48 protein-coding genes and 5 pseudogenes (2 of these 53 cut by a window edge) are annotated in these 57275 nt (G+C 70.7%); 32 read left to right on the top strand and 21 right to left on the bottom strand.

What is annotated here, in order from left to right:
* From ACZ42X_RS20890 to ACZ42X_RS20875, 4 genes are all read right to left on the bottom strand, one after another.
* A protein-coding gene (locus ACZ42X_RS20890) for a carbamoyltransferase family protein (RefSeq protein WP_468292010.1) crosses the window boundary here: on the bottom strand, nt 1-456 show its 5' end (the start). 1383 nt of this gene lie to the left of the window's left edge; the window shows 456 of its 1839 coding nt (coding positions 1-456); its start codon is at nt 454-456; its stop codon lies off the left edge, out of view.
* 90 nt (nt 457-546) lie between these two features.
* Nucleotides 547-2874 carry an iron-containing redox enzyme family protein gene (locus ACZ42X_RS20885; RefSeq protein ID WP_468292007.1) on the bottom strand — a complete coding sequence of 776 codons (2328 nt, stop codon included), beginning with the start codon at nt 2872-2874 and terminating at the stop codon, nt 547-549.
* A gap of 187 nt (nt 2875-3061) precedes the next feature.
* Nucleotides 3062-4072 (bottom strand): Inducer of phenazine A, encoded by a 1011-nt coding sequence (locus ACZ42X_RS20880; RefSeq protein ID WP_468292004.1) that lies wholly within the window; start codon nt 4070-4072, stop codon nt 3062-3064.
* Complete coding sequence (locus tag ACZ42X_RS20875) at nt 4056-4859, bottom strand: SDR family oxidoreductase (RefSeq protein WP_468292001.1); 804 nt, start codon at nt 4857-4859, stop codon at nt 4056-4058. The genes ACZ42X_RS20880 and ACZ42X_RS20875 overlap by 17 nt, the downstream gene beginning before the upstream one ends.
* A gap of 530 nt (nt 4860-5389) precedes the next feature.
* Here ACZ42X_RS20875 and ACZ42X_RS20870 point away from each other — a divergent pair.
* Nucleotides 5390-5953: a VanZ family protein gene (locus tag ACZ42X_RS20870; RefSeq protein WP_468291998.1), complete on the top strand. Its 564-nt coding sequence runs from the start codon at nt 5390-5392 to the stop codon at nt 5951-5953.
* Nucleotides 5954-6018: 65 nt separating this feature from the next.
* On the opposite strand, the gene ACZ42X_RS20865 is transcribed toward ACZ42X_RS20870, so the two are convergent.
* The 3 genes from ACZ42X_RS20865 to ACZ42X_RS20855 all read right to left on the bottom strand — a co-directional run bounded on the left by ACZ42X_RS20865 (nt 6019) and on the right by ACZ42X_RS20855 (nt 9610).
* Complete coding sequence (locus ACZ42X_RS20865; protein ID WP_468291995.1) at nt 6019-6600, bottom strand: hypothetical protein; 582 nt, start codon at nt 6598-6600, stop codon at nt 6019-6021.
* Nucleotides 6601-6678: 78 nt separating this feature from the next.
* Nucleotides 6679-8031: a (2,3-dihydroxybenzoyl)adenylate synthase gene (locus ACZ42X_RS20860; RefSeq protein WP_468291992.1), complete on the bottom strand. Its 1353-nt coding sequence runs from the start codon at nt 8029-8031 to the stop codon at nt 6679-6681.
* Between the two features lie 172 nt (nt 8032-8203).
* Complete coding sequence (locus tag ACZ42X_RS20855; protein ID WP_468291990.1) at nt 8204-9610, bottom strand: NAD(P)-binding domain-containing protein; 1407 nt, start codon at nt 9608-9610, stop codon at nt 8204-8206.
* 214 nt (nt 9611-9824) lie between these two features.
* On the opposite strand from ACZ42X_RS20855, the gene ACZ42X_RS20850 reads away from it, so the two are divergent.
* On the top strand, nt 9825-10199 hold the full coding sequence (locus ACZ42X_RS20850; RefSeq protein ID WP_468291987.1) for an ArsR/SmtB family transcription factor: 375 nt from the start codon (nt 9825-9827) through the stop codon (nt 10197-10199).
* 63 nt (nt 10200-10262) lie between these two features.
* Here ACZ42X_RS20850 and ACZ42X_RS20845 read toward each other — a convergent pair whose 3' ends face one another.
* A complete protein-coding gene (locus tag ACZ42X_RS20845; protein WP_468291984.1) occupies nt 10263-11864 on the bottom strand; it encodes a serine/threonine-protein kinase in 1602 nt (533 codons plus the stop codon).
* Between the two features lie 309 nt (nt 11865-12173).
* Here ACZ42X_RS20845 and ACZ42X_RS20840 point away from each other — a divergent pair, with 309 nt between their 5' ends.
* On the top strand, nt 12174-12689 hold the full coding sequence (locus tag ACZ42X_RS20840; protein ID WP_468291981.1) for a hypothetical protein: 516 nt from the start codon (nt 12174-12176) through the stop codon (nt 12687-12689).
* A gap of 19 nt (nt 12690-12708) precedes the next feature.
* Here the strand turns inward: ACZ42X_RS20840 and ACZ42X_RS20835 are convergent, their stop codons facing one another.
* The 3 genes and pseudogenes from ACZ42X_RS20835 to ACZ42X_RS20825 all read right to left on the bottom strand — a co-directional run bounded on the left by ACZ42X_RS20835 (nt 12709) and on the right by ACZ42X_RS20825 (nt 15233).
* The gene (locus tag ACZ42X_RS20835; protein ID WP_468291978.1) at nt 12709-13887 is read right to left on the bottom strand and encodes an oxygenase MpaB family protein; all 1179 of its coding nucleotides are present in this window, start codon (nt 13885-13887) and stop codon (nt 12709-12711) included.
* A 21-nt stretch (nt 13888-13908) separates the two neighbouring features.
* Complete coding sequence (locus ACZ42X_RS20830; protein ID WP_468291975.1) at nt 13909-14964, bottom strand: polyprenyl synthetase family protein; 1056 nt, start codon at nt 14962-14964, stop codon at nt 13909-13911.
* A pseudogene (locus ACZ42X_RS20825) lies at nt 14954-15233 on the bottom strand (polyprenyl synthetase). The gene ACZ42X_RS20830 and the pseudogene ACZ42X_RS20825 overlap by 11 nt, the downstream one beginning before the upstream one ends.
* 380 nt (nt 15234-15613) lie before the next feature.
* On the opposite strand from ACZ42X_RS20825, the gene ACZ42X_RS20820 reads away from it, so the two are divergent.
* A complete protein-coding gene (locus ACZ42X_RS20820) occupies nt 15614-16228 on the top strand; it encodes a class I SAM-dependent methyltransferase (protein ID WP_468291972.1) in 615 nt (204 codons plus the stop codon).
* On the opposite strand, the gene ACZ42X_RS20815 is transcribed toward ACZ42X_RS20820, so the two are convergent.
* The 3 genes from ACZ42X_RS20815 to ACZ42X_RS20805 form a co-directional block, all read right to left on the bottom strand.
* The gene (locus tag ACZ42X_RS20815; RefSeq protein WP_468291969.1) at nt 16200-17084 is read right to left on the bottom strand and encodes a DUF6454 family protein; all 885 of its coding nucleotides are present in this window, start codon (nt 17082-17084) and stop codon (nt 16200-16202) included. The genes ACZ42X_RS20820 and ACZ42X_RS20815 overlap by 29 nt on opposite strands.
* Nucleotides 17085-17491: 407 nt before the next feature.
* Nucleotides 17492-18001, bottom strand: coding sequence for a glycosyltransferase family 2 protein (locus tag ACZ42X_RS20810; RefSeq protein ID WP_468291966.1), 510 nt, complete (start codon nt 17999-18001; stop codon nt 17492-17494).
* The gene (locus ACZ42X_RS20805) at nt 17962-18447 is read right to left on the bottom strand and encodes a glycosyltransferase family 2 protein (protein ID WP_468291963.1); all 486 of its coding nucleotides are present in this window, start codon (nt 18445-18447) and stop codon (nt 17962-17964) included. Before ACZ42X_RS20805 ends, ACZ42X_RS20810 begins: the two co-directional genes overlap by 40 nt.
* Before the next feature lie 233 nt (nt 18448-18680).
* On the opposite strand from ACZ42X_RS20805, the gene ACZ42X_RS20800 reads away from it, so the two are divergent.
* Nucleotides 18681-18830, top strand: coding sequence for a hypothetical protein (locus ACZ42X_RS20800; RefSeq protein ID WP_361419916.1), 150 nt, complete (start codon nt 18681-18683; stop codon nt 18828-18830).
* A gap of 38 nt (nt 18831-18868) precedes the next feature.
* Here ACZ42X_RS20800 and ACZ42X_RS20795 read toward each other — a convergent pair whose 3' ends face one another.
* Together ACZ42X_RS20795 and ACZ42X_RS20790 are read right to left on the bottom strand one after the other, a co-directional pair.
* Complete coding sequence (locus ACZ42X_RS20795) at nt 18869-19480, bottom strand: response regulator transcription factor (protein ID WP_468291959.1); 612 nt, start codon at nt 19478-19480, stop codon at nt 18869-18871.
* A 53-nt stretch (nt 19481-19533) separates the two neighbouring features.
* On the bottom strand, nt 19534-20397 hold the full coding sequence (locus ACZ42X_RS20790) for a sensor histidine kinase (RefSeq protein ID WP_468291956.1): 864 nt from the start codon (nt 20395-20397) through the stop codon (nt 19534-19536).
* Here ACZ42X_RS20790 and ACZ42X_RS20785 point away from each other — a divergent pair.
* Both ACZ42X_RS20785 and ACZ42X_RS20780 read left to right on the top strand, forming a co-directional pair.
* Nucleotides 20390-20704, top strand: a complete 315-nt coding sequence (locus ACZ42X_RS20785) for a hypothetical protein (protein WP_468291953.1) — start codon at nt 20390-20392, stop codon at nt 20702-20704. The two genes, ACZ42X_RS20790 and ACZ42X_RS20785, sit on opposite strands and share 8 nt — an antisense overlap.
* Nucleotides 20705-22098: 1394 nt before the next feature.
* The gene (locus ACZ42X_RS20780; protein ID WP_468291951.1) at nt 22099-22893 is read left to right on the top strand and encodes a class I SAM-dependent methyltransferase; all 795 of its coding nucleotides are present in this window, start codon (nt 22099-22101) and stop codon (nt 22891-22893) included.
* Nucleotides 22894-23525: 632 nt separating this feature from the next.
* Here ACZ42X_RS20780 and ACZ42X_RS20775 read toward each other — a convergent pair.
* Both ACZ42X_RS20775 and ACZ42X_RS20770 read right to left on the bottom strand, forming a co-directional pair.
* Nucleotides 23526-24122, bottom strand: a complete 597-nt coding sequence (locus ACZ42X_RS20775) for a hypothetical protein (RefSeq protein WP_468291948.1) — start codon at nt 24120-24122, stop codon at nt 23526-23528.
* A 90-nt stretch (nt 24123-24212) separates the two neighbouring features.
* A complete protein-coding gene (locus tag ACZ42X_RS20770; protein ID WP_468291945.1) occupies nt 24213-24854 on the bottom strand; it encodes a L,D-transpeptidase in 642 nt (213 codons plus the stop codon).
* 151 nt (nt 24855-25005) lie between these two features.
* Between ACZ42X_RS20770 and ACZ42X_RS20765 the strand changes: the two genes are divergently transcribed.
* The 8 genes and pseudogenes from ACZ42X_RS20765 (at nt 25006) to ACZ42X_RS20730 (ending at nt 36231) form a co-directional block, all read left to right on the top strand.
* The gene (locus ACZ42X_RS20765; RefSeq protein ID WP_468291943.1) at nt 25006-27864 is read left to right on the top strand and encodes an AfsR/SARP family transcriptional regulator; all 2859 of its coding nucleotides are present in this window, start codon (nt 25006-25008) and stop codon (nt 27862-27864) included.
* A gap of 697 nt (nt 27865-28561) precedes the next feature.
* Nucleotides 28562-28915, top strand: coding sequence for a hypothetical protein (locus ACZ42X_RS20760; RefSeq protein WP_468291940.1), 354 nt, complete (start codon nt 28562-28564; stop codon nt 28913-28915).
* A 525-nt stretch (nt 28916-29440) separates the two neighbouring features.
* A pseudogene (locus ACZ42X_RS20755) lies at nt 29441-29828 on the top strand (transposase); the annotation flags it as partial.
* A gap of 1172 nt (nt 29829-31000) precedes the next feature.
* Nucleotides 31001-31915 carry a LysR family transcriptional regulator gene (locus tag ACZ42X_RS20750; RefSeq protein ID WP_468291938.1) on the top strand — a complete coding sequence of 305 codons (915 nt, stop codon included), beginning with the start codon at nt 31001-31003 and terminating at the stop codon, nt 31913-31915.
* A gap of 605 nt (nt 31916-32520) precedes the next feature.
* On the top strand, nt 32521-33180 hold the full coding sequence (locus ACZ42X_RS20745; RefSeq protein WP_468291935.1) for a hemerythrin domain-containing protein: 660 nt from the start codon (nt 32521-32523) through the stop codon (nt 33178-33180).
* Between the two features lie 988 nt (nt 33181-34168).
* Nucleotides 34169-34452, top strand: a pseudogene (locus ACZ42X_RS20740) (dihydrolipoyl dehydrogenase); the annotation flags it as partial.
* A 91-nt stretch (nt 34453-34543) separates the two neighbouring features.
* The gene (locus ACZ42X_RS20735) at nt 34544-35848 is read left to right on the top strand and encodes an SgcJ/EcaC family oxidoreductase (protein ID WP_468291932.1); all 1305 of its coding nucleotides are present in this window, start codon (nt 34544-34546) and stop codon (nt 35846-35848) included.
* A complete protein-coding gene (locus tag ACZ42X_RS20730) occupies nt 35806-36231 on the top strand; it encodes a restriction endonuclease (RefSeq protein ID WP_468292426.1) in 426 nt (141 codons plus the stop codon). Before ACZ42X_RS20735 ends, ACZ42X_RS20730 begins: the two co-directional genes overlap by 43 nt.
* Nucleotides 36232-36423: 192 nt before the next feature.
* Here the strand turns inward: ACZ42X_RS20730 and ACZ42X_RS20725 are convergent, their stop codons facing one another.
* Nucleotides 36424-37386, bottom strand: coding sequence for a tyrosine-type recombinase/integrase (locus tag ACZ42X_RS20725; RefSeq protein ID WP_468291929.1), 963 nt, complete (start codon nt 37384-37386; stop codon nt 36424-36426).
* A gap of 74 nt (nt 37387-37460) precedes the next feature.
* On the opposite strand from ACZ42X_RS20725, the pseudogene ACZ42X_RS20720 reads away from it, so the two are divergent.
* From ACZ42X_RS20720 to ACZ42X_RS20685, 8 genes and pseudogenes are all read left to right on the top strand, one after another.
* A pseudogene (locus tag ACZ42X_RS20720) lies at nt 37461-37670 on the top strand (GTP cyclohydrolase I); the annotation flags it as partial.
* Between the two features lie 34 nt (nt 37671-37704).
* A complete protein-coding gene (locus ACZ42X_RS20715; RefSeq protein WP_468291926.1) occupies nt 37705-38124 on the top strand; it encodes a phosphoribosyltransferase in 420 nt (139 codons plus the stop codon).
* A 99-nt stretch (nt 38125-38223) separates the two neighbouring features.
* Entirely contained in the window at nt 38224-39045 is an 822-nt protein-coding gene (locus ACZ42X_RS20710; protein ID WP_468291923.1) for a class I SAM-dependent methyltransferase, read from the top strand.
* On the top strand, nt 39042-39767 hold the full coding sequence (locus ACZ42X_RS20705; RefSeq protein ID WP_468291920.1) for a thymidylate kinase: 726 nt from the start codon (nt 39042-39044) through the stop codon (nt 39765-39767). The genes ACZ42X_RS20710 and ACZ42X_RS20705 overlap by 4 nt, the downstream gene beginning before the upstream one ends.
* A pseudogene (locus ACZ42X_RS20700) lies at nt 39757-40218 on the top strand (radical SAM protein); the annotation flags it as partial. The gene ACZ42X_RS20705 and the pseudogene ACZ42X_RS20700, both read left to right, overlap by 11 nt.
* Before the next feature lie 288 nt (nt 40219-40506).
* The gene (locus ACZ42X_RS20695) at nt 40507-42450 is read left to right on the top strand and encodes an ATP-binding cassette domain-containing protein (protein WP_468292423.1); all 1944 of its coding nucleotides are present in this window, start codon (nt 40507-40509) and stop codon (nt 42448-42450) included.
* 86 nt (nt 42451-42536) lie between these two features.
* The gene (locus tag ACZ42X_RS20690; RefSeq protein WP_468291917.1) at nt 42537-43121 is read left to right on the top strand and encodes a class I SAM-dependent methyltransferase; all 585 of its coding nucleotides are present in this window, start codon (nt 42537-42539) and stop codon (nt 43119-43121) included.
* Between the two features lie 30 nt (nt 43122-43151).
* On the top strand, nt 43152-44315 hold the full coding sequence (locus ACZ42X_RS20685) for an NUDIX domain-containing protein (protein WP_468291914.1): 1164 nt from the start codon (nt 43152-43154) through the stop codon (nt 44313-44315).
* A 121-nt stretch (nt 44316-44436) separates the two neighbouring features.
* Here ACZ42X_RS20685 and ACZ42X_RS20680 read toward each other — a convergent pair whose 3' ends face one another.
* Nucleotides 44437-45531, bottom strand: coding sequence for an MBL fold metallo-hydrolase (locus ACZ42X_RS20680; protein ID WP_468291911.1), 1095 nt, complete (start codon nt 45529-45531; stop codon nt 44437-44439).
* A gap of 416 nt (nt 45532-45947) precedes the next feature.
* On the opposite strand from ACZ42X_RS20680, the gene ACZ42X_RS20675 reads away from it, so the two are divergent.
* The 4 genes from ACZ42X_RS20675 to ACZ42X_RS20660 all read left to right on the top strand — a co-directional run bounded on the left by ACZ42X_RS20675 (nt 45948) and on the right by ACZ42X_RS20660 (nt 50873).
* A complete protein-coding gene (locus ACZ42X_RS20675) occupies nt 45948-46484 on the top strand; it encodes a ricin-type beta-trefoil lectin domain protein (protein ID WP_468291908.1) in 537 nt (178 codons plus the stop codon).
* 388 nt (nt 46485-46872) lie between these two features.
* Complete coding sequence (locus ACZ42X_RS20670; RefSeq protein WP_468291905.1) at nt 46873-47922, top strand: polyprenyl synthetase family protein; 1050 nt, start codon at nt 46873-46875, stop codon at nt 47920-47922.
* A 60-nt stretch (nt 47923-47982) separates the two neighbouring features.
* The gene (locus ACZ42X_RS20665) at nt 47983-49086 is read left to right on the top strand and encodes a terpene synthase family protein (RefSeq protein ID WP_468291902.1); all 1104 of its coding nucleotides are present in this window, start codon (nt 47983-47985) and stop codon (nt 49084-49086) included.
* 608 nt (nt 49087-49694) lie between these two features.
* Nucleotides 49695-50873 carry a hypothetical protein gene (locus tag ACZ42X_RS20660; protein WP_468291899.1) on the top strand — a complete coding sequence of 393 codons (1179 nt, stop codon included), beginning with the start codon at nt 49695-49697 and terminating at the stop codon, nt 50871-50873.
* 150 nt (nt 50874-51023) lie between these two features.
* Here ACZ42X_RS20660 and ACZ42X_RS20655 read toward each other — a convergent pair whose 3' ends face one another.
* Entirely contained in the window at nt 51024-51431 is a 408-nt protein-coding gene (locus tag ACZ42X_RS20655) for an acyl-CoA thioesterase (protein ID WP_468291897.1), read from the bottom strand.
* A gap of 76 nt (nt 51432-51507) precedes the next feature.
* On the opposite strand from ACZ42X_RS20655, the gene ACZ42X_RS20650 reads away from it, so the two are divergent.
* The 5 genes from ACZ42X_RS20650 to ACZ42X_RS20630 all read left to right on the top strand — a co-directional run.
* Nucleotides 51508-51744, top strand: a complete 237-nt coding sequence (locus ACZ42X_RS20650) for a nucleotidyl transferase family protein (protein ID WP_468291894.1) — start codon at nt 51508-51510, stop codon at nt 51742-51744.
* A gap of 378 nt (nt 51745-52122) precedes the next feature.
* Nucleotides 52123-53475, top strand: coding sequence for a hypothetical protein (locus ACZ42X_RS20645; RefSeq protein WP_468291891.1), 1353 nt, complete (start codon nt 52123-52125; stop codon nt 53473-53475).
* Nucleotides 53472-54065: a hypothetical protein gene (locus ACZ42X_RS20640; protein WP_468291888.1), complete on the top strand. Its 594-nt coding sequence runs from the start codon at nt 53472-53474 to the stop codon at nt 54063-54065. Before ACZ42X_RS20645 ends, ACZ42X_RS20640 begins: the two co-directional genes overlap by 4 nt.
* Complete coding sequence (locus tag ACZ42X_RS20635) at nt 54065-56548, top strand: Hsp70 family protein (protein ID WP_468291885.1); 2484 nt, start codon at nt 54065-54067, stop codon at nt 56546-56548. The genes ACZ42X_RS20640 and ACZ42X_RS20635 overlap by 1 nt, the downstream gene beginning before the upstream one ends.
* A gap of 4 nt (nt 56549-56552) precedes the next feature.
* On the top strand, nt 56553-57275 hold the 5' portion of the coding sequence (locus ACZ42X_RS20630) for a hypothetical protein (protein ID WP_468291882.1). 309 nt of this gene lie beyond the right edge of the window; 723 of the gene's 1032 nt are visible here — the first part of the coding sequence; its start codon is at nt 56553-56555; its stop codon lies off the right edge, out of view.

Raw genomic sequence — 57275 nt, 5'->3', positions numbered from 1 at the left:
CACGGCCGCCGACTCGTAGGGGCTCGGGAAGAAGGCGGACACCGCGTGCGACTCGTGGTGGCGGCGTACGGAGACCTCCGGTACCCGGCCCCGGCGCAGCGCCGCGAGCTCGGCGCGCACGGTGTCGTCGGTGCGCAGCTTGCCGCCGCGGCCCAGCCAGGCGGGCAGGGTGTCGCGGAAGGAGGCGAAGCCGGTGGGCGCGGCGCCCGCGAAGGTCGCCATGACCCGCCGGAACTTCAGCCGGGGGTCCTCGTAGTAGGCGACGGCGGAGACGTCGTCCAGGTTCACGCCCTGCTCGTCGAGGCAGTACTCGACCGCCCGCGAGGGGAACGAGGAGTCGTGCCGACGCCTGGTGAAACGTTCCTCTTGGGCCGCGGCGACGGGCACGCCGTCGGCGATCAGCGCGGCCGCACTGTCGTGGTAGAAGGCTGAGACTCCGAGAATCAGGTCAGACACCGCTGCATTCCTCCGCCTTGGGTCGGTGACCACGCCCGCGCGTGGCCGGGTGCGTCAGTACGTCGCCGCATCGCGGGCTCGCGGGGCGCCTCACCGGCGCCGGCCGGAGAGGCGGCTGCGGCGGGCGGCCAGCCGCGCGCCCATGCCGCTCGGCGGGTTGAGCGAGCGGTAGCCGACGCGGACGCGCTCCCACACGTCCGCCCTGCCACCGGGGCCGGGCGTGTCGGGCAGCGAGGCCAGCAGGGTGTCCACGGCATCGGCGGCCCAGGCGGAATGCCCGGTGGCGACGTTGTCGATGGTGTTGTGGATGTCCACGAAGCGGGTGCTGAAGCCGTACGACTTCAGCGCCAGCCGCGCCCTGCGGTACGTGCCGCCCACGCCCGACAGCTCCATGGCCAGGTTGAGCCCCAGGACCTCCGGCAGGAAGGTCCGCGGGAAGCGGCCCACGCACAGCCAGTACACCGGCAGCTCCAGGGACTCCTCACGGAAGCCGGACCACCGCGCGAACGCGGCCGAAGCCGTCGGCGGCAGCTCCACGCCCATCTCCTTGAGCACGTCGCGGTAGATGAGCGGATGGTTGAGGTGGGGCTCGCCGTTGCCGAGCTCGTCCCAGTACGTCTCGAAGAGGGAGTGCCCGATCGCGGACGACGCCTGCTCGTAGTCGGTGAACCCCTGGAGCCAGCTGCCGTCGATCAGGGTCAGCGGCGCCGTCTGCACGGTGTCGTCGACGACGGCCTCCCGGGACGGCAGCGGAATCGCGGCGATCTCCTCGAACTCGGCTCCGTGCCGGTCGTGCTGGGCCTGCAGCCACGGCCGCAGCCCTTCGTGTCCCCAGCGCTCGGGGAGCGGCATGTTCGTACGGTCCATGCCGTGCCGGGAGCGCGCGAGCCAGCCGGCCACGTACTCCATGGCCCAGGAGCGCAGCGCCGGGGTGTCGGTGCGGTTCATCAGCAGGTGGTACGCCTCGCGCAGGCCCGAGGGCGCGCGGCCCGGGGAGCGTGCGCCCGCGCGCAGCGCGCCGGCGACGGCCGCCAGGGGGTCTGCGGTACCGGGGGTGGCCGCCCGGGCCGGGGGACCTGCCGGTGCGGCAGGTGCGGCGTCCGCCGCGTCCACGGTGTCGGCCGCCTCCGCGGTATCGGCCGCGTCCGAGGTGTCCGCCGCGTCGGCGGGCGGCTCGGCGGGGAGGGAGTCGATCCAGCGGCGCAGGACGACCAGGTCCTCCGGCGAGAAGACCCGGAACATCGGCCCCCGCTCCCCCACCAGCCCCCGGACGAGGGAACTGGCACCCGAGCGGCCGGGCTTGACCAGCTTGCTGCGCGCCAGGACGTCGAGCAGCGGCCCGGGGTCGGTCCGGCACTCCGCCAGCCAGGTGGCCAGCGACTTGCCCTCCAGCATGAACTGGTGGTGGTAGACGGCGCCTTCCCGGGACCGCAGGCGCATCAGCTCCGCCATGTCGAACGCGGGGTCCCCGGCCGCCACCAGCTCCGCATGCAGCGCCTCGGACCACTCGCGCAGGGCGGCCAGCGCCCAGTGGAAGCCCGCGCGCACCGCGTCCGCGGCCCGGTCACCCTCCTCCGCCAGCAGCTCGTCCACCGCGGTGCGGCACCGCTCGGCGGGTGACGGGCCCTCGGGGTCGCGCGGGTGGGCCGGATCGATGGTGTCCCAGTCCGCCTCCGCCGGCAGCGCCGCCCGGACCATCGCCAGGGCGGGCAGCAGCCCGACCGCGCGCAGGCACATGTCGGCCCCGAGGATCTCTCCCCGGAAGTCGTCCGGCCGTCTGCTCATCGCCAGCAGCAGCGCCGGGAGGCGGAACGCGCCCTCCGTGATGCGCTGGTCGCCGGTGAGCCGCACCGCCGGTGCGGCGTTCTCCGCGAGCCGCAGCCTGCGCAGCAGTTCGAGGTACGCGCTGCCCCGGGAGGCCGCCGGGTGGCCCGCGCCGACGTCCTCGGCGTACAGCGCGAGGATCCTCAGCACGAGGGGGGCGTCGGCGTTCCCGGGGGCGCTCAGCCACTGGAGCCAGGCGCCGGACATGAGGGACAGGGGAGCGCAGCCGAGGACGGCCCGCCGGACGAGCACCTGGCGGTGCCCTTCGGGGCGGCCGGCCGGCCGGGCCGGCGCCCCCTCCTCGCCGTCGGCGCCGAGGAGCGAGCGGAACCGCTCCCGCTCGTCGGACGCCCAGTCGGCGGCCTGGCGGAACAGCGCGTCGAGCGAGCCGTGGCCCGCGGGGGGTGCGGGGTGGTGGTGAAGTGCGGTACGGACCTCGTCGACGAACCTGCCGTCGGGGAGGGACGCCTCCGGGTCCGCCGCGTACGCGTACACGGTGCGTGCGGAGCCACCGTCCTGCGGCACCCCGTGCGGGCCGTCCGTCCGGTGGTGTGCGGACAGCGTCGCCGTGGCAGCTGCCTCTGGGCCTTGCATCGTTCCCCTCTCTCTCCCACGTGGTCGGGCACCCGGGGCTGTGCGGTGCACGTCCGGTCAGAACATGGGGTAGATGGACGCGTCGTTCTTCGCCTTCCGCTTGCGCCCGAACAGCTTCGCGATGAGCTTCCGTACGAACGACATGACTGAATGCCCTCTCTTCCGATGCGTGGGACCTGGTCAGGGACTAGGAGAGACCGAGGGAGTCGGCGAGGAGGCCGGACACGATCTCGGTACCGTGGTCGGTGAAGTGCGCGCGGTCCACGTACAGCCAGTCGTTCACCGTCACCGCCTCGGCGAGGACGGGGCTCATGTCGAGGAAGCGGACGTCCTGCGCCTCGCAGGCGGTGCGGAGCGCCTCCGCGTACCTGCGGCCGGACTCCATCGTGGCGATGTCGCCGTACAGCTCCCAGAAGTTGGAGACCTCGTCGAGCTCGCCGAAGACCGCCTTCTCCTCGGGTGATCCGGACTCCCGGACCCAGGTCGCGAGCGGCTGCAGTACGTAGGTGATCCGGGCGCCGGTCGGGGCCGCCAGCAGCTGCAGGGCGGCGAGGTGGCGGGTGGTCAGGTCGACGGCGTACGCGATCCGGTCCGCGAGCGGGGGCACCGTGTGGTGGTCGGTACCGGCCGCGCCGGGGCGCCGGCCGAAGCCGCGCTTCTGCTTGCGGTGCCGGACGCGCAGCTCCTCCATCTGGTCGAAGTACTCACCGCAGTTGAAGAACGCGCCGTGGTCCCCGCGCTGTGCGTCCGGCAGCCTGCTGAGCGCCAGGTCGTTCAGCCCGGAGAAGACGACGATCTCCTCCACCTCGGGCAGCAGCTCCCGGTGCATCAGGAACAGCAGCAGCTCCTGCATCGAGTTGTGGCTGCGGCCGGCGAAATTGAGCCACGGGACAGAGGGCGCGTACGTGGACCAGAGGCGCGACGCCATCGTGGCGGCGTCGCTGGTCGCTCCGATGCCGAACGGGGTGGAACTGCCGGCCAGCAGCCGGACCGGGCCTTTCGGCGGCTTTGCCACCGAGCCCTGCTCGGTGGCACCGTGGGAGATCCTGAATCCCAGCCGATCGGTGTTCACCGTTGCGGAACGGTACCCCGCCCGATGGAAATACATCAGGTACGGCAGGTACCGGGTTTCCGCGCGGTCGTCGAAATCGTCGTACCGCAGCATTTGCGGTGTCAGGCGTTCACGCTGGGAATTCACGGGTAGGACGCTCCTCGATTCCGTGCTCGTTCTTCCGATGCCGATGGATCAGCGGGCCGCGGTGGAGTCGGTGCTGGGCCGCCTGCGCGAGAGGGCGCACCACGAGGTGGTCGATGTTCACGTGCTGCGGCAGGCCGACCGCGAGGGCCACGCACTCGGCGACGTCGTCCGCGGTCAGGGGGTGGTCGACGCCCTCGTACAGGGCGGCGGCCCTGGCGGCGTCGCCGCGCAGGCGGTTGAGGGCGAACTCGTCGGTCTTCACCATTCCGGGAGCCACCTCGATGACCCGGACCGGCTCGCCGCACAGCTCCAGCCGCAGGGTCTCGCTGAGCGCGTGCTCGGCGTGCTTGGCCGCGCTGTATCCGCCGCCGCCCTCGTAGGTGGTGAAGGCCGCGGTGGAGGTGACGGTCACGACGGTGCCCCCGGCGCCCTGCCGCAACAGCGGCAGCAGTGCCTGGGTGACCCGCAAGGTGCCGAGGACGTTGACGGAGAACATCCACTCCCAGTCGTCCACCGACGCGGTCGCCACGCCGTCCGCGCCCCGGGCGCCGCCGGCGTTGTTGACCAGGACGTCGCAGGCGTCCAGCTCGTCGGCGAGCCGCCGTACGGCGCCGGCGTCCGTGATGTCCACGGGAAGGGCCTTGGCGCCGGTCTCCCGCGCCACCTCGCGCAGCCGGTCGGTACGCCGGGCGACGGCCACCACGTCGTAGCCGTCCTTCGTCAGGCGGCGCACGGTCGCCGCGCCGATCCCACTGCTCGCCCCGGTCACCACCGCTGTACCGGCCACGGGACACCACCACCTCTCCGCTCTCTTCGCATTCCGTCACGCGCAATACGCACGGGCTTTCCTCCGGTTTTCCAGCGTTTCCGGCTCCGGATTTTCCGGTGAAGCCGATTCCTCTTTTCCCGCCGGTGCCGGGATTCCGCTGGGGCGTGCACCGTTTCCGTATGACGAGAGTTTTGCCTGTTCTCGACTCCGACTGAACCGAGCCTCGAGGTCGGGAACGCGCAACGCGGGTTCCCGAAGGGGGGACACATACGGCAAAGGCAGGTGACATCAGCATTTTGCGGGGCGGTCACCGGGAGAGTCGGGCCCCTGCACCGAGCGCATGAACCAGCCGTGGGCGGTGGCCGCGACGGTGGCCGCGGAGGCGCCCCCGGCCCACATACCGGTACCGGGCGCTTCCAACCGGTTGGCGAGGGTAGACGAGCTCGCATGGCACACACCGGACGGGCGCGGGAGACGGTCGCCGCTGCCGTCCGGTCGTACGGATCCGGGATGAGCACCCAGCCTGAAAGGGAGTAGGGAGTTTTCTGATGGCACGGACAGTCGTGCGGGAGAGGACCGAGGGAGAACCACCGGGGCGAACGGCGTGGGACCGGCCGCTGCTGTCGCCCGTGGGACGAGCCGTGGCCATGCTGCTGGCGTTCGTGGGGATGGTGGCGTTCGCGGTCCTGCTCGCACGCCTCACGTTGGAGCCCTCGGCCGCCTCGGAGTCACTGACCCACAGCAATCTGCGTCCGGGGGACTCCATCCGCGCTTACCTCGGGCAGCCGGACCTTCGGGACGCAGCCAAGCAGATCGGCGGCAACGTACTGTTGGGCGTGCCGTTCGGCCTGCTGCTGCCGGTCCTGTTTCCCCGCGCCCGGGGGCTGGTACGGGTGGCGGTGGTCACCGCCCTCGTGATGCTGCTGGTCGAACTGGTGCAGGGCGCCCTCATCACCGGGCGCGCCTTCGACATCGACGATGTCCTGCTCAACACCACGGGGGCGCTGCTCGGTTACCTGCTGCTGGGGCGACTGCTAGGGCGCGCCGTGCACCCTCGGCGCCGCCACTGGTGGCACCGTTTCACCGGGCGGCGGCACGCGGCCGCGGAGTGACGCACGGGGCGAGAGCACGGGAAGGCCCCGTTGGTCGTGGAACCAGCGGGGCTTTCCTTCGGCCGTCAGAGCCGACGGGCAGGGGCGAACCGGGTCAGGCCTCCCCCGGTCTCCTCACTCCTCAGCTCCGGCGACGACCTCCGCAGCCGCTCCGCGAGCGTGCCGCGCGCCAGGACCCGGTCCGGGAAGTGCGCCGGCGTCTCCCCGTCGTACAGCACGGCCGAGTCCCAGTCCTCGGGGTCGCCCTCCCCCTCCCGGTCGACGATCACGGCGCGGGTCGGCACCGGAAGTGCCGTCGCCGCCGCGGCCACCGCCGCCTCGACCGTGTCGGCCTGCTCGGGTGTGAGGCCGTCCAGCCACAGCGTCTGGATCTCGCAACCGATCGGTTCATACGCATACGCGTCCACCACGTCGACGTCGGCGGAGAACCACCAGTTCAGGGTGAGGGACGCGATGCGCAGTCCCAGCAGCCGGCCGAGCTCCTCCGGCTGCATGAGGACGCCCTCCCCCTCGACGTCGAGCACCACGGCCGCGCCGCGCACCGGGTGGACGAGCGCGATGCCGTGTGCCGCGAAGAGCTCCGTCTGCTCGGCGAAGACCGGTGTGGCCGCCGACTCCCGGTACCACCGGATGAATCCGTCAGCCACTGCTCCGCTGGTCCCCTCCGGCGCGCTCCCCGGCCCTGCTGGCCAGACTGGTCGTCAGGACCTTAACGCACCGCACGTTCACCGCGAGCGGCGCCCGGTCACCACGAGGTTGCCGTCCGGGGTGCGCCGCGCGAGGTCGCCGGTGCGGAAGTAGCCGTCGGCGGTGAAGGAGCGTGCGGTGTGGTCCGGCGCCCGGTAGTAGCCCCGCACGGTGTAGGGACCGCGCGCGAGGAGCTCGCCGTACTCCCCGTCGGGTACGTCCTTGCCGTCGGCGTCGACGATGCGGATCTCGTCGTCGGGCGAGAGCGGGCGGCCCTGCGTGGTGAGCACGGTCTCGTCCGGGTCGCCGGGCCGGGTGAGGGTGAGCAGCCCCTCGGCCACGGCGAAGACCTGCTGCAGGCGGCAGCCCCATGCGGCGCCCCACCGTTCGGCGGTCTCCCGGTGCCCGGGGGTGACGCCGCCGATCTGTACGAGGCGCAGGCTGCTCACGTCGGCCCGCATCGCGGGAGGGACGTCGAGCCACGACCGGGCGGCTTCCGGCTCCAGCGACGTGAGGGTGACCCGCTCGCGTTCGATGGCCGCGAGGCATGCGGCGGGTTCCGGGTCCTCGACCAGGACGACCGTGCCGCCGACGGAGAGGGTGCCGAGGATGCCGGGGCAGCCGAAGGCGAAGTTCTCCGCGGCGGGCAACGCGGCGAGGTACACGTCGTCCTCGGTGAGCGACACCAGTTCGGCGGCGGCCCGGGCCTGGTAGGCGTAGTCGTTGTGCGTGCGCGGGACGAGCCGGGGCGCCTCGCTCGTACCGCCGGAGAGCAGGAGGAACGCGACCTGGTCCGCGCTCTGCGCGAGCGGCGGCCCGGGCGGCGCCTCGACGGAGCCCAGGGGGAAGTAGTGGCAGCCCGACACATCGGTCGCGAGGCCGCCGTACGGGGACGGGCCGCCCGGCGCGTCCAGGGTGAACACCCGCCGTAGGAAGGGACCTTGGGCCGCGATGTCCGCGACCATCGCCTTGTGGTCGAATCCCCGGTACGTCGAGGGCCCGACGTACCCGACGGCCTCGGTGACGCGCACGATGCGGGACACCTCGGGCGCGCGGTGCGAGACCGGGCAGAACACGGGGACCGCGCCGACACGCATCAGCGCGAAGACGGTGACGACGAACTCGGGGACGTTCGGCAGCTGCACGACGACCCGCTGCCGGGGGCGGAGTCCGCGCAGCCGGAAGCCGGCGGCCATCCGGTCCACGCGCCGGTTCAGGTTCGCGTACGTGAGCCGGGCACCGTCCTGCACGAGCGCGGTCCGGGGCCCGTACTCCAGGGCCCACCCGCGCAGCAGGTTGTCGAGCGTGTAGCCACGCCAGTGCCCGGCCGCCCAGTAGCGGTCGGCGAACTCCTCGGGCCAGGGCGCGCAGCCGTCGAGCATGGATCTCATTCGCGCCATCCAATCCGCCAAGGCCCCTCCGGACAATGCGCTTTCCCGACCATGGGCGCCGCGTCCCCTCGGTGGAACGTCCAAGGTGCGGGGTGGCGTCGCCCGGGCGGTGTTCCGGCAGCGGGCCGTCGGGCAGCGCAGCGGTGTCGCGGAGGGGCGGGCCACGCGGTGGTCACGAGCCGCAACAGCCGCCGGACGGCGCCTCTTCGGTCTGAGCCGGGGCGGAGACGGTGGTCGCCGCGCCGAGCTGGATGAGTTCCGGGGCGGGGGCGCAGCAGCCGCCGGCGTCGTTCCCCTGGGCGTCGGGCGCGTCGAAGAGTCCCGCTCCGCCGCACACGCCGGTCTCGGGCAGCGTGAGTTCGACGCGGTCGGCGGCGTCGAGGTCGCCGGCGATGGCCGCGACGACGGAGCGGACCTGCTCGTAGCCGGTGAGCGCGAGGAACGTGGGCGCGCGCCCGTAGGACTTCATGCCGACGAGGTACACGTCCTTCTCCGGGTGGGCCAGTTCGCGGTGGCCGTGCGGGTAGACGGTGCCGCAGGAGTGCTGGTTGGGGTCGATCAGCGGGGCCAGCTCCACCGGGGCCTGGAGGCGTTCGTCGAGGTGGAGGCGGATCTCGGAGAGGAAGGCCAGGTCGGGGCGGAAGCCGGTCAGCACGATCACCTCGTCGACCGGGTCGAGACGGCGGCCGTCCTCGGCCACCAGGACGAGCCGTTCGCCGTCGCGCTCGATCGCCTCGGTACGGAAGCCCGTGACCGCGTCGGCGTACCCCTGGTCGACGGCGGCCTTGGCGGCGAGGCCCAGAGCGCCGCGAGCGGGGAGCTGGTCGGCGGTGCCGCCGCCGAAGGTGGAGCCGGAGATGCCGCGGCGCAGGATCCACACCGCCTTCGTACCCTTCCCGTCGCCGGCCTTGGCGAGGTCGGCGAGGGTGGCGAGCGCGGTGAAGGCGGAGGCGCCGGAGCCGATGACGGCGGTGCGCTTGCCGGCGTAGCGGGCGCGTACGGCCGGGTCGTTCAGGTCGGGTACGCGGTAGGTGATGCGGTCGGCTGCGGCCTTCTCCCCGAGCGCGGGGAGACCCGACGCACCGGCGGGGCCGGGGGTCGTCCAGGTGCCGGAGGCGTCGATCACGGCGCGGGCGGGGATGCGGTCCTCGCGGCCGTCGGCGTACTCGACGTGGACGACGAACGGCTGGGTGTCGCGGTCGGCGTCGACGATCCGGTCGCGGCCGGCGCGGGAGACGCCGGTGACGGTGGCGCCGTAGCGGACGCGGTCGCCGAGGGCGTCGGCGAGCGGCTGGAGGTAGCGCTCGGCCCAGTCACCGCCGGTCGGGTACGTCGTGGGGTCGGGCTTCACCCAGCCGGTCGGGGCGAGCAGCTTCTCGGCCGAGGGGTCGGTGACCTCGCCCCAGGCGGAGAAGAGCCGCACGTGCGCCCATGCGCGCACTGCCGCACCGGCGGCCGGGCCCGCTTCCAGGACGAGGGGCTCGATGCCGCGTTCGAGCAGCCGGGAGGCGGCGGCCAGACCGACGGGCCCGGCACCGATCACGAGGGCGGGCAGCTGTTCGGTGGCGGTGGCGGTCACGGCGGTTCCCCTTTGCTACTTCGACGCATGTCGATGCTCTGTGTCACCAGGATGGCACCTGATTCGATACCCGTCAACATAGACATTCATCAAATTGGGCTGGATGGAGGGGGCCGACGAGCACCGGGGCAGGCCGGAGCACCGACCGCCCGACCGGTGCGTACGATCTCGAACTCACTCACTCAACTGGTTCGACGCGTGTCAACATAGACACATGTCGAATATCGAGGTGCTGCCCCTGCTCCAGCCCGAGGTCGATCCCGCAGTCGAGCCGTGCTGCCCGCCGCTCACCGAGCGCCCACTGACGGCCGAGGAAGCCGAGCGCACCGCCGTCATGTTCAAGGCGCTGGGCGATCCGGTCCGTCTGCGGCTGTTCTCGGCCGTCGCCTCCCACGAGGGCGGCGAGGCGTGCGTGTGCGACATCTCCGACGTCGGCGTCTCCCAGCCGACCGTGTCCCACCACCTGAAGAAGCTCAAGGAGGCCGGGCTCCTCTCCTCCGAGCGGCGCGGCACCTGGGTCTACTACCGCGTCGAGCCGTCCGTACTCGCCGCCATGGGGCAGCTGCTCACCAAGGCCGCCGCGGTCTGACATGCCCGCCCTCGACGTGTGACCGACCGGCCCGAGGCGCGAGTCCAGAACCCTCGGCCGGTCTCAGGCCGCCTCCCTCCAGACCTTCATGCCCAGTTGCAGGAAAGCGGCTTCTCGTAGGGTCGTCTGCTTGACCTGGATCGTGAGCACCCCGATGTCGCCGGAGGCGTTCTTGACGCAGAGCTGGCTGCCGTCGTCCGCCGCCACGAGGGACCAGGTCCGGTAGTCGGAGCCGATGGCGCCGCTCAGAAGGTGACGGCAGACGTCGAGGGAGGCGGTCTTTCCGTTGAACAGCTGCACGAACACGCTGGTGTCGCTGCTCAGCGCGCAGTCGACGTCGCTCTCGCAGTCGAGGCGGATGTCTCCCTTACGGTCCTCGCGCAGCATCGGTTCACGGAGACTCAGGGAGTTCTTCCCGTCCAGCCACATGAGGGACAGCACGGCGGCTCCCGGCGCCGGGGAGGCGTCCGGGACGGGCTGCGACCCCCGGGAGGAGCCGCCGCCCGTGGTCGGCACGGTGCTCGCAGGCGGCGCCGTGGACCGTGCGGGCTTCTTCGGCCCGGGTGTCGAGGCGGGGGTGTCCGCGGCCCGCTCGCGGAGGCCGAACCGGTCCCCGGCGAGCCACGTCAGGCCTGTCAGCAGCAGACTGCCCGCCGTCACGGCCGCGGCCGCGATCAGCGCGGTACGCCGTCCGGGCGCCCCACCCCGTACGGGCCTCAGCGACCGCGTCGCGGCCTCGGTCGACGGAGCCGCGGGGGTGCGCACCGGACCCGGAACGGTCGTCCCGGGTCCCGTGACCTCGCGCCACACGATCGGCCCGCCGCCCGCTTCGGCCTCTGCGTCCAGTCGCCGCCGGCACCACTCGACGACCTCCGCCACCGTGGGCCGCTCCCCCGGATCCGGCGCCAGGCACCGGGCGAACAGCGGGCGCAGCGGCTCGGGCAGCCGGGACAGGTCGGGTTCCTCGTGCACGATCCGGTACAGCACGGCGGCCGCGACGCCATCCCCGTACAGCGGTTCGCCCAGCGCCGCGAAGGCCGCCGTCTGGGCCAGCGCGAAGACGTCGGTCGCCGGGGTGACGGCACCGGCGGTCGCCTGCTCGGGGGCCATGAAGTGGGGTGTGCCGACGGTGGAGCCGGTGGCGGTGTACGAGGAGAGGTCGGCGGCGGTCGCGATACCGAAGTCGATCACCCGTGGCCCGTCGGCGGCCAGCAGCACATTCGACGGCTTGAGGTCCCGGTGCACGATCCCCGCGGCGTGGATCGCCTGGAGCGCCTCGGCCACGCCGACCATCAGCCACAGCACGGCGGACACCGGCAGCGGACCGCGCCGGGCGACCGCCTCCGTGAGAGACGGCCCGGGCACGTACAGCGTGGCGAGCCACGGGGGTACGCCGTCGGTGTCGGCGTCGACGAGTTCCGCGGTGTACGCGCCCCTGACCCGGCGGGCGGCCTCCACCTCCCGGCGGAACCGCCGCCGGAAGGCCGGGTCGTCGGCCAGTTCCGGCCGCACCACCTTGATCGCCACGGGGCGGCCGCCCTGGGTGTGCGACAAGTACACCCGGCCCATGCCCCCGGCGCCGAGCCGGGCCGCGAGGCGGTAACCGGCCACGACGGGAGGGTCGTCCGCCTGGAGCGGCTGGAACACCTCGGTGGTGCTGCTCATCGGACGGTCGTCCTCCCCTGATCCCCGACCGGCCGACGGGCCGGCCCGGGACAGAAGCCTAGACGGGCTGCCTGGACCCGCTGACCTGGGATGCTCCCCCTCCCTGGCCGCACGCCGGGCCCGACGCGGCCTCTCCCTTGGGGCTGCTCGGTCTCCGCCCTAGGCTCTTCTCGACTGGCCGACCGCCCCCACCGCTGCCGCTGGCGGGACGGCGACCGGCCCCGCTCCCGCTGGTGTAGCGTGCAACGGCGAAGGTGCCCCGCGAGGGCTCGGCGACATAGGTTCATGAGGCTGCGGAAGGACCGATCCATGAGCGCCGGCAACGAGGGCGAGCCGGTCTTCGTCCGTTCCCGATGGGGCACCAACCGCTACGTCTACAACCCCCACAACCCGGTCGCCGCCGCGCTCATCGTGCTCGCGCTGCTCATCACCGTCGGCGGGATGTACGCTCTCCGGTCCTCCTCCACATGGAGCGACGACGAGCTGCACGACGCCGTCCACCAGGCAGCCGAGGCGCTGGACGGATCCACGCAGCGGAAGTACGACTGGACCGGGCACAGCGACCACAGCTCCCTGATCAACGACGCCGTCAAGAAGACCGGCGTGGGCCCGCGTTCCGGCGTCCGGGTCTCCGAGATGGGCCACGACACGCGCGTCGGCACGCACTCGTACGAGATCGGCTCGGACGACACCGAAGGCGTGCACTGCATGACGATCACGGAGGTGGCAGGACCCAGGACCGATGCCTTCTCCTGGGAAGCACGTCTCGAAGTGTCCGCGGAGGACAGCGCATGCGACGTGCAGGAGACGGCGGCGGAGGCGTAAGCGCAGGATGCGTCGGGCGTCACGGGCGCCGGGGCCGCCGGGGGACTGTAGGGGCCGGTGGGGCCCATCGGCGGCTGGGAGGCGGCGTGGACGAGATGCCGTAGTCCTTCTTGAGGTTCTCGGGGATGGCGTAGTGCATGACGCGCCCGCGGGTGAGGGACGACAGCTCGAAGATGGTGGTGAGGTGACCGACACGGTCCAAAGCCCAGGCGCCGAACGGGGAACGGTCCTCGATGGTCTCCAGAACACCGAGGAGACGGGGAACGGCCTTGACGACGGTGTCCCAGCGCGTGCTGGGCACCCCCAGCCAGTCGGCACACGTATCCCCGATGAGGTAGCGGATGAGCGCGGAGACGATCGGGTCGAAGAGCGTGCCGGGCACGACCTCCTCGTAAAGGTCGATCAGCTGCCGGGTCAGGTGCACTCCCTCCTCGGAGGGCCCCATGTGCCGGATCATGTACAGGTCGAGGAACTGGCGGGCCTCGTCCAGGGATGGGGGGACGGCGTCCTGATCGACGCCGAGCATGGCGCCGACCACCCGCCAGGCGTAGTAGTAGGCGTCGGCTCCCTCCGTGGACATGTGGATGCCGAGGCGGTGCAGGCTGTCCAGGACGAGCAGCGAGAAGAACATCTGCCCGCCGATCATGTCCTCCTGGCAGATCGGCACCCCCGACTCCGCGGTGTTCCACCGGTTCTCGCGCTTGAGGTGGTGGCGGATGGAGGCGTGCAGCAGGCGGACCTTCTGCGCGGCCGGGATGAAGCGGCTGCCGGCCTCGAAGGCGTCGGGCTGCATCAGGTAGACGGTGAACTGACCCGTCTCCGCCATCCGCTTGGAGGGGTACTTCAGACCGTGAGTCGCCGACAGCAGCTTGGCCACATGCGGGACGACGTAGCAGGCGGGCATGGAGGCGAACGACAGGGCAGTGGAGATGTGCACATTGTTGTCGGCGAAGAAGAGTCGCGCCTTCTCCATCTCACCCCAGTCGACCCAGGCCGGCGGGGCGCTCGTGGCGTGAAGGTACTCACGCGCGACGTCGGGCAGCCCTTCCGGCAGTGGAGCGCCGACGGTGGAGACATACCGCATCAGCGTGTTGAACTTCCCCACCTCCCCACGTTCGAAGAGTGTGGCGACCGTGGCATCGGCCAGGTCGTCACCGGCCTGTCGCAGGGCGTTCATCGATGCTTCGGTGTAGGTCATGGCAGGGCTCCTTGATCTCCGTCAGGAACGGCGGACCGCTGCCGAGTGCGCCAGGGCGGTGAGAGCGGTGGCGGCGGGCGCGGGCAGGTTCAGCTCGTCGAAGGCGCGGAGAGCCTCCTCGACCCTCGCGTTGATCATGTTTTCGATGCGGTCAGGCGCCTTCAACCGACGCATCACGTCGCGTACGGCCGCCACACCGTCCTCGTCCGGGTCGTCCCGGCCGAGCAGGTGACGCAGCCGCTCGCGTTCGTCCTCCCCGGCGAGTCGCCAGGTCTCCGCGAGGAGGGCGGTGGGCCGATGGCCCCGTACGTCGTCGGCGCCGGCCTTTCCGGTGAGCACAGGGTCTCCGAACATGCCGAGCAGGTCGTCCCTCAGCTGGAACGCCTCCCCCAGCGGCACTCCGTACGCGGAGTAGCCCTCGCGCAGCCGCTCACCGGCCCCGGCGAGAGCGCCGCCGATCAGCAGTGGCTGCTCCACGGTGTACTTGGCCGTCTTGTAGCGGATGACCTTCAGCGACGCCGCCGTGTCCGGGGCCGCGCCGGTGTGCAGGATCTCCAGGCACTCGCCCGCGATGAGGTCCCTGGCCAGCGCCGCCCACAAGGGGCGGGCGCGGCCTAGGTAGACGGCGGGCAGACCGCTGGTGACGAACAGCTGTCCGGCCAGCGACATCAGCAGATCCCCGACCAGCATGGCCAGTGACCGGGCGGCCCCGGCGGGCCGTGGGTGGTGCTCCACAGAACCGCGCAGGGCCAGGTGCGCGGTCGGCCGGCCGTGCCGCAGCGGACTGTCGTCGATGAGGTCGTCGTGTACCACCGCGGCCGCGTGCACCAGCTCCATGGAGGCCGCCGCCCGCACCAGCGCGTCGCTGTCCGGCTGTCCCACCGCGCGCCAGCCCCAGTAACAGAACGCCGCCCGCAGCCGTTTGCCGGCCGCGACCGCCGCCTCCACCTCGTCGGCCACCGGGCCCAACGCCGGGTCGACCGCCGCGAGCCGGTCGGCCTCCTCCATCACGAAACGCCGCAGCACCTCGTCGACACGCGCCTTGAACGCGACCGGCTCCCACGGCTCAGACGTCATCGTCGGCCCGTCGAGCCACCACGTGCCGGGCGAGCACCTCCAGGTAAGCCGGGGGCGCAACCGCGTACCGGTCGAGGACCAGGCGCCCGCGCGCCATCAGGTCCCGCTCGGTCTCCGACGCCAGCTGAGCGGCGTCCGAACGTTCTCAGCAGCCCCCTCACGGTGCCGAGTGCCGTTCCCAGTGCGCCCACCGCCACATCCGCCAACCCCGCGGCCAGCAGGACCGCCCGCCCGTCCTGTCCCCCGCTGACTCCCGTATCCCGCGTCATACCATCCCCTAGCCACACTGCGCCCGACGCCGTCACCGCGCCACGCTGAACAGCGTCGTGCCGAACCGGGCCTCCGGGCAGAGGAACTCACCAACGAGTGATCACGTCGATCGGGCGTACGGCTCACCTGCAGGCGGCCCGGGTGCGCGGCTCTGCGTCTGCATGCCAAGCAGCCCTCCCGTGACGTCCCGGAGGACGAGCTCGCACTCGGCGGCCTCTACTGCCCTAGGGACCCGTTCCACGTTCCCACCGCGGACCGGCAGCGGTTCCGCCCCCGAGCGCACCCGGGCGCCGTCGGCCAAAGGTTCTTTCCGGCCGTTCGGCCAGGGAGAAGACGCCTGTTGTTTGCCCGTTGTTCGGGCACGGGTAGCTCTCGGGGCATGCGTGACTTAGTGCGGGAGCAGTACTACCGGCATCGTGCCCCGGTCTACGACGAGACCAGCTATCGCGGTGACCCCGTGGTGAACGCCGGCCTGGACCGGGAAACCGCCGACATCGGGAAGCTTCTCGCCGCGCTGCCCGAAGGCCGAGCCCTGGATGTGGCGTGCGGGACCGGGGTGTGGACCCGGTTTCTCCGCAGCCCGCTCGTCGCCCTGGACCAGAGCGCGGAAATGCTCGAACTCACCCACGCCCGGGTGCCCTCGGCCGAACGCGTGAGGGCCCTGTTCCCGCCGCTGCCGTTCGCCGACGGAGCGTTCGACCGCATCGTCACCGCGAACTTCTACGGTCTGCTCCGGTCCGACGAGCGTGCCGTGTTCCTCGCCGAGGCCCGTCGTACGGCAAGCGAACTGATCGTCATCGACCTGCGCAGCGACAGCGAGGTACACGAGGAGAAGATTGAGCTGCGGTCGGTGGCCGATGCCACATATCCCCTCTACCGGCGGCGGTTCACCCCGCAGAGCCTGTGCTCGGAGCTGGACGGCGAGGTGATGTACGAGGGGCTGTACTTCCTCGCCGTCCGGGTCGTCATGGGGCCAGCGGCGTCTCAAGGGTGATGAGGTGCGACTCGCCCGCCGTGTCCCCGTCGTCGGGGACGGCCAGCATCCGAAGGACGCGCCCATCGGTCTCCAGGTGCACCGCGTTGTACGTGACGACGCGGCCGGCCGGTGAGAGCACGGTCACCGGCGCCTCGTGCTCGATGCGGCCCGAGGCGATGTCGACGACGGCGATCCCGCCGAGACTGAAGACGCCACCTCCGGCCAGGGGGTACTCCGCGATGCCCGTGCACACCATGCGGCCGCCGCCCGCGCTCACACAGGTCTGGTAGTCGACGAAGTGGCTCTTGTTCTCGACCCGGTGCGTGAGCTTGCCGTCGACCGTGAACGTGAGCACCCGCCGGGAACCCCAGGTGACGGCGTGCAGCAGGCCGCTGTGGCGATCGCGGACGATCCCGCCGATGTGGTCGTCGAAGCGGAATGCCTCCCGTACCTCCAGAGTGTCGGGGTCCACCCGGTAGACGATGGAACGGGAGTCGGGCCGGTACTCCGCCGTCGGCACCCACAGGGCTTCACCGTCGAAGTCGATACCACCCGGGTGGTACATCGTGCCCTCGCCCACGCTGACCCGGCCCAGCTCCGCTCCACCGGCGTCCGTGACGAACACATGACCTTGCCCGCGGCCGGGAGTCCGGTCGTAGCCGTCGACCGGAGCGTCGTGGAAGCGGGTCGCCTCGGTGATCTCCGCCGTCGACAGGTACAGCCGGTGATCAGGTCCGCGCGTGACGCCTTGAGGGTGGTGAGCGGGAAAGGCCAACGGCACCTGCGCGGCCACCGTCCAAGGTGTGTTCCGGGTCAGCTGCCGCACCGCCACGACGACGGCTTCATTCGAGTCGTCGCCCACACCCGTGGCCACTGCGGAATCAGAAAGGCTCATAACCCGGTGAACGACACCTGGTCCGCCCCGTAACGGGAGACGCTTCGCCCCGTCCCCGCGGACGGACGATGCGCCCCAGTGGACGCGACACTTCGGACGCGCATCTGCACCCGGACCGCCCGAGGGCGGGCGTCGCGACCAGTCCGCCGGGACGGCGGCCGGCGGAACTGCAAGGACGTGAAGCCGGCGGCACAGTGGTGCCGAAGGTGCAGTTTCTTTCGACCCGACAGCCTTGGCAGGAGCGGTGCCTCGATCCGGCCGTGGGCACGGCGATGCGCCCGGTGAGAGCGTGGGCCAGCCGACGCCGAACGGAGTCGTCGAGTTGATCCGCGTTCCTCGACGCTACCGGGGCCGGCGAGGCCGACACGTTCTCGGCTACGACCCGCTCAGGTCGCCGTCCGCTGCCCCATGTGATGCCACTGGGCGGTCCGGCGCCTCAGGATGTCCAGGACGGAGCGTACGAAGACCGCTTGTATGAAGGCGTCGTAGAGGAGTTCGGGGATCAGTGGCAGGGCGAGCAGGCGTGCGCGCCGGCCGTCGACCCAGACCGTGAGGAGCCGTTCCAGGACGAACAGGGCGCCGACGGCGATCCACAGCGGATGCCAGCCCCAGGTGTTGGTGACGGCAGTGATCAGGACCAGGAGCAGGTACAGGGTGAAGGCGATGGTGCCGGCACCGATGCCCAACTGCTGCCCCCAGTATCGCCAGGTGACCGACGTGAGGCCGTAGTGGCGCAGGTTTTCCAGCGCTCCACGCTGCCAACGCAGCCGCTGGAGCCACAGGTCCTTCCAGTTCGGCATGATCTCCGTGACGACCCGGCACTCGGGCGGCGAGACGAGATCCCATCGCAGGGTTTTCAGCGCGAGGGTGAGTTCGTTGTCCTCGGTGAGGGCCAAGGTGTCGTAGACGTGCCCGGAGTACCGGGCAGGAGGTCGCCCCGTGCCTGCGCCACGTCACGCACTCCCCCGCCCGGTGCTCCGTAGAAGACGCCGCCCACCGCGCCGAGCCGGTCCGAGCCCGCCAGGAGGCGCTCCGCCGTCGACAGGAACTCCGTGTCGATCACCGAGTCGGCATCCATGACCAGAACGGCGTCGTCGTCACCCAGCTCGGGCAGCAGTCGTGCGAGCGCCTGGTTCAGCGCGCCGGCCTTGCGCGCGCGGTTGTGCGCGGTCTCCCACACGTCCGCGCCCGCCGCGCGGGCGACGTCGACGGTGTCGTCGGTGCTGTTGTCGCTGATGACCACGACACGGTCCGGCACTCGGTGCTGCGCTCGAAGTGAGTCGAGTGTTGCGGTGATCCCCGCCGCCTCGTTGTGGGCGGGAATGAGCGCGATCAGTGCCACGGGCCAGTCCTTCCGACGATCACGTGCCGTACGGCGGCCGCAGGGCGGTGCGGCCGTACGGCCACCATGCGTGACGCGGGGGCGGCCATACGTCCGGCCACGGAAGGCACCCGGCGCGCGGCATACAACCGCCGGAGTACCCCGGCTTGTCATCCCTGGGCGGACGCGGCTCAGGCGGGCGATCGGTCACGGTGGTCCCCGTTCCCGGAAAGCGGACAGAGGAAAGGTCATCGATGTACACAAGCGCTGCCGGCGCCTCCGGCGCCGGATTCACGGGTGCGCTCGCCACGACCGGGCTCCACGCTCTGACGTGGACGGTCGCCGCGTCGACTCTGCTGTTCGCCGCGCTGGCGCTGATGAAGATCCTGCCCCGGCGCCGCTGAGGCGGTCCCCGCGATGTACGAGCCCTCCTGCGGCCCGGTCAGGCGTCAGCGTGACCGGGCCGCAGGAGGCCGCTCTCGTACGCGATGACAACCAGCTGGGCACGGTCGCGGGCGGCCAGTTTGGTCAGGATGCGGCTGGCGTGCGTCTTGGCGGTGAGCGGCGAGAGGTGCAGCATGGCGGCGATCTCGTCGTTGGAGTGGCCCCGGCCGACGAGGGCGAGAACCTCCCGTTCGCGGGGGCTGAGCAGGTCCAGCCCGACGGGCCCGGTGGGCGCGGCGGATTCGCGGTGGACGAATTTCTCCGTCATGTCCACGGCTTGGCTGCCGTCGGCTGCCTCGCCGGCCACCTCCAGCCCCGGCTCCGATTCGATCAGGGACCGCAGTCCTCCGCGAATCAGGGCCTGGTCATCCGCCAGCAGCACCCGCACTGTCATGACGCCTCCGTCGGAATGCAGGCCCAGGCCGCCGCCCCCGCCGGAGCCGCCCGTGCCCCGGCCGTCGTCCTCCACGCTCACCTGGAGCTCATGGTCCAGGAATTCCATGGACACCAGGACGCCGGTGCCGACCCCGGAGTGCTTGAGCGCGTTGGTCAGGGTCTCCTGCACGAGCCGGTAGACCGTCGTCCCGACGACCGTCGGCAGGGGCCGCACGTCTCCGCGCCGGACATGCTCGATCGTGAGTCAGGCGGCCCGCGCCCGATCGATCAGGTCCGGGATCTCGCCGAGGCCGGGAACCGAGCCTCTCGGCGGCGTCTCGTCCTCGGCGGCACGGAGAGCAGCCCGAGAGTCGTGCGGATCTCCTCCAGGGCCGTGGCGCTGGTGGTCCGGATCATCTCCAGGGACTTCTCGGTGGTGGTCGGGTCCTTGTGCACCAAGTGGACGGCGACTCCGGCCTGCACGTTGATCACCGCGATGCTGTGGCCGATCACATCGTGGAGTTCCTGGGCGATCCGCAGGCGCTCTTCGTCGACCCGGCGCCGCGCCTCGGCTTCCCGGGACTGCTCGGCCTTGCGTGTCCTCTCCTCCGCCATCTCCCTGAATTTCCGCTGGCTCTGTACCGCCACGCCGATCGCGGTGGCGGCCACGAACCAGCCCAGCTGGGTTCCGTTGCGCAGGGTGAAGGGCGGAATGTGCCTCACCAGCTGTACCTGCGTGAACACGGCGATCAACGCCACCAGGGTGCACATCGTCGAGGCGCGGATGGACAGGCGCGCACCGATCGAGTACAGCGCGACCAGTACGGGTGCGCCGGCCGGAAACACCAGCTTGGTGACGTGGATGGAGGCGAGCGTGCCGGCTGTCGCGACCACGAAGGCGATCACGGGAAACCGGCGGCACAGGGGCAGCACCTCGCAGCTGACGGCGGCCGCGATGACCGTCGGCCACGTCGGCCCCTCGCCTTCGGTCAGTCCGGGGAGAAAGGCCACGAGTGCGAACAGGCCCACTGTGGCCAGCCATGCCCTCAAGGCGCGTGCCATGTCCTGACCCCTCGGGCGGGTGAATCTGAAGGTGCAAAGAGCGCGGCCCGACCGCGCACCTCGCTCACCATCGGAGTCGTCGATGCTCACCTTCCGCCCCCGGAACAGCCGCACGGCAGGAATCGTCCCCGGAGCACTGCCCGGGTTCGACGCGGAAAGCTCCCCGCGGTGGCGGGTCACCGTACCGACTCGTAGGGCGGACGGCTCCACCGGCAACCAGACCTTCACCGTTCGTGGCCGCAACGCCCAGGCCGCCCTGGCACGCGCGACCGTCCAGGCGCATGGGCCCAGCGCCCGGCGTCACCGCCGAGGCGCGTCGGTGGACGTCGGGGCGGCCACCGCCGAGCGGATCCGCACCGACTGGGAGCAGCTCGCGGCACAGTGGTGCTGGGCGTGAAGCTCGCACACCGGCCGCCTTGCGCAGATGGTGGGCGTGCTGCGCGCGGGTCCTTCCGCCTGCTGTCTCCGCGCGCCGGTCGGCCGGTCGGTCGGGCGGTCGGGCGGTCGGGCGGTCGGGCGGTCGGGCGGCAGCATGGGCACCGACCGCTCCCCCAGCCACCGGCCTCCGCCATCGTCCCCCTGAGCGGTCAGCCGCATTCCACACGCCTCCCGCCGGGCTGAGCCCGCGGGGGAGTCCACGTCCGGCTCGGCACCAGGCCGCCGGAAGATCCTCGCGCCCACAACCAGCGGCAGCAGCTCATCGGCCGAGCTGCGTCTTGGTAGCCGTGGGACTGGGCCTCGACCTGCAAGGAGGCGTTCGGCCGGTGCCGGCGCGAGTGCCACGCTGGAGCACCGCCGCCGCTCGCCCGGACCGTCTCGGCCCCGGCCGGGGGCGGTATGGCCCACGTTTTCGACGAGATGGTCCCGGACCACATTGAGCTGTAGCTGTACGTGCGGGCCTGGAGACGTCGCAGCGGTGGCTGCAGGAGGGATGCGGCTTGAAGCCCTGCGTGGGAGGCGTCCTGGTGGCGGGGACTGGCAGCGGCCGGCAGCGGGCCCGTCCAGGGTGGGAGTGAGGGCGGGTACGGTGTCCGCTCGGCGGTGCTGGGCAACGACGGAATCCGTCTGGTCCTCACCCAGCGGGTGGACCCGGTAACCGGGGCGCCGCGTACATCAGCGGGCACGGTGACGGGGTCGGCACCGTCGCGCTGGGGGTGCGCGACGCGGCTGCTGCCTTCTCTCAGGCCGTTCGTCGCGGTGCGCGTGAGGTGTCCGCGCCGGGCTGACGCGCGTGACCTGCGTACGGCACGACGTGCGAGCCGAGCCCCGGTGAACGCCTCTGCCGCACCGGTGGGTCATGCGGGCCAGGGCCGCGGCTGACCCGGACCGCCTGGGACGAATCCCCGCTCCCGGACGCGACTGCGCAGCATGGCTGGGGCGGACCCCGAACGCCAGTGAGTTGCTGGCTGGGGCGTTGGACCCCCAGCACTCACAACCCGGCTGCGGCCCGTTGACCATGCCCGCCGGAACGAGGCGCAGCTGCGCAGCTGTCGCTCCAGCCGGAGCGCTACTTCTTCCACGGGCCGAACTGCCCGCCACACCGCACCGGGAAAAGCTCATTCTCAGGCAGCTTTCCCAGGGCTCGGCATCGGCTGCACGGTCGTTCTCGGCGCGCTCGTCGGCGCCCAGTCCGCTTCAGCCGGAGGCATCCTGCCCATCGCCGGCCCGACATGCGGCAACACCTCACACGGACTGCACAGGATCGTAAAGAACCGTGTACGAATACGCGGTGGGGCGCTTTTCAGGAGGTGCGGCACAGTGTCAGGTGATGCTCAGCGGGTTCCCCCCGCCATGCGGCCCGTGGTGCAGGAGACGTACGGCCCCGCTGACCTGAGCGCGGAGCGAATCTTCGCCGGAGGGTTCATCAACTTCGGCCACTGGGGAGCCATCGACCTGGCCCTGCCGCTCGGCGAGGCGGAACGGATCCGCAGCCAGGAGGATCTCTACCGCCATGTCCTGGACGCTCTCGGGCCACCACGAGGAGGGAAAGGTCTGGAAGTGGGCTGCGGGCTCGGCATGGGATGTGCGGTGGCCCTGCGGGAACAGAGTTTCGCCGCGGTCACCGGTATGGACATTCATCCGGAGCAGCTGCGGCGGGCACGCAGCGCGCATACCGACCTGCTTCGCGAGGAACCGGCACGGCTGTGGTTCGTCCAGGGGGCTGCGGAGAGCATGCCGTTCGAAGACGATGAGTTCGACGCTGTCATCAGCGTGGAAGCCGCTCAGCACTTCCCGGATCTCGGCGCCTTCGCAGCCGAGACATGGAGGGTGCTGCGACCAGGTGGCCGGGTGGCTGTCGCCAGCTTCTTCACCGTGGACGACGCGCCCGGTCGGCCCGAGGAACTCGCGCGGCTGCTGGACACGTTCGCGAGCGGCCTGGACATCGCACGGCCAGTGAAGGCGCTAGCCGATGCGTTCCTGGAGGCCGGGTTCACGGACGTGGGCGTGGAGTCGATCGGACCGCATGTCTGGCCCGGGTGGGACCTCTGGCTCAGCCAGTGGTGGGCCCCGGAGACCTGGCCGCGGAACTTTCTGCGTGCCTACGAGCAACGGATCCTTGACTACTACCTCGTCACGGCGGGTTGATCGACGCCCACTCGCATAGGCGGCAACACTGCTGCACCCGGCAGGCCGGGTGGAGCTGCACCGGGCCGCCGAGGCGGCCAGTACCGACCGAGGGCGGAACACCGGCCTGGGGGCTGTCGGCCGGGAGCTCGACGGCCCGAGGCCGGGGGCACCGTGGGCGGCGTGGAGTACCGGCTGGTGAGCTGGAATTCGTCGCCATGCGGCTGAGCTGGCAGCTACAGCAGCTCGCCCGTCTCATGGGCCTCGGCGGCGGCGAGCAGAGCGAGGCGGAGCTCGTCGGAGTAGCTGCCGGTCACGGGATCGGTGTCCTGGTCCACGCCTCTTCAACGGCACCCGCTCCGGTGGGCACCGCGTCCGTGCTCGCGTACGGCGCGCTCCACACCGCCGAGCAGCTCCTGCCTGAGTACCGGCTCAACGCGCCGGCGATGCTGGGCCGGACCGAGCAGTCCGCAGCCGCGCCGTGGACCGTCCGGCTGCCCGAGCTCGCCGCGCGCCCTGATCCGCCCGGGTTACGCGGCGCTGCGCTGACGCCTGTCGAGCTTGCGGGTCGCGGGCGGCCGCACGACACCGAACCGCCGCCGGTGGCTCCGGCGGCGGTCGGCGAGCTCCTCAGGCGTGGGGGCGTACCCGCGTCACCACTGGCAGTGGACGTGGGTGCTGTGCCCGCTGTGGCCCGGCCCCAGTACGAGCTTGGCGCCGTACGACGTGCAGGCCTTCATCAGACGCTTCGCCTTGGTCAGGCCGGGCCCACGGGTGGAGACGTACGAGCCGTTGACGATGTCGACGTCGAACGCCCGCCCCTTGTAGTGGGCCGAGTTCGGCGAGTGCTTGCTGCCGGCGATCGCCGTGACGCGGAAGGTGAACCGCTTCTTCTCGTTCAGCTGCTGCATGGCGTGGAGCATCTTCGCGTTCAGCGCGACCTTGGCGCCCCGCGGGTGGGCGTACCTGCTGGTGTACGCCTTCTTGCCGCGCGCGGCGTCCCTGATGTTGGCCTTCGCCGTCGAACGGGCGTCCTTCACCCCGCTGACATGGTGGTTGAGCAGTGTGATGCCGTTGTTCTTGGCGATCTTCTTGGCCGACGCCTGGGCCGACGGTATGGCGGTGGTCTCCGCGGCGGCGGCCGCTGCGCTCGTGCGTGGTGCGGCGGGCTGAGCGACGGCGGGCAGAACCGCGCCGGCCGTGAGCGACGATGCGAGGGCGACGGAGGCCAGGAGACTGGTGGGCTTCATGCGCTGGGTTCCTTCCGGGTGTCCGGGTAGCCGAGTGGGGTGCAAGGAGCCGGACAGGGCGCACGCGCCCTGTCCGGACTTGGGCGGTGCTCAGTTGACGACCTTGAGCTGCTTCGGCCAGCCGTGCTTGTTCGCGGTGCGGAACAGCTCCTTGATGTCCTTGGGCGAGAGCTTGATGCAGCCCAGGGAGTAGTAGTCCCCGGCTCCGTCCCAGCGGTACGGGCTGTCGCCGTTCGTCTTCCTGCCCTGCTTGCCGTTGGGGAGCATCTCGCTGTGGATGAACAGCGCGTCGCGCACGACCTTGCGCTGGCCGGGCTTCGGCTTGCACCACTTGTTGGAGACGGGGACGGCGTAGCCGTTGATGCCCTTCTCCCCGCCGTTCTTGCTCGTCGTCTGCTTGCCGACGTTGTACGTCCCGGTGGGCAGCCATCCCGCGTTCTTGGCGCACTCGTTCGTGCTGCCGTTGCCGGATCCGGCCCGCCATTCGTCGATCTTCCGGTCCTTGCCCGGCTGGGTCTTCATGTAGTACAGCCGCGACTTGGTGGGGTCGGACCAGTTCTTGTCGAAGAGGAAGTAGTACTTGCTGGTCTTGCCGGCGGCCTTCGCGACGGCCGGTGCGTCGGCGGCCACCACGCCGCCCGGCGCCGGCGCCGCCTGGGTGGGCTGTGCGACGGCCATGACGCCGCCCGCCAGCAGCACACCTGTCAGGGCCGCACTCGTGAGTCGGTTCACTGTTCCGCTCCTCCCGTTCTCGGAAATCCCCGTGTTCGTCGGGGAGCGGCTCGATCCTGAATGGCCGATCCTGTGCGAACCTTGGCGAATCCTTGGCCCGCTGGTCATGCCGTGCGCTGGATAGCATGTGCGGCCGGGGGAGGAGAAACGGATGGACACTGAGTTGGGCGTGCTCGGCTCCGTCGAGGCACGCATTGCCGGCAGACCGGTCGACCTCGGTCCCGCCCTCCAGCGGTGCGTCCTCGCGGTTCTGGTCGTCGAGGCCAACCACCACGTCCCGGTCGACGAACTCACCTACCGGGTCTGGGGACACAGCCCTCCGCGCGAGCCCCGTGGCAGCCTGTACAGCTACCTCTCCCGATTACGCCGGGTCCTCGGCGCCGCCGAGGACGTGCGCCTCGATCGACAGGCGGGCGGCTACCTCCTGGCCGTGGATCCGGGGGCCGTGGATCTGCACCGTTTCCGTGACCTGATCGCGCGGGCACGCGCCGCCACCGACGAGGTCGCCGCTGCCGCCCTGTTCGACGACGCGCTCGGACTGTGGCGGGGACCGGCCTTCGGCACCCTCGACACCCCGTGGCTCAGCGATCTTCGCGACGTCCTGGCCCAGGAGCGGGTCACCGCCCAGCTCGACCGCAACGACATCCAGCTGAGCCGGGGGCGCCACGCCGAACTGATCGCCGGTCTCCTCGCGCTGACGGCCGAACACCCGCTGGACGAGCGCCTCGCCGGCCAGTACATGCTCGCCCTGTACCGAAGTGGCCGCCCGTCCAGCGCTCTTGCCGTCTACCGGGACATCCACGACAGGCTGGCCGAAGAGCTCGGGACCAGTCCGCACCCGTCCCTGCAGGACCTCCACCAGGAGATCCTGCGGTCCTCACCGTCCCTCGCCGTGTCGCCAGCCGCGTCCGCGCACGCACAGGACACGGCCGCGCTCGCACAGGACACGGCCGCGCCGCAGTCCCTCCCCGACCCGTCGCCCGGGCCCGTACCGCCGCCCGTTCCTGTGGCGCAGCAACTGCCGGCTCCGCCACCGGCCTTCGTCGGCCGAACCCGTGAAATCGGCTTGCTGGACCGGTTGGTGGACCGCGACGGCGAGGCGGAAACCACCGTCGGCATCGCGGCGATCACCGGCACGGGAGGCGTCGGCAAGACCTGCCTGGCCCTGCGGTGGGCCCACGACAACGTGGACAGGTTTCCCGACGGGCACCTCTACACCAACCTCCGGGGGTTCGACGCCACTGGTCGCCCCACGCCCCCCGACGAGGTGCTCCGCGCCTTCCTCGAAGCGCTCGGCACAGCCCCCGGCGCGATCCCGGCCGGCGCCGACGCGCAGGCCGGTCTCTACCGCACCCTGACCGCCGGCCGTAGGATGCTGATCCTGCTCGACAACGCCCACGACACCGACCAGGTACTGCCCCTCCTGCCTGGCGGCTCGTCCTGCACGGTCGTCGTGACCAGTCGCCGGCAGCTCACGGGGCTGACATGTGCGCACGGCGCCCGGCCGCTCGCGCTGGACGCCCTCGCGCCCGACGAGGCCCGGCGGTTGTTCAGCCGCCACCTCGGATCCGAGCGCGTCGGCGCTGAACCCCGGGACGCCACCCGCATCCTGGAACGCTGCGCCGGCCTGCCGCTGGCGATCAGCATCCTGGCCGCACGCGCCGCGGCCAACCCCTCGTTCCCGCTCCAGGCTCTCGCCTCCGAGCTGGACGCCGCCTGGGAGAGCCTCGACGCCTTCGACGGCGGCGACCGGTCGGCTGACCTGCGCGCCGTGTTCTCCTGGTCGTACGCAGCACTCGACACCGGCCCGCGCCGGCTCTTCCGGCTGCTCGGGACGCACTCGGGACCGGATATCGCCATCCCCGCCGCTGCCGCCGTGGCGGGCCTCGGTCCGCGCGAGACACGGTCGCTGCTCGTGGAACTCGCCCGTGCCCACCTGGTGTCGGAACACGCTCCGGGCCGCTACACGCTCCATGACCTGCTACGCGAGTACGCCGTCGAGCTGTCCGCCGAAGACCCCGAAACGCCGCAGGCCCTCCTGCGCGGCGTCGACCATTCCCTGCACACGGCTCACGCCTGCGACCGACTGCTCTGGCCGCACCGTGATCCGATCACCCTGACGGCGGCGGTCCCTGGTGCAGCGCCCGTGCAGCACGCAGACGACCGGGAGGCACTGCAGTGGTTCGAGACCGAGCACGCGGTGCTCGCGGCCACGGTCGAGCAGACCCGCCGAGCCGGGCTGCACCGCCACACGTGCCAACTGGCCTGGGCTCTGAGCACGTATCACGGCCGGAAGGGCAAATGGCACGACGCGATCGCGACCCAGACGGCCGCCCTCGAGGCCGCGACCGCCCTGGACGATCCCTCGGAGCAGGCACGTGCCCATCGTGAACTCGGATGCGCCTACAACGAGATCGGCCGCCACGACGAGGCGGACGATCACCTCGCGCGTGCTCTGGAGCTCTACCACGCGCTGGAGGACCACAAGGGCGAGGCCCAGACCCATCTCGTACTCGGCTGGATCTGCGACCGGTTCGGTGATCAACGGGAGGCCCTCCACCATGATTCTCTCGCCCTCGAGCTGTTCCAGGCGGCCGGCCACCTCGCCGGCCAGGCCAGGGCGCTCAACGCGGTCGGCTGGGACTACGCCCAGCTGAGTGAGTACGAGTCGGCGGCGGCCTATTGCCGGGAGGCCCTTGCCATCCAGCAGAAACTCGGGGACCGCCGCGGCGAGGCCAACACCTGGGACACCCTGGGCTTCGCGTACCAGCACCTGGGCGACTACGAAGAGGCGGTCGTGTGCTACCACTCCAGCCTCGCGCTGAACGAGGAGAACGGCCACAGGTTCAACCTCTTCGAGAACCTGGACCACCTCGGCGACGTCCACCGCGCCATGGGCGACGAGGAAGCGGCCCGCGACTACTGGCGGCAGTCGATCACGATTCTCAGGGAGCTGGGCAGCTACGACGCCGACATCGACCGGATCACGGCCAAGATGCACTCAGCATGACGCTGTCCCCCAGCCTGCCGCTGGTCGCCGGATGCACCCGCCTCTGCACGTTTGACTGATGCCGCGGCGCTACCGACGAAGCGCCTCGCTCAGCGCACTTGAATCCACCGCAGGTCAGGCGGCTGGTTCCTCGTAGGCGCCTTCCGTGCGGACGAACGCGTCGCGCTCGAGATACCGCGCCCAGAGAGCTTCGTGATCGGCACCTGAATCCAGCCCCTCGACGACACGCAAGGCCCCGCCGTGCACCGTCGGGACGTGTCCTCCGAACCGCCCCGGAGACCGCGGAAGCGCTGCGCCGAATACTCGACACGGCCACCGTCACCTCGACAGCCATCTCGGTCCGTCCTCAGCCAGCACCGCCCCGCCGTCGCCTCGACCACCGTGACGCGGCACCGGCGCCGTGGCCAGCCGAACGGGTGCAGGTGCCTCCGATGGCCTCTCGCAGGACCTCACCGCGCTGCTCCCGCCGGTCCCGTCCGCCCCAGCTCAGCCGAGTGAGGTGCTGCATATCGCCGTACCCGCCCGCCCCAGGCGCAACGGCGCGTTCGGCGCAGCCGCATATGGCGCCGAACGCGTATCGCTTGGCACTCGTCGCGCACGACAGGGGCGGAGAGCCCAACTACGGTCCCTTCACGACCACTGACCGCCACCGCACATCTCATCGGTGTGCGCCACTCAACCAATGCGGGGAGAATCCATGCGTGGGAAGCGTTTAGCCGCCACCCTGGCGGCTTGTGCGGCACTGACGACGGGCGTCGGCATCGCGTCGGCTCCGACGGCCGCGGCCGTCTCCTGCAACAGCCCGGATGTCCGCAACCCCGACGAAGGATACGGCTATCTCAAGGGGACCTACGGCCTGAAGGTGGCACCCTACGCGAGCTGCGGCACCGTCAGGACCATGTACGAAGGCCAGATGCTGTGGTTCCACTGCTGGTACCAGAACTCTCACGGCAACTGGTGGGTCTTCGGCCGCATCGAGGGCACCAACATCCATGGCTGGATGTCGGGGGACAACTTCAGCACCTGGGTGACAGATGGAGACAAGTGCTGAGCCGACCGCCGGAGGCCGGCCGACCCGACTGTGAACGGCCGGCGCCCCGCTCGCCGCACTGGCGAAGCAGGCCGCCCGGGCCTGATCCCTTCGGCGCGGGCGGCCTGGCGGCGGAACAGGGTGACGCCGTCAGGGTGGTCGAGCGCGGCCGTCAGCGTCTGCTTGCCCTTCCGTCCCAGCCGCCGCAGTGATCTGTCAAGCGACGACGAGTGATCCAGGTTGATGGGCGTGGCAAGCCGCCATGGCGTCGAGACGGGTATGCAAGGGAGCGTGTCACCGGACCCGCGGGGCGAGCGGTGTGGGCCGCGACCTGCTGGCGGCGACGGGGTATGTCGGCCTCGGAGCCTGCCCGCCCCAGCAGCTGCGGGCCGGCGTGATTCGGTGAAAGGGATTGGCGCGCTGTGCCAAGCGGTGGGCGCGGATTGCCATGGCGTAGGGCGGCCCGCGCTGACGACCTTGGCTCCAGCCTCGCGATGAGGCGGAAGAGACGAAGGGAAGGAGCAGTCCTCTGCAGGTACGCAAAGCCGGTACTCCACCAACCACCAGGTCGTCATCGACGCCGACACCCGCCTGATCGTCGTGGCCGGCCACTCGCCGGGAACCGCAACGACTGCAAGGCATGGGAGGAATCCGGCGCCAAAGCCGCCGTCGGCAATACCACCACGATCGCCGACGGCGGCTACCCAGGCACCGGACTGGTCATCCCGCACCGTCGGCAGCCCGGCCGTACCGAACTCCCGGGCTGGAAAGAGGAGCACAACAAGTCCCACCAACAGGTCCGCGCCCGGGTCGAGCACGTCCTCGCCCGCATGAAGACCTGGAGGATCCTCCGCGACTGCCGACTCAGAGGCGACGGCGTCCACCAGCCATGCTCGGCATCGCCCGCATGCACAACCTCGCCCTCGCCGGATAAACCAACGGGCCGCAGCGCAGTCAGCACGGGAGTCAGTACGGCACCCCCAAACCATGCCCGAAGAGTGCAAGGCGGACAGCCTCTTCGGCGGCCTCGTTGAGGCCGTCGCGGAGGCCCGGCATCGCCCCCATGGTGACCACGCGCACTCCCGGACCAAGAACTATGGTGTCCCGCCACATACGCCTCTGACCTGCATGTTTCTACGGTGTGGTGACACGCAAACGTCCCCGTCGAACACCAGGAAGTGGTGCCGATGTCCTCCCCCGCGACCGCTCCACCAGCCCCCTCCAGTCTCAAGCGCATCGTCGCCGCGAGCCTCATCGGCACCACCATCGAGTGGTACGACAACTCATCCGATCAGAGCTAAGACCTACGGTTTTCGCGTCATTGACCCTCAGAAGTCAGCACCGAACCAGCGCCGGGATTCCTCGTGCTGGCTGGAGCGCAGGTAGGACCGCGCTCGCGGATTGCGAGTCTCCCGACAGCCGCCACCAGGGGTCACTGACAGTAGCCTGGCCGGATCGAGCGCCTTGCTTGGCCGCGAGGTCACAACCGTCTGCGCGCGCCTTCCTCCACGCCGCCTATCCCTCGGGCCAGGAGCAGGGCCTGGACAAGATGGCGCTGAGCGGCTTCGTGTTAGCCAGCTGGCACCCGGTCCAGCTGCACCGTATTGGCGAATGCCGCTCGGTGCCGCGCGCGTTCGCAGGTCCTACCGAGGGCTATCCGAACGCGTGATGCCCTCACCCCCACCCGGGCCTCGCTCGTGTCGGTGGCGACGCGCAGGAGCATGTCCGTCGCCCTCGTCAGCACGGTGTCCACCCAGGCGCGCAGGACCTGCCGGTCGGCCTCCCGCACGCCCAGGACAGCTCCGATGCGGCGACCGGGTCGATCACGCACTGCTCCGCCGTGCGTACGGTCTCGGCGAGCAGCGTGACCGCCCGGCCGGGGGCCGGAACCGGCCGGCCTTATGGATCCGCTCGGCGATCCAGGCCATGTCGTCGGGCCCCTTGATCCAGCGCTCGATCCGGTGTTGAGCCGGATCGGCGTAGCGGACGGACCGCGTTCGTCAGCACGGTCCGGATGCCGAGCACCGATCGGCGAGGCCAAGCGGGCGGGTGGCAGCCGCAGCGCCCCGGGTACACTTCCCCGGCTCGACAGCCTCTGAGTTGTCGATGGAGAAGGACACGGGGGGCGTGATGGAGCTGCGGGACATCGAGATTTTTCTGGTCCTGGCTGAAGAGTTGCACTTCGGCCGCACCGCCGAGCGACTTCTGGTCTCCCAGGCGCGGGTCAGCCAGGCCATCAGGAAGCAGGAACGGCGCATCGGCGCCGCGCTGTTCGAGCGCACCAGCCGCACCGTGCGCCTGACCAGCGTCGGACGTCAGCTGCGCGACGATCTGCAGCCGGTGTACGCGGGCCTCCACGCGTCCCTGGAGCGTGCCCGGTTGGCCGCCCGCGGTGTCACCGGCAGACTCCGCGTCGGCATGATGCCGTTCAACCTCGTCGACCTGCACCACTACTGGAGGGCCTTCCGCGCGCGGCATCCGCAGTGGGAGCTGGAGATTCGCCAGCTCGAGTACGTCGATCCGTTCGGCCAGCTCCGTGACGACGACATGGACGTCCTCGTGGCCTGGCTGCCCGTGGAGGAACCGGATCTCACAGTCGGTCCGATCCTGTGCACGGACCCCCGAGTCCTCGCCGTGACCACGGACCATGAGCTCGCCGAGCGAACGTCGGTGCGACTGGAGATGTTCGCCGACTTCCAGCACGCCATGGCACCCGCTTTTCCGGATTACTGGGAGGACAGCTACCTGCCCTTCCAGACTTTCCAGGGCCGGCCGATCGAGCGCGGGCGGCGCCCCGTCACCAACGCGGAGGAGCTCATCAATCAGGTCGGCATGGGTGAAATCCTCCACTGCTTTCCCCGCCATGTCACTCGGCACTGGGGCATGCCGAACATCCGCTGGCTACCCGTCACAGACTTGGCTGAGCTGTCCTTCGCTCTGGTCTGGCGGAGTGAGGCGGAAAACGAGCTGATCAGCGCTCTCGCCTCCGTGGTCCGCGAACTCGGCACACGACGGTTCTGACGCGCCGCCGGGTCCCGGAGCGAGGATCTCCCCGGCCGGACGGCCACGGTCTCGGGATTCGTTCCCTCTGGCGGTAACGGCGCCGGCGGGCGCGAGCCGGCATCAGGTTGGGGGGGCCGGGTGGTGCCCGGCGAGCCGGTGGTTCAGTCGCACGCGACGCAGGACACTCCCACACCACTGTCGTCGAAATCCGGCCCCGCAGCGCCTGCCCAGCCCGGCTCGGCTGCCGGAGTGACCCGCACTTCAGCAGCCGGAGCCGCGCGGCTGCCCCGACCGAGGTGCGGCTCCTCCGCCGGGTCGAGATAGCCCTCCCATCCGCGTTGCTCCTCCCCTGCCCCCGTACGGCGATAACCGTCGGGTTATCGAATCACCCACGAAAGCTGTGTTGATCCGGATGCGGCTCTCACGGGAGGCTTTGGATGCCCGGGCAGGCTGGTCGTCGAGAGGGCCTCACGCCCCTCGGCCGTCCCCGGGCCGGCCACCTTCCCGTGATGCCCCGCTCCGTCACGCGTGGTATTCCGCTGTCCTGTTCTTGGAGGAATCAGTCATGGCGCCACTGCCTGGCACGGGCTCAACCGGTCACCGACACCAGGAGTCAGACAGACGTGCGAGACAGGTTCGACATGACCGTGACGTACGCGATGCACAACGCATTACGAAGGGAGTTGCGCCACTTCGCCCGAGCCGCCACCCGCGCCCATCCCGACCCCCGGAGCGTCCTGCGCAACGCCGCGGGCTGGGAGCTGTTCCGGAGGGCCTTGCATACCCACCACTCTGCCGAGGACAACGCCCTGTGGCCCTCCCTGCGCCAGGCCCTCGACGGCCGTCCCCTCGACCTGACGCGCTTGGAGGCGATCGAGGCCGAGCACGCCGCGCTCGCCGCCCTGCTTGAGGCGATCGACCAGGCGCTGGTCGATCCCGACGTCGGGCTCGACCTGTTCGGCGAGCTCACCGGCTCGCTGATCACCGGTCTACAGGGGCACCTGCGCCATGAGGAGGAAGCCGTCTTCCCGCTGGTCCAGGCCATCCTGAGCGAGGAGCAGTGGGAGCACTTCGGGCGCGTCCACACTCAGCGGATCGAGGCCGACGCGCCACGGATCCTGCCATGGCTCTTGGACGGCGTCGCCGAGCGGACCGCGACCGCCGTTCTGGCGCAGCTCCTGCCGCCGTCTGCGCGCCACGCGTACGTGCACCGATGGCAGCCTGCCTACGCGGCGCTCGATCGGTGGAGTACCCAGGGCGCGCTGACCGTCACCCGGCCCTGAGTCCTGTCTTCCGGAATCTTTCCCCATGCCTCGGCGTGTGGCCGCCCCATCCCCTCCCGCAGTCCACGGGCGGGTCCGTGCCCGCCGACCACACACCACTCGGCCCATTTCACTCAAGGAGTTCCCTCATGAGCACCGTCGATCCGTCCAGGGCACCAACGCCGGTCAGGCCACGTCCGGGCACGGTCTGCCCGTCGTTGTCCCGCTGCGGCGACGGCTCGCCCTAGCGGGTGTCTTGTCGATCAGGCCGGATCGGGGAGCTGCGTCTGGTGCATGGGGTCTCCCCAGGCCCCTTGGGGCCGAGGGTCGGATCGCAAGGCGGAGGAGGGAGCCACTGCGGAGCATTGGCGACCGACGACAACGCGGCGTGGGGGCGCCCCCAGGCGAAGCTCTGGGGGAGCGGTGCCGGGCGTCGCGAGCCCGGCAAGATCGGCAAGGCACCCCCTAGCCGCTCCAGCCGCAGGCACCTTCGCCCTGGCGACAGCCGAGCAGTTGCCGATGGGGCGGGCGTCCGAAGAGGCGGGTCTGACGGTGACCGTGCACGGTCTCGTCGCGTCCGCCACCGCGCCACTGCTGCCCGTTCTGCTTCCGCGCGGTGACCGGCGTACGGTCCTGGCCGTCCTGCTGGGTCTGATGGCGGCGTCAACTCCGCGGAGCCGCCAGTGCCCATCGGTCTCCTACTCGCAGCGATCTCGGTGCTCTTCTCGCTCATGGATACCAGCCCCGTCGGCGGCATCGTGCTGCTGATCGGCTGGGGCCCGGCCGTCAGCGGGGTGCCGGTGAGCGTGCGGACCCGGGTCCCGCATTCGGCATCCCGGCAGGCGGAGGCAGCCACCGCCCTGAGCATCTCGGTGTGCGCGACTTCGCCTTCGTCCTCGGCGCTCTGTTCGGTGGCCTCGTCGCCGACGCCGCCACCCGGACCGCCGTGCTGCGGGTCGGTGCGGCTGTCGGCCTGCTGACCACCCTGACCGTCCGGCGGGCTCGCGGCGAGGTCAAGGTCGCCGAGTTCCCCTTCACGGCCAACGGCAAGGCGCACGGCCTCGGCGACTCGACCGGCTTCGTCACGGCCATCAGCGATGCGAAGTACGGCGAGATCATCAGGGCCACCTGATCGGTCCCGACATCACCGAGCTGCTGGCCGAGCTCACCCTGACACAGCCGTGGGACCCCACCGTCCTCGAGGTCCACCGCAACGCCCATGCCCACCCGACCCTCGGCAAGGCCGTCAAGGAAGCCATCCACGGCATCGCCGAACACGTGATCAATCTCTGAGACGAAACCGTGCGCACATCACGGATTCGAAGCACGTCACCATGCCATCGAACGAGACGAAACGCCCTCGTTCCTCAAGACGGGAAACGTCATGAAGGTTTTGCTCACCGGTGCCACCGGTTACATCGGCTCCGCCGTCACCGACCACCTCGCCGCCGCCGGCCACCAGGTCGTCGCGCTCACCCGGGGTGCCGAGCCGCAGTCCCGCTGGCACGCCCAGGTGATCGGCGACACCGCCGACCCGGCCTCGCTGTCGGGTGCGGTGACCCCGCAGATCGAGGCCGTGATTCATCTGGCTCCCCCGAGTGGCGACATGGACATCGACGCCGCCGTCATCGAGGCGCTCGCCACGCCGCTGCGCGGCACCGGCCGCCCCTTCCTCTACACCAGCGGCGTCTGGGTCCTCGGCGCCACCGGCGAGGCCCAGGAGGTCGGCGAGGAGACCCCGACCGACCCAATCGACATTGTCGGCTACCGTCCGCTGATCGAGCAGCGGGTGCTGGCCAAGGCCGCCCAGGGCGTGCGCGCGGTCGTCATCCGGCCCGGCATCGTCTACGGCCGCGGCGGCGGCATCCCCGGCCTCCTGGTCGACCGGGCCCGCCGACAGGGGGCGCCCGAGTACTACGGCGAGGAGGGCGTGCGCTGGCCGACCGTCCATGTGGATGACCTGGCCGAGCTGTTCGTTGCCGCGCTCGAGCGCGCCGGGGCCGGCACCGTCTGGCACGGCGTCGGCGAGTCGGCCGTCCCGGTCCGTGACCTCGCCCGGGCAGCGGGCCGCGCCGCCGGAGTGCTCGCCGCTCCTCAGGTGGTGCCGGTAGAGCAGGCCGCCGAGGTCTTCGGCCCGCTCTTCGCCGACGCGCTCGCCCTCGACCAGAGCGTCAGTGGCGCCGCCGCCCGTAGCGCCCTCGGCTGGCAGCCCAGCCGGCCGGGCGTCGTGACCGAACTGGCATCGGGTTCGTACCGGCCGGTCGAGGTGTTCGGAGCCCCCGAAGGGCCGGAGACCGACGCCGAGGTGGCCGCCATCCGCCGCGTGGTGGCGGAGGTCGAGCACGCCCAGCAGAACGAGCTGGTCGACCGGTTCCTGAGCGCCTTCCGCCGACAGGACCCCGTCTGGACCACCGGCCACGGCAAGCGCCTGTCGGGCTTCGAGGAGATCGAGACCTTCACCCGCAAGGTGCTGCCCGGTGCCATGGCCGAGTCCACCGCCGTCTACGACGTCGAGCGCGTGCTGTTCCTGAAGCCCGACGTCGCCGCGGTGAACGTCCGCCAGCAGCCCGTCCACCACGACGGCACCCAGATCGCGGACCGCCCCGAGGGTCGCCCGTTCTACATCCTGGTCAAGGAGGACGGCGCCTGGCGCATCGGCGCCGCGCAGAACACCGTCGTGGTCGACTGAGGCGCCTGTTCGAGGAGATCGGCCTCAAGGCATGGGTCACCCAAGCTTCCCGTGACGACGGCGTGGACGGGGTCGCCACGAACGAGGACCCGATCACCGGTGGTTTGAGCATCATCCAGGCGAAGCGCACCAAAAGCGCCGTTCCCGCCGAAGCGGTACGCGCGCTGGCCGGCGTCATGCACGACAAGGCCGCGGCCAAGGGCATCCTCGTCACCACCGGCTGGTTCGGAAAGACGAGCCGGGACTTCGCCTACCGAACCGGCCGCATGGAACTCATCGACGGCCGCGGCCTCAAGGCCCTGCTCCTCGAACAGCTCGGCATCGACGCGCTGATCGGACTTCCCAAGCTGCCGCCCGGCTGGGAAGCCCGAGACCTCACCTGACGACGATGTGTTCCTTTGGCCGAAAAGCCGTCTAACAGAAGTTTCTCCGCGTTGTCTGTCCAACGAGCAAGCTCAGCCGCCAGGTTGGAATGGGTTCACTCCGTCCCGGTGGACCGGCGCGACATCAAGCCCAACGCGTGGATGCCTCAACCGCACGTCGGGCTGAGGCGTCCACGCGTTGGTAGTTGTGCTTCACGCTGCCTCGACCACTGCCTCGAACTCAAGGGGCAGGTTGAGCTCGGTCTGCATCGTGAAGACGGCATCCATGAGAGACCTCAAGCGCTCTGGAGCGTCTGGCATCACATGCGCGTAGGTCTGGTGAGTGATTCTCGGTTCGCGATGCCCCAACCACTCAGCCATGTCCGTCACCGGAACCCCCTTCGAGAGGCCGGCGGAGGCGAAGAAGCGGCGAAGCCAGTGCGTGGTGATCCTTCGCGTGATGCCCGCCGCCTTCTTGGCATTGCGCCACAACCGGTCGACGAGGGAGTACATGAGGATGTTAGTGCGCCCAATCTTGGAGAAGAGGTAGTCCCCCTCCAGGCGGTTAGGCCCTTCCTCAACGCGGAAGGTGCCGTACAACCGAACATGCTCCTCTACTTTCGCGGCAATGGTGGGCGGTACGGGAACTGCTCGACCTTCATCCAAGTCACGCCACTTGAGGTGGCGGATGCAGTGAGCGCGCCCCCTGCCCTTGGTTATGGCCTTCTGGACTGCGGTCTTGGGCTCCTCGTTCTCACCGTCCTGTGTGACCTGGCGCTCGACGTAGAGCGTTCCGCTGTCGAAGTCGAACTGCTGCAGCGTTACGGCGCACGCCTCACCAATGCGCAGTCCACACCCAGCCATGAGCCACACCAGCAGCTTGTAGGGCCCGGATAGGTGCCGCTCGATCGCCTCGATCTCCGCCAGGGTCGGCAGGCGAATAGTCTTCTTCACCCTCCGCTTCACCCGCTGGCGACCTGTGCGAACATGCTGGCACGGGTTCTTGGTTATGTACTCGTTGGCGACGGCGAAGCTGAAGACGCCCGCGAGCGTCTCATAGCGATTGATCGCCGTGCTCTCTTCATAACCACGCTCTTCGACCATCCACTTCAGCCACGCATTGAGATTCTTCGGCTTGACTGCACCGATGGCGGTCGCCCCGAAGTAGGGCTCCACGTGGAGGCGAAGGCTCGTTCGGCCGCGTCGCCAAGCACTTCGCCGGACGGCTCCAGGTTTAGGAGCGCTACACCCGCGAAGTCGCCGAGCACCTCGCCGGGGTGATCGGCCGCGAGGACGTCGCGGTCGCCGTAAGGGGCCTGCACCTGTGCATGAGCATGCGCGGGGTGCGGATGGAGGACGCCCGCACCACCACCGTCCACTCCGGCGTGCGTTTCGCCACGGACCCGGCCCTCGCCCAGCAGTTCCTCCTCCTCGCCACGAGCCAGCGGAACGCGGCCTGACCGAGACGAGCGGACCTAGAAAGAGGTGTAAGCCATGAGCGCGTCCTCCGCGCCGACGGCCGAGGACTCCCACCAGGCAGGTCCCCTGTACCTGGCCTGGGACGACATCGGGCTCGCGACGACCACCCTCGCCCAGCAGATCACGGCCGCCGGTGTACCGCGGGCCGTGGTGGGCATCGTGCGCGGCGGCCTTATCCCCGCCGTGTGGATCGCCCACCGGCTCGGCGTCCACGACGTCCGGACGGTCGAGGTCACCCGCACCACCAGCGACGACATCAACGCCGCCAAGGCCCCCCTGCCGACCGTCCGGAACCCCGCGTCGCTCGGCGACCTCACCGACCTGGACGTGCTGCTCGTCGACGACATCGCCGGCAGCGGCACGACCCTCGCCCACACGGCCAGATGGTGCGCGAACTGGGGGCCGCCCGGGTGCGTACCGCGGTCCTCGCCGTGAACCAGGCCAACTGGCCCGCGGGTCCCGAGCCCCACCGCCGGATCGACCACATCGCCCGACTGACGACCACCTGGGTGGTCTTCCCCTGGGAGGAACAGCATGACCAGCGCTGAACTGGACGAGCAGTACCGTACGAGGCCGGGCACGCCGATGATCGGCCCGTACAGCACCAACCAGATGGACGACTTCTACGCCGCGCTCGCCCGCGGTGAGGCGAAGCCGTCCGGCCTGATGAACCTGATGCAGCACCTGATCGCCGCCGAGCGGTGTGCGGAGGGCGCGAACGTGCTCGACGTGTGCTGCGGGCGCGGGTTGGCCCTCCCCCTGCTGCACCGGTACGCGCCGAAGATCGGCCGTTACGTCGGCCTCGACATCAGCTCGGACAACCTCGCCGAGGCGCGGTCACGGCTGGTCGAGCTGCGGAAGGAGTACGGCGTCCTGTTCCCGCTCGAATTCGTCGAGTGCGACGTGTCCGCCCCGTGGCCGCAACTGCCGCCGTTCGACGTCGCGATCTACACCTCCGCGCTGGAGCACCTCCCGTACGAGCTCGGCGTGCGGAGCCTGGCCGCCACCGGCGCCGTGCTCGCCCCGGGCGGGGTGCTGTACCTGTCCACCCCGCAGGCGTTCGGCCCGCCGCCGCGCCCGCTGCAGTACCGGGTCCACGTCTACGAGTGGTCGCGCGAGGAGGTCGTGAGCGCGGTCGAGGCCGCCGGCCTGGTCGTGGACGACGTGATGGGGCTGCTGCCGCCCGAGCCCGACGGGGTCACCGCCGAGCTCGCCGAACGGTACGGGACCGGCGCGGTCGACTGGTACCGCGACTTGTCCGCTCGGGTGCCGAAGGCGCTGCTGGACACGGTGTCGTCCGTGATGGTGCCCGACCGGGCGACCGAGCTGCTCTTCGTGTGCCGGAGGCCGGCATGACGGCCCTGGCCGTTCCCGGGCCCCGCCACGCCGCCCGGGAGGAACGAGGCAGGTCGCCGTGGGTGAGCGTGGAGGGCATCAACGGGGTCGGGAAGACCACCGCCGCCCGTGCCACGGCCGCCGCCCTCGGTTCACGGTGCCTGCTGCTGGACGAGCTGACCGACCAGGCCGCCGACACGCTGCCCGGCCGGGTGATCGCCGCCCTTTCGTCGACCGGCGACGTCTGCCTACGGACCGGGCACCCGGTCGTGGAGACTCTGGCGCTGCTGGCGCTCAAGCTCCGCGAGACCGAGCGCCTCACCCCCGAGCTGCTGCACGGCGTCGACGTGATCGTCGAGGACCGGGGCGTGGACAGCGTGGCCGTGTGCCAGGGAGCGATCCTGCACGCCGAACACCCGGCCACGCCCGCCCGGACGGTGGCCGACCAGATCCTGACCACCGCCCGCCGCTGGCGGCCGATGCCGGACGCCACCCTCCTGCTGACCGGCGACCGGGAGACGTGCGTGGCCCGGTTCGCCGCTCGCATCGGCCGCACGATCCCGGCCAGCGCCCTGGAGATCATCGAGCAGACCGAGCAGCTCTACCGTGAGCTGGCCGCCGCCGAGCCGGAGCGGTACACGGTGATCGACGTAACCGGCTACGGCCCGGAGGAGACCGGCAAGGCCGTCGAGGACGCCGTCCGGTCGATCATGGCCCGCCGGGAGGTCGACCGTGCCTCGTGACATCACCCTGCTGTGGGCACTGCGCTCACCGTGCTCGTTCAAGTGCCCCCAGTGCTACTTCGGGGAACTCGACGATCACAAGGAGGAGCTACCGGAAGGGCCGGGTGTGCTCTCCCACATCCCTGTCCGCGACATCGACTACGCGGCCATGGACGCCTTCGCCAAGACCTTGGCCGACTCGCCGGTCGAGCGCGTGGTCCTGGCCGGCGGGGAACCGCTGGACTGGCTGCCCACCCTGTCACTGATCAAGACGATCAAGGAGTCCGGGTGCCAGGTCGTGGTGGCGACGAACGGGGTGCCGCTGACCCGGCCCGGGATCGCCCAGCGGCTCGTCGCGCTGGGCGTCGACGGCGTCTCAGTGTCCCTCGACAGCACGGACCCGGGCGTCAACGACCAAATGCGGCCTTCCCGGTCCGGCCGGGCCGGATACCGCGAGGTACTGGCCGGCGTCCGCACACTGCTGAACCTGCGCGGCTCCGCGCCGGGCCCCCTCACCGTCGTCATGACCGCCGCGCTGCGCCAACGCGCCCATCTCGACACCCGCAGCGGCTTCCTCGGCGTTTCGGCCAACCACCGTGCCCCGCACTCCTGTTGTGAGAGGCGGGTCGATGCATCCTTCACGCTCCGCCGCCCGCGCCATCCCGGGGTTTCCTGCTCGACCGAAATACACACGTTCGATATCCCGGGCTGGCTCGTTGAGCCTCGCGAACCGGCCCCGCCCACGAGACAGGGGGACAGCTTGACCGTCGAAAGCACATCCAAACAGGCGAGCGCAGGCGAAGCTGAGGGAGCGCACCCGGAGAACGCGAGCACCGTGCAGGAGGAGGAGTTCCGGTTTCGGGACGAGTCCCGGCTGCGGGCCGGTGAACAGATGACGACCGCCACGATGGCCCAGCGTCTGCCCTTGTTGGTAGGGCGGTCGTTGGCCATGGCCTGGCAGGTGGACCGGGGTGCGACGGCCGGACTGCTGGCGTGCCAGATCGGCTCCGGCGTGCTGGCCGCTCTGGGCCTGTTCGCCGTCACCGGGACGCTCACCGCGCTGATCGCCTCCGGTGACATCACGGAGCGGTTGCGTGAGGCGGCTCCGCAGCTGGTCGTGATCGCCGCGGCCACCGGCCTGCGTGCCTTGCTGGGGATCACCGTGACGTGGCTGACCGGCCGGCTGCGCCCGGTGCTCGCCCGGGCCGCGGAGGTGAGCATGGTCGAGGCAGCGCTCGGCGCGGAGGCCGCAGCGAATAACAAGCCCGGCTACAACGACTCGTATGACATCGCCGACCGCGGCGCCCAGGTCACCCCGGACCTCGTGGAGGAGGCCCAGGACGTGCTGGCTGCCACCGCGAGCCTCGCCGCCGGTGCGACCGTCCTCGCCGTGATCCACCCCCTTCTCCTTCCTCTGCTGCTCCTGGCGTGCCTGCCGCAGGCCGCCGCGTACGTGCGGGCGGCGCGGGTGGTGTACCTGGCGGGGCTGGAGACGTCGGGGCGCCGACGGATGCTGCACAAGCTGCGGTGGCACATGTCGTACATGGAGTCCAGCGAGGAGATGCGGGCCTGCCTGGCCGGCCCGTTCCTCCTAGGCCGCTACCGGCGTCTCGCCGCGTCGGTCAACGCCGCCGAGCGCAAGGCGGCCGGCACCGGGGCCTGGATGGGGCTGGTCGGGGCGGCGGCCGGCGGAGTGGCGTCGGCGGCGGTCTGGGCGACGCTGCTGTGGCTGCTGGTCTCCGACCGGATGGACCTGGCCGCCGGGGGCGGCGCCGTCTTCGCGCTGCAGACGGCCACCGGCTCCGTGCGGGGCATCATCAACGGCGGGGCCCGGCTGGTGCGCACGGGCTGGTACGTGCAGGACTGGCAGAACTTCCTCGACAACGCCCACGGGCAGGCGATGACGGCCTCGCGCGGTTCCCAGCTGCTGCCCGCGGCGCCGGAGCGGTTCGAGGTCCGCGACGTCACCTACCGGTACGACGGCGCGGAGCGGGACAGTCTCACCGGGGTGTCCCTGCAGGTGCGGCGCGGAGAGATCGTGGCGCTGGTCGGGGAGAACGGATCGGGGAAGACGACGCTGTCCCGGCTGATCTGCGGCCTGCTGCTGCCGACCTCCGGAGAAGTCGCCTGGGACCACGCAACCACGGTGCGGCTGGAGCCGTGGGAGGCGTGGAAGCACGTCGCGCTCGCTCCGCAGAGGTTCACCTACCTGCCGCTCACCCTCCGCGACAACATCACCCTCGGGCAGGGTGACACCAGTGACGCCGCCGTCCTCGCGGCCTGCGCGGCGTCCGGGGCTGCGGACATGCTGCCCGAGCTGCGGTCCGGGCTCGACACCCTCTTGACGTCCGAGTGGTTCGGGGGCCACCAGCTGTCGGGCGGGCAATGGCAGCGTGTCGTCCTGACCCGGGCGTTCCACCGGCAGGCCGCCCTGCTCGTGATGGACGAGCCCACGGCCGCCCTCGACGCCCGTGCCGAGCACCATGTCTTCACCGGCCTGCGGCGGTTGGCCAAGGATCGGGCGATCCTCCTGATCACTCACCGGCTTGCCAATGTCGCCGTCGCCGACCGGATCGTCGTCCTCGACCGGGGCCGCCTCGTGCAGGAGGGGACGTACGAACAGCTCACTCAGGAACCCGGGCTGTTCCGGACGCTGTGGGAACTGGAGCAGCGCACCGGTCATGAGGTGAACCATCCCGCCTGACGCTGGGCCGCCCCCGTACGCGCTCTGCGGACCATGCCCATTCCGTCCAGCCCCGCGGTCGTGCCGCCCGCCCGAGAAGGAGCATCGTGACCACCACCACGTCCACCGCGAGCCCCGCATACTGGGATCCGCTCTGGGCCGACGGCCGCCGCTATCGGCAGCTGTGCGAGGCCGAAAAGCATCTGATGGCCGGGCGCCTCGGCCCCGGCGAGGGCCGCCCAGCCCTCGACGTCGGCAGCGGCGACGGCGACCTCGCCCGCCACCTCCACCACGAGCTCGGCTACCGCACGACCGGGGCCGACTGCTCCCCCACCGCACTCGCGCTCGCCGCCGCCCAGGACACCGCGCCCGGGCCGACGTGGCAGTGCCTGGACATCGCCACCGACGACCTCACGACTCTCCCGGACCCTGCCTACGCCCTCATCACCTGCCGTCTGGTCTACCGGTGGATGGACGACAAGCCCGGCTTCCTCGACCGCGTCCGCCGGCTCCTCGCGCCCGGCGGCACCTTCTGGGTCGTCACCGAGATCGCCGGCCGCCGCACGACCACCGACCCGTCGCTCCTCGGACTCGGCATCCCGCCTGCGGACGCCGAGCTGCTCACAACCAGCTGGGCCGTCGTGCGCACCGCCGACCTCGACGTCCTGCGCTGCTACGCCCTGCGCCCCTGACCCCCGCCCGCGACCGGAAGGAAACACCTGGTGCGTGACATCGAGAAACACATCGGCGAAATCTGGACCCTCTACGGCCGTCACCAGCTCAACCGGGTCTTCGACCTGCCCGAGCTGGATGGGTGGGCCTGGGACATCCCGAAGGCCGGGCCCGGCATCGACGTGTTCGGCGAGGTGGCCGGTCTGCGCGTCCTGGACCTAGGGGCCGGAGTCGGCCGGCACGCCGCCCGCCTGGCCGCCCTCGGCGCCCACGTCACTGCCGTCGACGCCTCCCCCACTCAGTACGAGCGCGCCCTCGCCCGCTACCCCGACACCCCCGGCCTTCACCTGGTGTGCGCTGACGCCGTCGACCACCTGCGAGAAGCCGCCCCCTACGACCTGATCTACTCCGTCAGCGGGGTTCCCTTCCTGGACCCGCACCGCCTTCTGCCCGCCCTGGCCAACGGTCTCCGGCCCGGCGGGTGGTTGCTTTTCAGCGCGCTGCACACCAACTCCAACGGCGACGGCCCGTCCGACTCCGTCACCGCGCGCCTGGAAGTGCTGCGGCTGCCCGGCACGGATACCGAGCACCAGATGCACATGTGGGTCCTCGAACCGCAGCTGTGGGAGGACCTCCTCGTGGACCACGGCCTCGTTATGGAGGCCGTCACGACCATCGAGTCCCCCCAGGCGGACCAGCCGCTGTCGTACCGGCTGTACGCGGCCCGCCGTCCGGAGCGGGTGCCGAGCCGCCCCCGGTCGGCTACCCCGCCTCCGTCGAACGCCGTCGTCGGGGTGGGGGTCATCGTGCACGGTCCGGACGGCCTCCTGCTGGGGAAGCACCGTCTTGGCACGTGGGAGCTCCCAGGTGGTGTCGTCGAGCCAGGCGAGACGTTCGCGGAGGCTGCAGTGCGCGAACTCTCGGAAGAAGCAGGTCTCATCGCCGATCCCGCCGATGTGCAGGTCCTCGGCACGCTCCTCGACCGTATCGACGGTGTCGTGCGGGTGACGGTGCCCGTCGTCGTCAGCCGCTGGTCCGGAACCCCACGGCAGCGCGAAGATGCCATCGGCGCCTGGCGCTTCTGGCCCCGAGATGCCCTGCCGCGGATGTTGTTCGTCCCGTCCAGCCAGTGCCTCACGGCCTGGCACCCGGACCTCCCTCTCGACCATCCGCCCGCTCACTTCCAGCCCTTCGCCGCTCCCGGCCGCGACTAGCTCAGCATCCATTCACCAGATCTCGTAGGAAGGCTCCCATCGCCGTGTTTCGTGGCCTTCGACGCCGAGTACGGCTCCGAGACCCGGGCCGGACAGGACAGCGAATACAAGGCCCAGCGGCCTAGAGCTTGGTGTCGGGGCTGTCCAGCTCAGGCAGACCGGCTGTGGGGATCGGCGAGCTGACCCTGACGTCGTCGCCGATCTCGACGGTCATGCGGTCGAGGCCCATGTGGAGCGGGCCCGTGTACCCCGCCTTCCTCGTCCGCGCCACGATCACGTCGTCGCCCGCCTTGCCGTGCAGGCCCTTCTTCGCGATGTGCGAGAACACGGCCACCTTCGGCCGCGCCTCCAAGAACACCCGAGCCGCCTGCTCGGGCGTGGTGAGCTTCTCCTCGACGGCCTTCAGCTTGCCCGACCGGGTCAGCTCCTCGTCGAAGGCGATGACGTTGTGCACGAGGAGGTCCACACCCTTGCCGTGCTCGACGACGTTCCGGTGGTACGTGGTGTCCCCGGAGAGCAGCACGGACTTGCCCGCGTGGTCGAAGCGGTAGCCGTACGCGGGGTTGCCGTCCTTGTGCTCCACGGTGAACGCGGTGACCTTGACGCCGCCCTTGTCGTAGACCACCCCAGGCCGTATCTCGTGGACGTGGACGTCCAGGTACGACTTCTTGAACAGGTCGTTCGAACGGTGCTCCAGATCGTGGGCGTACATCGCCCGCATGCCGGCGACCATTCCCGCGGTCCCGGGAGGTCCCCAGACCTCCAACTGCTCGGTCCGCCCGAGCATGAACCACGGGTTCAGCCACAGGCTCGGCAGGTCCTCGTAGTGGTCGTTGTGGAGGTGGGTCAGGAAGACCTTGGTGACGCCCTTGGGATTGATCCGCGATTCGTACATGTTCTGCGTGGCCCCGCGTCCCACGTCGAACAGCAGCTTCTGCCCGCCGGCCACGATGAGGGTGGACATCCCCTGCCGGGTGGTCGACATCTCGGGCCCCCCGGTCCCGAGGAGGTGGACCTTCACGAGCGGTGGCTTGCCGCTTGCGGCGGTGGCGCGGCCTGCTGGGACGGGCTGCTCCTTCGAGCCGCTCGACGTGCAGCCCAGGAGGCCGAGGGACAGGGCGGCCGCTCCTCCGAGCAAGGGTCGCCTGGCGATCGCGGGCCGGTCGTCGGCAGAGGCACCGCCGCTTGTCGGATCTGGCTTTCGAAGGAGGCTCATGGTGGTTCCTTGGGGGAAGGTGAGCGGCCGGGGGCGGCTCAAGTAGAGCAATGTGGCCTTCCGGGAACCATGGACGGTTCATACGAGGCCGTGGCTGATATTCGCCGGCGTTCTTGGGTGTTCTCACACCGTGCCGAGCGTCTGCCGGAGTGCTACGTCTCGTAGCAGCCGCGCATCGCCCGCCCCAGCCCGCCACAGGCTGTGCGCGGTTTTGACGTCGCCGCGCGGCACTCTCCATGCCCCGGGTCCTAGCTGGTGCGGAAGATCTCCCGCCAGCTTGCGTACGAGTAAGTGCAAGAACACCCGGATGAGCGCCTGGGTTACTGCGACCGGAGTGGGCGGCAAGCCTCAGCCGGTCTGCGGGGCAAGGGGCGGCGTCACCTCGCCCTGGCCGGCTCGTTGTAAGGGCTGCTTGCGTGATCCACAACCGAATGGATAAACCCGTGAAACTTCGCGCAGCTGTCGCTGCCTTGACCACCGGCCTCGCCCTGGCCGCCAGCGCCGGGGGCACCGCGCAGGCCGTGGTCTACCCCGCCGGTTCGCTGCCCTTCAGCATCCAGTTGATCGACCACCCGTCCATGTGCCTGACGGCGGAACACCGCACCAGTGTTAACGGCCACGCGATCGTCACCCGGCCCTGCAACCCGACCGACCCCGCCCAGAAATTCTTCTACGACGCGAGCGAACGGTACCTGCGCAACGGCTCCGATCCGGAGAAGTGTGTGACCGCCGCGCCTGTCGGTGTTGCCTCTCCCTTCGGACTGAGGCGGTGTGGCTGGCAGAGCCCGGTGATCGACCAGCGGTACGTGCAGGACCCCTCGAGCAACTTGATCAAGACCGAGGAGCGCGGCAAATGCCTGCACGCCGGGAGGGAGGGCTCCCTCGCGGTCATCCAGAACTGCAGGACCGACGCCAAGGGCCAGAACTTCACCATCACGCCTCTTCCCGCCTAACGGGCGTGCGGCGCCGACGGTGAAAGACGCTGTCGGCACCGGAGGTTCCGACTCGGCCCGGTACCGCCCGCGTCTCGCGCGGTACCGGGCCGCGGCAGCTTGGGCCGATGGCGGCCTGGCTTGGGTGGGCTGATCGACATGGCAATTGCCTTCGGCGGGCTCCTGTTCGGTGTGGAGAGGTCGGAGGGCAGTCGGCAGAAATCCCACCGCCGCCCCTCGAACCATGCGTTTCCCGCGATGAGCGGTTCGTCCAGTGACCCGGGCGAACCTGGGTCGTTGGGTCGGCGGAAGTCTGTATCGGTGCGGGACGGTGCTGTGCGGAAGCCTTCTCGGGGCCTGGGGCAGCATGTGGATGTTCCCGCTTACCTGGATGGGTGGAGCGTGTGCGATGACGGCGGAGACCTGCGTACGCCCGGCTCGGGATGCGGAGGCCATTCTGGCCGATGCCGCCGCGGTGACCGGGCCGGCGGTGCGGGAGGCGGTTGCGCGGCTGCCGGCGCGGATCCGGCAGCCGGTGGGGGTGCACTTCGGCTGGTGGGACACCGACGACAGACCACTGCCTTACAGGGTGGGGCAAGGGAAGGCGTTACGGCCCGCATTGGTTCTGGGGGCGTGCGCTGCGGTAGGGGGAGACCGGTCGGCGGGTGTGGCGGCGGCGGTGGCCGTCGAGCTGGTGCACAACGCCTCGCTTCTGCACGACGACATCATCGACGGCGACCGGACCCGTCGGGGCCGACCTGCGTTGTGGGCCCAGATGGGTGTGCCGACCGCGATCCTCGCGGGCGACGCGCTGTTCTTCCTGGCCACGCAGGTCATTGCCGACGCTCCGGCGCCGCTGGACACCTCGCGGGCAGTGGCGCTGCTGACGGCTTCTGTGCAGGAACTGATCGAAGGCGAGTACGCCGACACCCTCCTGGAGGACCAGGCCGGCGTCATGCTGGAGGAGGCGCAGGCGGTGGCGGCGGGCAAGACCGGTGCGCTGATGGCCGCCGCGTGTGCGCTGGGAGCCGTCGCGGGCGGCGGCGACGAGCAACAGGTCGACAATCTGCGGGCGTTCGGCGCCCATCTGGGGCTGGCCTTTCAGATCGCGGATGACCTGCTGGGCACCTGGGGCGACCCGCAGCGCACCGGCAAGCCCGCTGGGGCCGACCTGGCCACCCGTAAGAAGACACTCCCCGTGGCGGCGGCACTGGCCCTCGACAGCGAGGCCGCGCGGGAACTACGCGACCTGTACGCCCGGCAGGACCGACTCTCCCCGCAGCAGGTCGCACGGGCTGCCCGCCTGGTGGAGGAGGCCGGTGGTCGCATCTGGGCCGAGCAGCGAGCCGAGCACCACACCTGGCTGGCCCTGGAACACCTCCACGCCGCCAAGCCGTGTCCCGGCCCGGCACAGGAACTGACCGCCCTGGCCCACCTGGCCACCACCCGCGACCAGTGACCGTCGACAGGGCGTTCCGCACATCCGCGAAGACTCTCCGCCTCCGCTGAAGGAGCAGGTATGCCCGAACACATCACCCTCGGCAAGGTCCTGGGCGGACTGCCCGTCGACAAGGTGGAACTGTTCTGCCCCATCCCCTTGAAAGGGCACCCCGCCGGGCCGGAAGCCCTGGAAGCCCCCGCGGCACGATGGGCCGTCGACCACGGGCTGTGCCGTACTGGTTCCCTCGCCACCCGTGCGGGCTTCGGCTGGCTCATCGCGCACGGCATGCCGTTCACCGGCCTCCCGGCCGCTGTCGCCATGACCTGCTACACCTACTGGGGGCTCCTGTGGGACGACCACCTGGACAACACCGCGGACATCGCGGAAGCGGTCGCGCTCACCGGGGAGGCGAACCGGGTCATGTTCGAGCCCGCCACCGCTCCACTGCCCGACGACCCCTTCCTTACCAGCCTGCGGGACCTGCGCCGCATGATGGAAGAACACCTTTCCTCACAAGGCATGCAGGCGCTCAGGGCCGAGAACACCCACTGGTTCGGAGGTCAGTTGTGGAAACTAGCCCTACAGCAGCGCCCGAAGCCACCCACGGTCGGCGAGTACCTGCGTATGCGTCTGCCGAAAGCCGGGGTCTTCACCCTCGCCGCCTTCACCGCACCCGGCGCCGGCTACGACATGTCCCCCGGCGAACTGTACGACCCCACCGTGCGTGCCTTCACCATGGCCGTCTTCCAGCCGTGCGTCGTGATCAACGACCTCATCAGCCTCGTCAAGGAAACCGCTGCCGGACAGCAGCAGGTGAACCTCCTGTCGGCCATGGCGGCAGAACACCACCTCAGTCCTACCGACGCACTCATCAAGGCGTGGAAACTGTACGAACGCACCGTCATCCTCATGCTCCGCCTGCAGCGCCAACTCCTCGACGATCCCCGCCCCGCCGTCGCCCGCTACGCCGCCGAACTGCCCCAATGGCTTCCCGCCACCATCCAGTGGTCCGCACGAAGCGTCCGCTACCTCGAAATCCCCGACGCCCGCAGCGGCGCCGCCACGCCCGTCGCCCTGCCCGAACTCACCATGACCGACACCCCCCAGATCTGGGACCCAGAAAACCTGACCCCTCCGCCCTACCCGGACATCGCCTGGTGGTGGCACCACCTCGCCCCGTAACCCACACGCAGGGCTTGGACTCTATCGGCCGTTTCGACTCCCACAGTTGACGCTGCCGACGAATGAAGCCGCACTGCGTAGAGGATCTGGGGCAGCCAGGACTCCAGCAAGACAACCGGCGTCCGCCTGTGCGCGCGTACCAACGGAACACACTTCAACGTGACCGCCACCGCGGACTGCTCTACGCACTGTCGCGTACGGGAGGCGGACAGGCCCGATGTCGGGGCAGGCGTCGCACGGCCTATCCGATGTCGGTCGTCCGCGACCGACACTGGCGGCCTGCCCTCGCCGATCCGCTTGGCGGTCTTGTTGTCATGCTGCAGCACCGGCAAGAGCGCGGGCAGCACGTGGCGGCATCCTCCTGGGTGAAGCCGGAGAGCTGTTCGTTGACAACCGGATCTATGAGTGCCCCTCGACGCTCGGAGCGGTGTCGCTCTGACCTGCTGCTTTGACGGCGAGCGGCGTGATTGGCCAGCGCGCATGAGGTGGCGTGAGCGGCTTTTCTGCCGCTTTGCAACTGATGTATATCTTCGGATGGTCTCGGGGGAACAGCTGCTCGTGTGCCCCGGCGCCTTTTCCGACGCGTCTCACACAACCTGGAGTACTTCGTGGTGCAGATCTCCACGCCTTCGTGGCGGCTTGCCGCCGCTGCGGCGGCCCTATCCGGATTCGCCCTGCTCGGCATCGTCCCGCCTGCGGCCGGTGCAGCGTCCGGGCAGGCATTCACCCAAGGGCGCCACACCTTCACCGTGCCGGACGGCGTCACCGAGATCACGATCGACGCCTGGGGCGGCGGATCCGGCGGCGGTGGCGGTGCTGGCGGCGGCGCCGGTGGTGGCGGCGCCGGCGGCGGCTCCTCGTGGGGCACCGGTGGCGGGGCAGGCGGCGGTGGCGGCGGTGGTGGCGCCGGCGGCAGCGGCGGCGGATCGGGTGGCAGCGGCGGGTATATCCGCTGCAAGATCACCGTCAAGCCCGGCGAGCAGCTCACCATCAATGTCGCCAAGGGCGGAGCCGGCGGAGCCGCCGGCTCCGCCGGGAAGGGATCTGCGGGAGGTTCCGGGGGCAGCGCCACCGGTGGCGGCGGCTACAACGGCAGCGTGGGAGAGGCCGGTACCCACGGCAAGCACGGAGAAACCCGCTCCGCCACCCGGATCGAACGAGGCAGCACGCGGCTGGTCATCGCTACCTCTGGGATCTCTGACTTCCCCTCCCTCGGCGCGACGATCCCGGAGGCCAACAACCGGGGACGTACCGCGAAGGACGGTGGCGGCAACGGCCACTGGGGCGGGGGCAACTTGACGGCGGGCAATCACAAGGGTGTGGGCGGCAACGGCGGCGACGGCGCCCGAGCCGCAGACGTCCTCAAGCGGCAGGCTCACCCTGGCACCGGACGCTGTGATTCCGGCACCCAACTGCACCTCTCCAAGGGGACGGTCCACAACGGCCTCGCCGGCGAGAACGGTGGCAAGGGCCGGCGCGGCGAGAACGCGGACCTGGACTTCGGCGGCGGTCGCGGCGGCGACGGCGGCGCGGGCGGCAAGGGCGGCGCCGGCGGCGCCACAGCCGAGACGCTCGCCGACCCCCAGGCCATCACCCCGCCGGCCGGCACCGCCCAGGGCGGCGCCGGCGGCAGGGGCGGCGACGGTAGTGCCGGCGGCAACGGAGGCCGCGGCGGCGGTGACACGGCCGGCGGCGGCCGGGGCGAAGCCGGAAAGGCGTCCAGCGACGCGCAGCCCGGCCAGGCCGGCTCAGCTGGCGGCGACGGCTGGGTCTACGTGAGCTGGTAGTCGGCAAACTGGACAGACCCCCGGCTGGGAAGCCCCAGCCGGGGGTCTGTCCAAACTGCTCGCACTGGGGGCCGGGACGGCGCCCCGCTGTGCAGGGCTAGGCACCGCGCGTACGGGCCGACGGCGACCGGCTGACCACAGGACCTGGGGTCAGGATTCCGTGTAACGAGCCAGAAACTCCAACTCGGCCTCGGAGATGCGCCGCGGCCGGCCGGTGTCCAGGTCGTACGCGGCCATCTTCGTCACGGCTTCCGCGTACGTACGCTCGGCGTCCCGGATGGCGTATCCGAGTTCGAGCCGAGCCCCACGGCAGCTGATGACCCAGACCTGCACGTCGACCGGCTCCTCGCGGTACGTCAGCGGGGTGCGGTAGTCGACGACGGACTGGCTGACCACGAAGGCTCGCTGGCCCCGCCCGGCTTCGTCCGCCGGCAGCATGTCCTGAAACATGCGCGTACGCGCCTCCTCCAGGTAAGTGAGGAATAGTGAGTTGTTGACGTGACCGTAAGCGTCCGCGTCCGCCCAGCGCAGCGGCAGCGGATAGGTGTAGGTGTTCACGAAGAGGTCGTCTCCGCCATAACCACCCGAGGAAGGAAGGTCTCGAAGGCGGTCAGAGGCTCGCCCGTGGTGTTCAATGACTCGAAGATCGTTCGATGTGATGCTCCCGGACGCGCCTTACCGTGTCACGAATGAGTTCCTGGACCTGCATGGCATTGACGTGGTCGTTCACGGGGACGATCTCACGGCGGACGCAGTCGAAGAGATCTTCGGTCCTGGGGCCGATGCGGGGAAGCTGCGCCTCGTGCGCTACACCGCCGGCGTCTCAACGACCGAGCTCATCCAACGATGCCGTGCGGCGGACGCGCCATGAGGGGGCAAGGTGACCTCATGAGCTCCTGACGCGGCCGTGTGTCCCGGTCTTCTTGAGCCTCCTCCAGCAGATGAGGCTGCAGGCCAACGAGACGAAGGGGGCGGCGAGGCGGTCGCACGGCTCGCGTTTCCGCACCTGGTGCCGGCGAGGAGACCGTAGAGACGGTCATCGCGACGCTCGCGGGTGACGTGAGGCAGTGACGGAGGCTCCTGGCACAGTGACGAGTTGACCGTATCGCGTTGCAGGGTGATGGGGCCGGGCCTACGCTGGCTACCCAGGGAATCGAGCCGGAGGGCTGGGGGCCACGGGCACCGGAACGGGGGATCGAGCTATGCGCAGGCTCGCAGCGAGGTACCTGTTCACAGGGCGGGAAAGTCGATGACCGCGTCGGCCGAGGCCAGGCGTCACCCTTCAACAGCGGCACGACTCAAGGAGCTTGCCGGTCCCGAACTCTACCGGCGTAACGCCTTCCGGCGGACCGGTCTGCCGACCGCCGCGACGCAACGCGACGTCAGGGACCGCCGTCACCAGTTCAACACCCGTATCAAGATGAACATCGAGATCGAGGTGCCTGGAGAGTTCCCACCCCGCGAGCCGCTCACCGCCGAGCAGGCACAGGCCGCCTTCGCTGATCTCGCCGATTCCCAACGCCGCATCGTCGACGAGGTGTTCTGGTTCTGGGGCGAGGAACGCGACAGCTGCGGCTGCCCGATGTCGCTGCACCGCGACCACGACGACGCGGTGCGCGCACACCTGCGCGCCCTTGACGCCGAACTGGACGGTCAGGGACGGCCGGTGGCCGCGGGGACGATCCGTGCGCGGAACGAGCAGTGGGCCGACGCCGCCCGGCAGTGGCGACTGGTGCTGCGCCGCGCGCCCTTCTGGGAGCACATACGGACCCGGCTACGCGCCCTCGACGACCGGCGGCTCGACGATTCCGCCGTCGATCTGTTACGCGCGGCACTGCCCCGCACCCTGGTCGCTCCGGTGGTGCGCCTCGCGGTCGCGGCCAGTGAACCGGACCGTCTGATACAGCAGTGCCTCAAGTGGTCCGACGTGGGGCGACACGCCCTCGACGACCTGCTCGACGAAGCCCTCGACCCCCTCTACGCCGCGGTACGACCGCAGATCGAGCAGGCCCACGAGCACACCACGGGGGGGCGTCCGCACGCCGCCGACGCCCTCCTGCGCGAGCAGGTGGTCCCGGCCCTGGAGCGCCTTGAGCCCTTCGAGCGACGCGTCTCTCAGCACCGCACGACGGCCAAGCGACGGGCCAATGCCTTACGGGACGCCGCCGCCGTTCAGATCGCCAACTGCGCTTATGCCATGGTCGAGTCGGCACAGAACCTGGTGGACGAGTCCAGGGTGGCCGCCGACCGGCTGCGGCTGGCACGGCGCTTCGCCACGCGGCCGGACACGCAAGAAGGCATCGATCAGGCCCTGGCCCTGGTCGAGGCCGCCCACAAGCTCAGCCCCCCCAGCCCGTCCCCGCACCGCCCCAGCCCACCTCCGCGCCGTCCCGTGCCGGCCGAGCCCCGTAGCGGACCGTCGGCGGTCACCACGCTCAGCGTGGCGACCGGCGTGGCCGTCTTCTTCGTCCTGCTCGCCCTGGGCGTGGAGCCCCCACTGCCGTTGGCGCTCTTCGCCATGGGCGGGATGAGCCTGCTCGGCCTCGCCGTCCGGGCGTTCCGGGAGCGCGCCCCGCGCCGGGCACCACCAGGACGCCGATGATCCGCCGCCCGGTCCACGTCTTCCGAGAGGCCGCCGCCATGCACCGTGCGCTGCGCCGCGTACGAGAATCCCTGCGCCAGGGGCGCCAGCACCGCGCCTTCCGTATCCCGCCCCCGGAGTGGAGCACGGCACAGCGGGCACGGCTGCGCGAGCTCATGCAGGGGGCCGCGTACGAAGACGCGACCGCTCCGCCCCACCAGGACCGGACCCCGCAGGGACCCGCAGCGCCGTCCGACGACTCCCTGAGCCCTGACGACCTGGCCACCGTCGCCTGGTACTTGTGGCGGGCCCGCAAGAAGCTGGACGTTCCCGGGGACCCGGCGCCCAAGGAGGCCCGGCAGGCCGGGCGGCATGTCGACACCGCGCTGTCCCGGCTCGACGAGGCGGGTCTGGTCGTTCAGGACCACGACGGTGCCCCGTACCACCCCGGCATGTCCCTGGAGGTCCTGAGCTTCGTCGACGACCCCACGCTCCGCGAGGCGAGCGAGGCATACGTCAAAGAGACCCTGAGACCCTCCGTCTACCTCCGTGACCGCCCTGTCCAGATGGGACAGGTGATCGTCCACCGGCCCCCGCGGGGAGAACGATGATGCGTGAGACCGTCGACTTCGGCATCGACCTCGGCACCACCAACAGCGCGATCGCCGTGGCCGAGAACGGCTCGGTACGGGTGATCAAGAACAATCACGGCGGGGACATCACCCCCTCCGCGGTCTGGATGCCAAGGCCGGGCGTGGTGGCTGTGGGCCAGACCGCCAAACAGCAGGTCGAGTCCGACCCCGACGACGCGCACTCCGAGTTCAAACTGGAGATGGGGGTCGCGGGCGCCGAACGGCACTTCGCCAAGGCCAACGTATCGCTGACCCCGGAACAGCTGTCCGCCGAGGTCCTCAAGTCCCTGCGCGCCGACGCCGCGCACGACGTCGGCGCGCCGCCCGAGGCCGCCGTCATCACCGTCCCGGCCGCCTTCGCCCTGCACCAGAGTTCGGCGACCAGCCGGGCGGCCGAGCTGGCGGGCCTGGGCGAGCACTGCCCCCTGGTGCAGGAGCCTACCGCCGCCGCGATCGCGTACGGATACCAGGACGCCTCGGACCGCTCGTACTGGATGGTGTTCGACTTCGGCGGCGGCACCTTCGACGCCGCCGTCGTCAGCAAACGCGACGGCGAACTGCAGGTACTCAACCACGCCGGTGACTCCTTTCTCGGCGGCAAGGCCATCGACTGGGCGATCGTCGAACGGCTCCTCGTGCCCGCCGTCGAACGCGACCTGGGCCTGCCCGACTTCACCCGCGGCAACGCGCGCTGGCGGAGCAACTTCGGCAAGCTCAAGTGGGCCGCCGAGAACGCCAAGATCGAGCTCTCGCGCCAGGAGTCCGTCTTCCTCGACGTCACGCTCGGCACCGGCTCCGGCAGCACGGAGTCCTTCGAGTTCCACCTCACCCGCGGCGCCCTGGACGACATCGCCGCCCCCTACTACACCCGCGCGATCAACCGCTGCCGCGACGCCCTCACCGAAGGCAACCTCCGCCCCGACGACATCGACCGTCTCCTTCTGGTGGGCGGCACCACCCTCGCTCCCGGGCTGCGGGAGCGCCTGGCCGACCCGCAGCACGGGCTCGGCATCCAGGTCGACCACAGCCAGGACGCGACGACCGTGGTGGCACGCGGCGCGGCGGTGTTCGCCAGCACAGTCCGTACCGCGCGCCGGGTGGCCCGCCCCACCAAGGCCGGGGAGTTCACCGTCGAGCTGCACTACGAGCCGCGGGTCACCACCACCAACCCCGCGGTCGGCGGCGTCCTGCACAGCGCCCACACAGTCGACTGGACGCGGTATGCGGTCGTCCTCGCCAACCCCCAGGGAAAGCCGCCGTTCCGCAGCGCGAAGATCGCCGTACGGCCCGACGGGAAGTTCCTCACCGACGTCAGCATCGACGAGCACACCACCTCGCACTTCACCATCGAGCTGTCCGACGAGCACGGCGTGGTCCAGGAGCTGACCCCGGACACCCTGACGCTCACACACAGCGAGATGGAGAACCCGGGCGAGGTGCTGACCCAGTCGCTCGGCATCGGCACGGCCGACGGCGGCTTCAACGTCGTCCTGCGCAAAGGAACCCGGCTGCCCACCCGCAACACCGAGGTGTACAAGACCAGCATCGCGCTCGATTCCGCCTCCCCGGACACCGTCATCAAGATCCCGGTGGCGGAGGGCGAGCAGAGCCGCGTCGAACGGAACAACATCGTGGGCGAGTTGGTGATCCGGAGGCGAGATGTCACGATCGACCTTCCGGCCCACAGCGATGTCGCGGTGACCTTCGACGCCGACGCTTCCCGGCTCGTCACCGTGGTGGCCGACGTCGCCCTCGCGGACACGCAGTTCGAGGCGGAGATCGACCTCACTCGGGTGCGGCCGCCGGACCAGGTGGTGCTGCAGCAGCGCCTCGGCCTGGTCAGGCAGCGTTGTGAGGAACTGCGGGCCACTGCCGCGCGGGAGGGCTCGGCCGCCCTGGGACGGCTGACCAAACTCGACACCGAGGAGGTGCTGCCCGAGCTGGACCGCCTGGTGGCCGCGGCCGGTTCGGACGTCGGTGCGGCCTCGGGCGCCGAGAGCCTGCTGCGCTATGTGGAGACGGAACTAGACGCCGCCGAGCACGACGTCAACCAGGGCGGCGGCCAACAGGAGCTGCGGGAGCTGCTGCGGGTCTGCACCCTCATCGTCGCGGAGGCCGGCAAACCCGAGCTGCGCCAGAACCTGGCGGTGCTGCGGGCGCGGGCGGAGGACGCGCTGGTGGGCGGCGAACCGGCGGCGGTCGAACGGGCCACGGAGGACGTGACGCGGCTGTACATCGAACTGCTGGAGCTGACCGGCCAGTTGGAGGCCGTGCAGTTTCGTGCGCTGCGCACCATGCGCGCGGAGATGGCTTCCCCGGACCGGGCCGACTCCTTGATCGCACGCGGCGATCGGGCCCTGCCGACCAACGACCGGGCGACACTGGCCGACGTCAACGACGAGCTCCGCCAGCTGTTGCCGGGCAAGGTCCCCGGGCCGGTCGGCGGCCTCACGAAGGGATGAGCCCGTGACCGATGCGTACCTTCCGGTGGACGCGGACGCGGGGGCGGGCTCTGGGCGACGTCCTCCGCGGACCCCGGATACGGCGCTCCGCCAGGCCCTCGGCGAGGAACTCCTCGTTGCCCGGGCCCGCAGCGCCGCCCGCTCGGGAGATCTCCAGGAGGCACGGCGGCTTCTCCTGGACGGCTCGGGCTCTGCCGAGGCGCCCGGCCGGGACGCGCTCGATCTCCTGGCCCGGATCCATGCACAGGGCGGCGCATTGGAAGAGGCCGACCGCTGCTGGGCCCGGGTGCAGGGCGAGCACCCGGACGACGCCGACGCGGCGGCGGGCCGCGCCCGGATCGCCCGCATCCGGAACGGCCGCAGTCCGGCACGGCCCCGGCTCGGCCCCGGCACCAAGATCGGGGCGGCGGTCCTGACAGCGGTCTGTGCCGTCGGCTTTGGCGGGGCCGCCCTCGCCGACGCCATCGGCTCCGATCCGGAGCGCGTGACGGCACCGGGCACCGCGTCGGCCGAGCGCCGTGCCGACCGGGCCGAAGCCCGGGCGAGCCAGGAGGCGCGGCGCGCGGACCGGCTCGCGGCGCGCGAGACGGAACGAAAGCGTGCCGCCGAGCGCCGCCGGCGACAACTCGAGGCCCGTATAGACAAATTGGCCACGGTTCTGGCCTTCCCCGGCAACCGAGTCGAACGCCTTTCGGGCTCCGTACGCGTCGTCTTCCGGGACGGGTTG

The sequence above is a fragment of the Streptomyces sp. NPDC030862 genome (assembly GCF_055571835.1).
The sequence above is the reverse complement of the archived record's forward strand: the minus strand, read 5'-3'. Positions and strand labels throughout refer to the sequence as shown.

Excerpts from the sequence above, each read along its gene's own strand:
- ACZ42X_RS20835 (WP_468291978.1), bottom strand. The coding sequence starts at position 13,887 with ATGACCTACACCGAAGCATCGATGAACGCCCTGCGACAGGCCGGTGAC.
- ACZ42X_RS20670 (WP_468291905.1), top strand. The coding sequence starts at position 46,873 with ATGACGGCGGAGACCTGCGTACGCCCGGCTCGGGATGCGGAGGCCATT.
- ACZ42X_RS20645 (WP_468291891.1), top strand. The coding sequence starts at position 52,123 with ATGACCGCGTCGGCCGAGGCCAGGCGTCACCCTTCAACAGCGGCACGA.
- ACZ42X_RS20705 (WP_468291920.1), top strand. The coding sequence starts at position 39,042 with ATGACGGCCCTGGCCGTTCCCGGGCCCCGCCACGCCGCCCGGGAGGAA.
- ACZ42X_RS20830 (WP_468291975.1), bottom strand. The coding sequence starts at position 14,964 with ATGACGTCTGAGCCGTGGGAGCCGGTCGCGTTCAAGGCGCGTGTCGAC.
- ACZ42X_RS20780 (WP_468291951.1), top strand. The coding sequence starts at position 22,099 with ATGCGGCCCGTGGTGCAGGAGACGTACGGCCCCGCTGACCTGAGCGCG.
- ACZ42X_RS20710 (WP_468291923.1), top strand. The coding sequence starts at position 38,224 with ATGACCAGCGCTGAACTGGACGAGCAGTACCGTACGAGGCCGGGCACG.
- ACZ42X_RS20750 (WP_468291938.1), top strand. The coding sequence starts at position 31,001 with ATGGAGAAGGACACGGGGGGCGTGATGGAGCTGCGGGACATCGAGATT.
- ACZ42X_RS20650 (WP_468291894.1), top strand. The coding sequence starts at position 51,508 with ATGACTCGAAGATCGTTCGATGTGATGCTCCCGGACGCGCCTTACCGT.
- ACZ42X_RS20820 (WP_468291972.1), top strand. The coding sequence starts at position 15,614 with ATGCGTGACTTAGTGCGGGAGCAGTACTACCGGCATCGTGCCCCGGTC.
- ACZ42X_RS20885 (WP_468292007.1), bottom strand. The coding sequence starts at position 2,874 with ATGCAAGGCCCAGAGGCAGCTGCCACGGCGACGCTGTCCGCACACCAC.
- ACZ42X_RS20665 (WP_468291902.1), top strand. The coding sequence starts at position 47,983 with ATGCCCGAACACATCACCCTCGGCAAGGTCCTGGGCGGACTGCCCGTC.
- ACZ42X_RS20640 (WP_468291888.1), top strand. The coding sequence starts at position 53,472 with ATGATCCGCCGCCCGGTCCACGTCTTCCGAGAGGCCGCCGCCATGCAC.
- ACZ42X_RS20715 (WP_468291926.1), top strand. The coding sequence starts at position 37,705 with ATGAGCGCGTCCTCCGCGCCGACGGCCGAGGACTCCCACCAGGCAGGT.
- ACZ42X_RS20800 (WP_361419916.1), top strand. The coding sequence starts at position 18,681 with ATGTACACAAGCGCTGCCGGCGCCTCCGGCGCCGGATTCACGGGTGCG.
- ACZ42X_RS20760 (WP_468291940.1), top strand. The coding sequence starts at position 28,562 with ATGCGTGGGAAGCGTTTAGCCGCCACCCTGGCGGCTTGTGCGGCACTG.
- ACZ42X_RS20680 (WP_468291911.1), bottom strand. The coding sequence starts at position 45,531 with ATGAGCCTCCTTCGAAAGCCAGATCCGACAAGCGGCGGTGCCTCTGCC.
- ACZ42X_RS20850 (WP_468291987.1), top strand. The coding sequence starts at position 9,825 with ATGTCGAATATCGAGGTGCTGCCCCTGCTCCAGCCCGAGGTCGATCCC.
- ACZ42X_RS20840 (WP_468291981.1), top strand. The coding sequence starts at position 12,174 with ATGAGCGCCGGCAACGAGGGCGAGCCGGTCTTCGTCCGTTCCCGATGG.
- ACZ42X_RS20635 (WP_468291885.1), top strand. The coding sequence starts at position 54,065 with ATGCGTGAGACCGTCGACTTCGGCATCGACCTCGGCACCACCAACAGC.
- ACZ42X_RS20765 (WP_468291943.1), top strand. The coding sequence starts at position 25,006 with ATGGACACTGAGTTGGGCGTGCTCGGCTCCGTCGAGGCACGCATTGCC.
- ACZ42X_RS20785 (WP_468291953.1), top strand. The coding sequence starts at position 20,390 with ATGCTCACCTTCCGCCCCCGGAACAGCCGCACGGCAGGAATCGTCCCC.
- ACZ42X_RS20870 (WP_468291998.1), top strand. The coding sequence starts at position 5,390 with ATGGCACGGACAGTCGTGCGGGAGAGGACCGAGGGAGAACCACCGGGG.
- ACZ42X_RS20735 (WP_468291932.1), top strand. The coding sequence starts at position 34,544 with ATGAAGGTTTTGCTCACCGGTGCCACCGGTTACATCGGCTCCGCCGTC.
- ACZ42X_RS20860 (WP_468291992.1), bottom strand. The coding sequence starts at position 8,031 with ATGAGATCCATGCTCGACGGCTGCGCGCCCTGGCCCGAGGAGTTCGCC.
- ACZ42X_RS20845 (WP_468291984.1), bottom strand. The coding sequence starts at position 11,864 with ATGAGCAGCACCACCGAGGTGTTCCAGCCGCTCCAGGCGGACGACCCT.
- ACZ42X_RS20775 (WP_468291948.1), bottom strand. The coding sequence starts at position 24,122 with ATGAAGCCCACCAGTCTCCTGGCCTCCGTCGCCCTCGCATCGTCGCTC.